Source organism: Shewanella sp. KCT (assembly GCF_007636505.1).
Lineage (GTDB): Bacteria > Pseudomonadota > Gammaproteobacteria > Enterobacterales > Shewanellaceae > Shewanella > Shewanella halotolerans.
In genome coordinates, this window is sequence record NZ_LVDJ01000001.1 from 1 (window position 1) to 55631 (window position 55631).

Consider the following 55631-nt stretch of genomic DNA (forward strand, 5'->3'; position numbering starts at 1 on the left):
TGTGGTAAGAACTCCTCCAAGCTTGAGTGTTTCAGAGCTAATGGGGACTTTGAAAGGTCGTACGGCGATAAGGTTATTTAATAAATTTCCATACTTACGAAAGAAGAAGTTATGGGGTAACCATTTCTGGCAGAGAGGATATTTTGTAGATTCAGTTGGTGCCAACGAAGAGATAATTAGAAGATACGTAAAGCATCAGGATAGAAAAGCTAAAGAAGATGCAGAACGTCAGCAACAACTTGAGCTTTCATAACATCCAAAGGCACCCTTATAGGGTGCCTCAAAAGCAAAGCCACCTGCTATGCAGGTGGATTTTTACTTGGCTATATTGGCGATAAACTCAATAGGTTAGTTCGACATAGGATGTTAAGAATGCATAAATGGATGTTTATCACATTGATTATGGCTAGCTTCAACCTTCATGCTGCAGTTTATAAATGCACCATAGACGGGGTTGAAACTTACAGCCAAGATCCTTGCGCAGAAGATGCGCAAGAGATCACAGTAACTCCTCCCGTGAAAATGAATAGTAGTGACAATGATTTGAGCGTCGATCAATTGGTCGAGCAATGCATTACGACGTTAACATTAATTGGGGGATTTAAAGATCCAGAGTCAATTAAGGTACTTGGTCACCATTTTGATTGGGTGCAGGATGACACTGGGGCACGTCGCGTACTCCAACTAAGAATCAATGCAAAGAATAGCTATGGTGGTTACGGCGGGGCTGAATTTTACCCCTGTTTCTTGAACCATAGCGGAACTCAACTTAGTGAGCATCAGTACAGAATACGGAAGTAAAGCGTGTCTAAATCAAAGAAAAGATATTTAAACCTCTGGCGAGAAATATTAGCAATTATAGTTGTTTTGGCTTCCATGTATTATGGCTACTGGCTACTTTCAGTGAGTCTAATAACCAGTTCTGATTTTTTAACGTGGAACATTATCACATGGTTGTTAGCAATCGCTTTCATAGCACTGCCACGGATAAGCGAGATCTCTATTGGGGGGAATGTTATTAAGCTTATCCAAGCAACTAAGCAAGCCCAATCTACTCTTAAAGGGTTGTTTAGGGCACAGCTTGTTATGCTTAGACAAACTCCTAGTGGATTTAGAAGCTCACTTGTCACAGTTGATCCTCGGGTAGAGCCATTCTTCGATTTGTGTGAAGAGATAGCCAAACTTGAGCTAGCCGATGAGCTGAGCGCTGATATGGTTCAAACTGCACAAGAATTGATACAAACTCATGTAACTAATTTTATGGATATGCTTTTTATGCATAAACCACCTAAAGATGAGTTTTATAGTGATGATGAGCTAATTCAACATCGGGTAATGCCAGATGTAAAAGATGTTTATGTAAGACTGCGGGATTTCATCTGCCGTTAACTCTTAAGGTTTTTTAATATAGCTCGTATGGTGATGCTAGGTGTTTGTGAACTATGGGGGGCTAGTATATGAAGGTTAAAGATTTACTCAATATTACGGATGAGGATGAACTAAAAATATCGTGTTTTTAGAGCATTATCTCGCTTTAACTATTTTCCAAATCAAAAACAGGCTATAGGCGAGTTACCTGATTGCTTTACAACTTCATCTTTAACACCTGAAGTATGTTTAAGACTATTATCAGATGGGATTAACAACAAAAGAAAAAATACAGGATTTGCTCCTGTTGAGTACAAGTCAACGCGTTATAACAATATACCTAGAGTTCTTTCTCTTGTTCATCCTGTTGCCCATGCGCAGCTTTGCAAACATATTTACGAAAACTGGCAAGATATTGAGTATATTTCTGCTAATACTATTAGTAGAGTTAGACCTGAATTCTATGAAGTAGATAAGCGAATTGTTGTCATGAATTATGATGATCCGATTGTTAAAGATAGGAAGTTTAATGACATAACATTTGGAAAGAAATACATTGTAAATGCAGATATCGCGAGTTGTTTCGATAGTATTTACTCTCATAGTATACCTTGGGCAATTAAAGGATATGAGTTTGCAAAAAACAATAGAGGTGAAAATGAATGGTTTAATCAGTTTGACAAATTTTTAAGAACAACTAAAAGATGTGAAACCAATGGGATGCCGATAGGTCCCGCTACTTCCTCAATATATTTAGAAATTATACTTGCGAGAGTTGATAGTAGGTTACATGACCTTGGTTTTGAACATGAACGATATGTAGATGATTTTTGTTGTTACTGTTCAACCAAAGAGCAGGCTGATGAATTTATTATAAAATTGTCGGAGTTGTTAGCTGAGTATCGATTGAGTTTGAACTTGAGAAAGACAACTATTATTGAGTTGCCAATAGCATCAACTGATGATTGGATTGTAGAATTGAATAGCTTGTGTATTGACCGATATAATGCAGATGGAGACCTAGTTCTGATAGGTGCTAAAGAAGCTATAAATATTATCAATAAGGCAGTTTTTTTAAGCCAATCACATAAAGATGGTAGTGTGATTAAGTTTGTCATTTCATTATCCAATTCTTATTCCATATTTATCTATTTTGCTGGGCAGAGGAAACTTAGAGGCTCAGCATTACGTTGATAAGTTTCAGATGATCATTGAAGAAAATGCGCTCCATAAAAGATCAGATGGGATGGCGTGGCCACTTCATATCTTTAGAGAGCATAATATTGAGCCAACCCAAGAAATAGTTGATAGAGTTTTGGAAACTAAGGACTGTGTTGCTATCACCATTTTGCAAGATATTTGCCCTGATAATGAGAATATAAGGCAATTTGTAGTAGATATCTCAAATGATTTGGATATTAAGAAGGATGAATATTGGCTATTACTATATCAATCATATCTTCTTGGACATATAAATAACCCCTATCGTGATAGATGTTTTATTGTACTAAAAGATTATGGTGTTAATTTTTTTAAAACTGATAGTAGAACCAAGTTTGAGATGAGATGTGATAATGTTGGTGCTGTTTGGGCTTTTAAAGAATTAGAAGAGATTAAACAGCCTCAAGCAAAGGCAGTAAATATCTAACTCCGAAATCTTTCCAATCCGACCCAATCCCATAAGCCGAGACAATGACATCACGTTCACTGTCTCGGTTTTTTATGTGTGACAATTATCTTGTGCTTTGATCACTAGGGGCTAGCGCAAAGAGCCTTTAGTTACTTTGATACGCTATCAAATCCCAGACAGCAAAAAGCCAGCTTCTCAGCTGGCTTTTCTAGTATTTGGTCGGTATGAGAGGATTCGAACCTCCGACCCCTGACACCCCATGACAGTGCGCTACCGGGCTGCGCTACATACCGATTTTATCCAAAGCAGCAAAGACTTGGGGTCTGCTTCGAACAGGCTGAACTTTATCAAGTCGTTTGCCCCTGTGCAAGTGTTTCGGCGGTTGAGCCCGATCGACTGGCTAGTTTATAGTCGCTGGCGACTCAACCTAAGTCGTTGGCGCATAGCGATCTAATGTTCAGTGACTCAGGGCTTAATGATTGTAGAAGCGTCGTCCTTCGCGCATCACCTGGATCAGCTCGGGCGCGCTGATCTTCTTGTTGCGCAGACGCTGGCTATAGTCACGGTTATAGATACGATACTTGCCGTGTCTATCGATCACAGTGATCTCATCTTCCTGATAGATGCCAAACACCAGATTGTCGCCGATATAGGTCCAGTTCTCGCTTTGGGGCTGCAGTATGTTGCGCCCGGCGCTGTAGTCGCTCGGCTTATTGGTGCAGTCGAGCAGCTGAGTCATCAGGGTCGGCACCACGCCGTAGTGGCTGCTGGGGTAGGTGACCGTCTTGTCATACTCCATACCGGGCCAGTGGATGATCAAAGGCACATGCACGTTGGCCGGAGACAGGTTGCCACGCTGGTTGTCGTTGTCGCCGGTAAACACCTTGCCCGACACGCCGGTGACCATCACGAAGGTGCTGGCCGGTAGGCGCTCGATAAGCTTTTGCAGCTGCTTATCGACAAAGTTGAGCGACTGACGATATTGGTTGAACAGCACCTTCTGCGCCGGCTTGAGCGGTGTGCTCGGCTTCACCGTCTCGATACCCAAGAAACCAATTGGGGTGTCGTAACTGTCGGGGCTCTGCAGGTTGAGCAGGGCAAACCAAGGTTTGTCCTGCTGCATTCGCCACTGGTTAAAGCTGTCGATAGATTGAATATCGGCATCGGCCACGCCGTTGGTGAGCGGCTGAATGTGCGAGGTTATATCCTGATAGATGGCCTGTGGCTCGATATTGCTGGTTTCAGGGGCGAAACGCGCCAGGGTGTAGCCCTGTTTGGCCAGCTCCTGGGTGAACACAGGCGAGCGATAGCTGAGATCGCTGGCGGCAATATAGCTACCCTGCAGGCCATAGAGCAGGGAGAACATGCCGCTGTTGTGCATATTGCCGCCACTCAGGTGCTGCTTAAATTCATGGTTGTGTTTGCCGTATTCGTACAGGAACGGCATGGTCTCTTTGTCCACCAGATCGGCCCTGAAGCCATCGATGGCGATCATCAAGATGTTAAGCTCTGGGTCGGCGCTACACTGCAGCGGCGATATAGGGTAGTTGAGACTCGGTTGTAGCTTGCTCAGGTCTTGTGCCTTGCTGCTTTTCTCTATGCCGTGGCTCTCCATGAAGGAGCGCGCGGTGGCAGGATAGGAGAGCGGATAGGCGTCATCCAGGCGGGTGATCTCTGTGATATCGGCGGCGTCGGCCCAGATATGAATCAGGTGGCTGCTGACGAAACAGAGGCCGATAACCAACACCACCTTAGGGCCGTAGTTAGACTTGCGGATCTTTTCTATGCGTTTCCACAGGTAGTTGGCGGCGGTCAGCTCCAGGATGATGATCCCCAGCGGCGTGACGATATAAGAGGTGCCTTGCAGCAGGGCATTGAGATCGGCCCAGGCGATGTCGAACACAAATGGACTAAGGTGCAGACCATAGTCGTCGTAAATCAGGGTGTCATACAACAAGATACACAGGCCAAGGGTGGCGGCAAAGGCCGCGAGCCCGCGTAGTATCTTGGAGTAGGGCAGCAGTAGGGTGATGGGAAACAGCACCACCAGATAGACGATGAAGGCGAGGAAGCTAAAGTGGCCCAGGGTGCTGATGCCCAGATAGCCCCAGCCAATCCAAGACTCGGGCGCGCCGACGGTTTCAATATAACGGACGCCGACTATCATCGCCAAGAAGCCGTTGAAGAAGGCAAACCAATGCCCCCAACTGACTAAGCGTGACACACGATCACGGCCCATCTCTTTTTTACGCTCGATCATAGGGATCCGTTATTTGTTGAAATACTTGTCTATCTTAATTTTTTTTAAGGCGGATTGGCCAGTTTTTTGCGAACAAAAACCGCTTTTTTAGCCGTTAGTGTTAGCTTTTTACCGACTGGGTCAGGGCCTTGGCAAACTGCTCGGCCACTTGTTCGCGTGCCGCTTCAGGCACCTTGCGTAGCAGCAGATCTGTGACACAGTTGCCCAGTACCATGAGGCTGAGGTCGGTCGGCGCCTGGTGCTTGTCGAGTACTGCCAGGATCTCGGCGATAACGGCTTCGACCTGGGCGTTTGAATATTTAGATTGGATAGCCATATTTAAAAATTTTTTCACTTTAATTTGAAATAGCGGCATATAATAACGGATTTCTACCAACATCACTATCGAGGCTTATGAGTATTAACGTCGAACAAGCAATTATTCACGCGATATCCCAAGATGGCGAAGGCCAGCTCAGCTGTAGATTGCGTCCACAACCGCTACTAAATAGTCAAGCCGTCGAAGCCATGCTCGAAGAGCTGCATCAAACCTACACCAGTAAGTCGGGTAAGGGGTTTGGTCATTTTGGTACCCACGGCGAAGATGGTGAAGCCAACCCACAGTTTAAAGAGGCCCTGAGCCAGTATCTGGGTGGCGAGCTTGGGTTTGTCGAGTTTTCCGGCATGGCAGGTAAGCTGCTGCAGGAAGAGCTCGCCAAGTATGACTTCAGCCAGGGCGGCTTCCTGCTGCTGGCCTGTTATACCTATATGACCAGCGACTACCTGTTTGTCTCTCTGCTCAACGCCAAGTCGTCGATGACGGTTCTGGACGATATGGAGCTGTCGCAAAACACGCACCTGGATCTCAACAATGTGCAGCTGGCAGCCCGTATCGATCTGACCGAATGGCAGGCCGATCCGGACTCGCTCAAGTATATCTCCTTCGTGCGCGGCCGCGCCGGACGTAAGGTGGCCGATTTCTTCCTCGATTTCATGGGCTGTGTCGAAGGGGTAAACACCAAGGCGCAAAACAAGTCGCTGATGAACGCGGTAGAAGATTTCGTGGCCAGCAGCGAGCTGACCAAAGATGAGCGCCAGCAGTGCCGCGAGAAGGTGTTCGAGTACTGCACTGAGCGGGTCGATAGCGGCGCCGACATTCAGCTAAAAGACTTGGCCGATGAACTGGCCGATGCGGGCATGGACTCCTTCTACGATTTCGCTCAGGGTGGCGACTATGAGCTGGAAGAGGAGTTTCCCGGCGACAAGCCGACCCTGCGTCAGCTGAAAAAGTTCTCCGGTACCGGCGGTGGCGTGACCATCAGCTTCGACGGTCAGCATCTGGGCGAGCGGGTGATCTATGACCCCATCTCAGATTCTATCTTGATCAAAGGGGTGCCGGCTAACCTGAAAGATCAGCTGGATCGTCGCCTCAAGGGCGGTCAATAACCCATTAGCTGGCTATTCAGCGCCAGAAAAAAGCGTCTGTGTTAGACGCTTTTTTCGTTTATGATGCTTTAAATAAGCTGTAATGGTCAGGCGGCGAACGCTTAGGCCCTGTGCGACTTGCTAAAATATCGCAGATGAGTTGAAATTATCTGTTGAAACTAGAGTGTCCTCCGGCCGTATGCCGATGGGATCAATTAAGGTGGACTGTTTTTCTGCCGACGGAGCGTAAATGCAACTTTTTGTTAGAGATTTAACCGTAATCGATTTTTCTTACCTGTGTCCTATCCGTGGCATGGTGGGAGAAAGTTGGATCGTCGATGTGCTGCTCGATGGTGGCCTGGACGATCAGAACATGGTGCTGGATTTTGCCAAGGTGAAACGCACTATCAAGAACACCATTGACGATGTGGCCGATCACCGCCTGCTGATCCCCACCGCCTGCGCCGAGGTGAGATGGCAGCAGCAGGGCGATCGTGTCTGGATGGACTTTAACAGCCTACAGGGGGATATTCATCTCGCCTGTCCTGCCCAGGCCTTTGCCCTGATCCCAACGGAAATTATCGATTTCGATAGTGTTAACGCTTTCTTGCAAAAAGCCTTGAAAGAGGTGCTACCTGACAACGTGCAGGGCATTGCTCTTACGTTACGTAACGAGCTGCACGAAACGCCTTATTATCACTATTCACATGGCCTGAAGAAGCACGATGGTAACTGCCAGCGCATCGCTCACGGTCATCGCAGCCCGATCAACGTGTTTGAAAATGGTATCGCCGCGCCTAAGTGGGACGAGTATTGGGCCCGCCGCTGGAAAGATATCTATCTCGGCAGTGAAGATGACCTGGTCGAGGTGGACGAGCTGGACCTGTCACCGCAGACAAGCGTGAGCGATGAGACCCACTATGGTTTCCACTATGTGGCGCCACAGGGGGATTTCCAGCTGGCCATGCCTAAGAAGCGCTGTGAGATAATCCCCCACGACACCACGGTAGAGCTGCTGGCCGACTTTATCGCTACCACCCTGGCGAGCGAAAACCCAGAGAGCGAATTTAAGGTTATCGCCTATGAAGGCGTGGGTAAGGGTGCCATTGCCTCTAAAGGCGAGCGCCACGTTTAGCAGCGTGTCAGACGTTTTAGTTAGCCTTAATCCTTTATTAGCCTGAATCGATAGGAGTCGAATTTGAACTTGTTGCGCTTAGTTGTTGCTGTACTCTGTCTTGGTGGCGCCGTGGGCGCTAAGGCCGAGGTTAACTTGAGTGGCAAGATGGAGCAGGGCGCGCTGATCCGCGGCCAGGCTCAGGCGGGAACCCAGGTATGGCTCAACGGCGAGCCGGTAAAAGTCAGCCCCGAGGGGCTGTTTGCCTTCGGCTTCGAGCGGGAAGCTGCTCTGAATCAAGAGCTTAAACTTGTCTACCCAGATGGCCTGACCCAGCTTATGCCCCTCAAGATAAGCGAGAAACAGTACAAGATAGACAAGGTCAACGGCATCGCCAAGAAGATCATGAAGCCAGATCCTAAGGCCCTAGAGCGCGCGGCCAAAGACAGCAAGCAGGTCAAGGCGGCCAGAGCCACCTTCTCGGGGCAGACCGCCTTTGCTCAAGACTTCATCTGGCCGTTGACCGGCCGCATTTCGGGCGTGTATGGCAGCCAGCGGGTCTATAACGGCAAGCCGGGCAATCCTCACTATGGCGTGGATGTTGCCGCCAAGACGGGCACTGTTGTGGTGGCGCCCGCCGATGGCGTGGTGACCCTCTCGGTACCCGACATGTTTTATTCTGGCGGCACTATGATTATCGATCACGGCTATGGGGTGAGTTCCAGCTTCCTGCATCTGAGCAAGCTGTATGTGAAGCCGGGTGAGACAATCAAACAGGGCCAGCCGGTTGCCGAGGTGGGCGCTACCGGACGCGCCACCGGGCCGCACCTTGACTGGCGCCTCAACTGGTTCCAGATGCGACTGGATCCCGTGACTGTGGTGCCGTCTATGGCGAGTGTGCTTGAGCGTCAAAACCAGGCCAAACAGGCCAAGTAGGGAAGTAGGGCGAGTAGGGAAAAGTGCTCTCTGAAAAAGGAGAGTGGAACGAAATATTAGTGAAGGCGGCCAAGGGTCGCCTTTTTCATGCCTCCTGTTATTAACTCCGCTCTTTATTAGTTCCTCTCCTTATTAATCCTTCGCTTGCGTATCCCATCTGGTACTTAGGTGATCGATTCTCATCGGCGCTGCGTATGCAAGTTATAGGTCAAGCAGATATCGTAAGCAGCAAAGTTACTGCGCTTTGGTTTCTGCGTTGGAAAGCATTTAAGCAGAAGAGTCGTATAAGTCAGTATGAAGATCACCCATGAAACCAGCCCTGCTACCGGGGCGCAGCAAGCGGGTCACACAGAGTCGCGGCAACAGCAGCCCACCAAGCTAGCGGAGCAGACCCTGGCGGTCTTTCCCCTGCCGCTGTTTGTGCTGCCGGGGGGCGTGCAGCGCCTGAGGATCTTCGAGCAGCGCTATCTTGCCATGGTTTCAGAATCCTTGGTTTCAGAATCCTTGGTTTCAGAATCCTTGGTTTCAGAATCCTTGGCGGCCGAGTCTACAGGCAAGGGCTTTGTGATCGCCCGCTACGATAAGGCGTTTGACTTCAATGTGCCCGACTGGGGCACTAAGGTGCAGATAATCGATTTTCATCACGGTGAAGATGGCCTGCTGGTGATCGATGTCAGAGCTAGCCATCTGGTGAGCCTGGACAGTTTCGATGTGCGTGGCGATGGGCTCTTGATGGCCCGCAGTCATCACCGCGACCACTGGCCGGCTCTTGCCGCCAGTACCAAGCGCGGCGATCTGGGACTCGCCCTGAGCGCCCTGTTTGCCAAGCATCCACAATTGGCCGAACTCTACCCGCAACCAGAATTTAATCGCCTGGATTGGGTCTGCGCTCGCTTTTTAGAGATATTGCCTTTATCTTTGAATGAGAAGGAGAAATTCATCTTGCCTGGCAGTTTTCCTCAGGCAAAATCATTTCTCGATACATTCATTTTGGGTCAGGACAAAATTAATTGATCCTCGCCGCGCTCACCTGCGTATAGGCCTTTATGTAAGGGTCATACGTGAGTACAGATGCAGACATTTGTTAGCGCAGGCGCCCCGGATAAAGGGAGTGCGAATATCAAGAGTCATCCAGAGACGCAGGTGCCCGCCGAGCTGTCGACCTGGCTGGTGCGGGTTGCCGATGGAAGGGACAAGCAGGCATTTACCCTGCTGTTTAAATTCTTTGCGCCCAAGATAAAACGATTCGGCGTCAAGCAGCTAGGTAACGAGGCTCAGGCACACGAGTTGGTGCAGGAGACCATGAGTAACGTCTGGCGCAAGGCGCATCTCTATGACGGCGACAAAGGCGCGGCCACGACTTGGGTCTATACCGTGATGCGCAACGCCGCCTTCGATATGCTCAGACGCGTCAAGGCCAAGGCCGAGATGAACCTGGGCGACGACATCTGGCCGTTGGAACAGGCGCAGGCCCAGAGTGAGGAGGAGACGCTGCATTTCGCCGACCACCTGATGGAAAAGCAGATGCTGGCCTATGTCGACAGTCTGCCGGAGGTTCAGCGCGCCGTGGTTAAGGGCGTCTATTATCAGGAGCTCTCCCAGGAGCAGCTGGCCCAGCAATTTGGCGTACCAATCGGCACCATTAAATCCAGACTCAGGCTCGCCCTGGCAAAACTCAAGCAGCAGATGGGAGACCAGCAGCATGATTAATCACCATCCCAACTCTGACGTACTGGCGCAGTTTGTCGCAGGTACCTTGCCTGCATCCGTATCCGTCGTGGTGGCCATCCATGTGGAGCTTTGCGACCAGTGTGCACTGGCCGTACAGGCTCTCACCGAGCAGGCCGCCATCGACGCCTTCGGCGAGTCTAGCCAGAATGAAGCTCATTTTGGCGTTGAGCCTCAGGCCGCTGGCTTAGAGGATTTCTCTGGTTTAGACGATTTTGATACTTGCGACCAGTTCGGCGACTCAGACGAGTTTGCTGATTGCATTAACGCCATCACGGCCCTGGAGCGTGACGATGCGCAGCAGTTGCCGCAAACCGTTACCGAGATTGCCGTGGGCGGTGAGCGCATTCCGCTACCGACGGCGCTTAAGTCTATTGCCCTCAAAGAGTGGCAGGGAATGGGCAAGCTATCCCGCTCGCGCCTGGCGCTGGACGATGGCGATCTCAGGATGAGCCTGCTGCACATAGACAAGGGTGGCAGCGTGCCTTGTCACACCCACAAAGGGTTCGAGATCACCTTGCTGCTGCAGGGCAGTTTCACCGATGAGATGGGCGAGTATCGCAAGGGCGATTTCATCTGGCTCGACGGTCAGCATACCCATCAGCCGGTGACCGAGGAGGGCTGTGTCTGTCTCACGGTATCGAGCGACGCCATTCGTTTCACCCAAGGGATGAGCCAGCTGCTTAACCCAATCGGACGATTCATCTATTAGTCCGAGTACTAATTCGAGTACTAATCCGAGTCTGCCAACTGGAGGCGCCATGAAGAAGAAATTAAAGATTGGCATCAGTGCCTGTGTGATGGGCGAGCCGGTGCGTTTCGATAGAGGCCACAAGAAATCGGGCTTCTGTATGGAACAGCTGGCGGAGTTTGCCGAATTTAAACCTGTGTGTCCCGAGATGGCCATCGGCCTGCCGGTGCCACGCCCGACCATCAGGCAGATAGTGCGGGATAACATCATTACCGTGTCGCGCCCCGACGGCAGCGGCGATGTGACCCAGGCCCTTAAAGACTTCGGCGCCAAGGCCGCCCAGAACTATCAGGACCTGGCAGGTTTCGTGTTCTGCGCCAAGAGTCCAAGCTGTGGCATGGAGCGGGTCAAGGTGTATCATCACCACGGCAAGGGCTCTGAGTCCACCGGCGTCGGCATCTTCGCCGAGCAGGTGATGAAGGCTAATCCGCTCTTGCCCTGTGAGGAGAATGGTAGGTTGAATGACCCCATCATTCGCGAAAACTTCACCACCCGCATCTTCACCTATCAGAAGTGGCTGGATCTCAAGGCTGAGGGGCTGACCCGGCACAAGTTGATCCAGTTCCATAGCGCCCACAAGTATCTGGTGATGAGCCACCATGTCGAGAGCTATCGCGAGCTGGGCCGTCTGTTGGGCCGCGCCGACATTGGTCTAGAGGAGCAGAGTGAGCGTTATATCTCGGGGCTGATGCAGGCGCTTAAACATAAGGCGTCCCGTCGCAGTCATACCAACACACTGCAACATCTGCAGGGCTACTTTAAGCGACAGCTTGACGAGCATAAGCGCCGCGAGCTGACCCAGGAGATCGCCGCCTATCGCGAGGGGCTGTCGCCGCTCTTGGTGCCGCTGACCCTGATAAAACATTATCTTATTGAGTTTCCAAACGAATACCTGCTACAGCAGGCCTATCTGAACCCCCATCCCAAGGAGCTGAGATTGAGGTACGGCTATTGAGCGCACTCTTGTGGCTGAGACGGGATTTCCGTCTCCATGATAATCCCGCCCTGTGTGAGGCGGTGCGGCTCGGGGTGAAACAGGCGATCTTTATCGCCACCCCGACCCAGTGGCAGCAACATGATATGGCGCCGATAAAAGCCGATCTCATTCGTCGTCACCTCGAACTGATGGCCGGTGAGTTATCCCAGTACGGAATCGAGCTGGTCATCTTGTCTGCCACAGATTTTAGCGATCAGGTGAGGGCCCTATGCGACTACTGCCGCGACCATAGTGTCAACCTGCTGCTGGCCAACAGCGAGCCTGAGCTCGATGAGCAGGAGCGCGATAAACAGGTAATGACGGCGGGGATAGATCTGCGCCTGTGGCAAAACGATACCATCTTGCCGCCGGGTAGCGTGCTCAACCAGCAGGGGGAGATGTTTAAGGTCTTTACCCCTTTCAAGAAGGCCTGGCTCAAGTGTGTGGCGGCGAAGGGCATAGAGTGTGTGCCGACGCCGGCCAAATCGGCGCCGGCAAAATCGATCGGTGATGCTCAAGCAGCGTCTCAGCTTCCCCAACAGCCAACACTACAATCATCAAGCATCAACCTAGATTATCCCCTGGAGGATTCCAGCCGCTGGCCCGACAGCGAGCAGGTGATGAGTCAGTTGTTGCCCCATTTCTGGCAAGACAAGCTGCTCAATTATGGCGAGCGGCGCGACTTTCCGGCCATCAAGGGGACATCAGGCTTGTCGCCTTATCTGGCCATAGGGGCGATTAGCTCGCGCTGGCTAGCGCTGCAACTGGTGCAGCGTCATCCCGAGGTGATCTACGACATACAGCACGGCGCCTTCACCTGGCTCAACGAGCTGATCTGGCGGGATTTTTACAAACATCTATTGTTTCACTATCCAGAGCTTATCAAGGGCAGAAGCTTTCAGCCCAAGTACGAGTCGCTGCCCTGGCCCAATAACGAGGCGCACTTTCAGGCCTGGTGCGAGGGGCGAACCGGTTATCCCATAGTCGATGCGGCCATGAAACAGCTGAGCCGTACCGGCTGGATGCACAATCGCCTGCGCATGATAGTGGCGAGTTTTCTCACCAAGCACCTGCTGGTGGACTGGCACAAGGGGGAGCGCTTCTTCATGCAGCGGCTGATAGATGGCGATTTCAGTGCCAACAACGGCGGCTGGCAGTGGGCCGCCAGCACGGGCTGCGATGCCCAGCCCTATTTTAGGATCTTTAACCCCATCACCCAGAGCCAAAAGTTTGATCCTCGGGGTGACTTCATCCGTAAATATCTACCAGAGTTGAGTGAGGTGCCCGACAAGCAGATCCACTTCCCCCATGACTATTTAGCGAGTCAGGGCAAAGCTGAGATCTACCCTGCGCCAATAGTGGACCATAAGGCGGCGCGCCAAAGGGCCCTGGCATTTTATAAGGTGGAATAGGATGACGAAGATGATGGCTAGCGCCCTGTGGTTACAAAACTTTACTGCCGTGTACCGCGAGCTGGGTACGGATAATCTGGAGGCGCTGCGCAAGATCTATCATCCCGAGGTGGTGTTCTGCGACCCTCTGCATCGCGTCGAGGGGCTGGATAACCTGCTGGGCTACTTTCAGGGCCTCTACCGCCAGGTGATCAGCTGTGAATTCACTATCGAGCATGTGTTTGAGCTTCAAGGTGAAGCCGCCGTGTACTGGACCATGACCTTCAGGCACAAGCAGCTTAACGGCAGCCAGCCCATCGTCGTCGAGGGACATTCTCGACTGAAGGCCAAAGACAACAAGGTTGTCTATCACAGGGATTATTTCGATGTCGGCGCCATGTTGTATGAACAGCTGCCGCTGCTCGGTGGCCTTATCCGCGCGGTCAAACGCCGCGCCGTGAACTAGGAGGCAGGGATGAAACTAATGATAACGGGTGCCACCTCTGGAATAGGCAAGCAGCTCGCCCTTGGCTATGCCAAGGCCGGGCATCAGGTAGTGGCCTGCGGTCGCAGCCAGACAAAGCTAGATGATTTGACAGAGGCGCAGCCTAACATCAGCACCCTGTGTTTCGATCTGATGCAGTACGATAGCTATCCTGCGCTCGCTGACGACCATGGGCCGCTTGATCTGCTTATCCTTAACGCCGGCGACTGCGAATATATCGACGATGCGCTTAATTTTGATGCCAAGCGTTTCGACAAAATTATCAATATCAATCTTATCGCCATCGGCTACGCCCTGCAGGCCTGGTTACCTAATTTGAAGCCTGGTGGTCGCCTGGTGTTGGTCAGTTCCAGCGCACAGCTTTTGGCGCTGCCACGAGCCGAAGCCTACGGCGCCTCTAAGGCGGGGCTGAGTTACCTGGCCAAGGTGCTGGCGATCGATCTGGCTAAGCATCAGATAGAGGTCACTTTGGTGCATCCAGGCTTCGTGCAGACGCCGCTAACGGATAGAAACACCTTTGCCATGCCCATGATGATCGGCGCCGAGGAGGCCGCCTCGACCATAATGCGCGGCATCGCCAAGGGCAAGCGCGACATTCGCTTCCCACGCCTGTTTATCTGGTTGATGCAGAGCCTCTCACTGTTACCTTTTTCGCTCTGGCGCCGTCTCGCCATGAGGATGGTGTCTCCATGAAAAAAATTGCCATTATTGGCTCGGGTATCTCGGGCCTGACCTGCGCCTACCTGCTGGACAAGCATTATGAGGTGACCCTGTTTGAGCAAAACGATTATGTGGGTGGACACACGGCCACGGTCGATGTGCACCATGAGGGGCGCGACTATGCCATAGATACCGGCTTTATCGTGTTCAACGACAGGACCTATCCTAATTTCAACCGTCTGCTGGCCTTGCTCGGCATCGAGGGACAGGCTACCGAGATGAGTTTTAGCGTGCACAACCGCCAGACGGGTTTCGAGTACAACGGCCACGGCCTCAATAGCCTGTTTGCCCAGCGGCGTAATTTGTTTCGTCCCCGTTTTTGGCGTCTGCTGAGTGAGATCCTAAGATTCAATCGCCTCTGCAAGGAGTGTTACGGCCAGGATACTGTGCCGGAAGGGATGACCCTGGGGGAATTTCTGCAGCAACACGGTTTTTCTCGCTTTTTCAGCGAACACTACATTCTGCCCATGGGGGCGGCCATCTGGTCGACCAGCCTGAAAGAGATGCAGGCCTTCGAGCTAAGGTTCTTCATCCGTTTCTTCTACAACCATGGTCTGCTCAACATCAGCGACAGGCCCCAGTGGTATGTGGTGCCAGGCGGCTCCCGTCAGTATGTTGAGGCGATCCTCGCCGGCCTCTCTTGTCCGGTACATTTAGGTAGCCAGATTGAGGGGGTTTATCGCCAGGAGGGTGAGGTGAGGCTGGTGTTGCAAGGGGGCGAGACCCAGGTATTCGATGAGGTGATCTTCGCCTGTCACTCGGACCAGGCCCTCGCCCTGTTAGGAGACGCCACGGTCGATGAACAAGCCGTGCTGGGCGGCATTCCCTATAGCCGTAACGAGGTGGTGCTGCACACAGACATCAGTCTGTTACCTAAGCGGCCACTGGCCTGGGCGAGCTGGAACTATATGCTGGATGATAATCTCGAGCGCGCCGCCTGTGTCACCTACAACATGAATATCCTCCAAGGGATCGACAGCGATACTACCTTCTGCGTCACCCTGAATCAGAGTGAGGAGATAGCCGAAGATAAGGTACTGCGCCGCTTCGTCTATCACCATCCGGTGCTGAACGAGGCCAGCTGCCGCGCCCAGCTGCGACGCCTGGAGATCTGCGGTAAGTCCCACACTCACTTTGTTGGTGCCTACTGGTACAACGGCTTCCATGAAGATGGGGTGCGCAGCGCCCTGGATGTGACCAAGCGCTTCGGGATGAGCCTATGAGCGTCAATCGCCAAACATCTGCTGTCTCTCAAGCGAGCAGAGCGCAGCAGGAGCCTAAAGTGCCTGTGGAGCATAGCGGTATCTATACCGGACAGGTACGCCATCGCAGGTTTGGCGAGATCCCACACGCCTTTGGCTATCGCCTCTACATGATGGGGCTGGACCTCGACGAACTATCAGCAGTGACCTCCCGTAGCTGGCTGTTTGGACAGCGTTGGTTCAACCCCATACGTTTTAATGAAAAAGATTACCTAAAAAATGAACCCGGCAGCCTTAAGCAGCGTATTGCCCAGAAAGTCGCCGCACTCGGTGGAAGTTGGCAGACAGAAAACAGGGTAGTGATGCTGGCTCAGTGCCGCTGCTTAGGGGTCTATTTTAGCCCCATCAACTTCTACTTCTGTTACGACGCGCAGCAGGTTTGCCGCTATATGTTGGCCGAGGTGAGTAACACGCCCTGGAACCAGAGGCATTACTACCTGCTGAGCCTGGAGGGCGAAATGAAGCTCAAGAAGGCATTTCATGTGTCGCCCTTTATGGCGATGGAGATGACCTATCATTGGCGAGTTTCGCCGCCGGCGGCCAAGGCGTTGGTGCATATCGAGAACCATCAGAAGGCTAAGGTTTTCGACGCCACCCTGGCACTCGACAGGCAGGGGATCACTCCGGGTAATCTGCTGAGTACCTGGGTCAGGATCCCCGCCATGACGGTGAAGATGCTGGTAGGGATCTACTGGCAGGCGCTTAAGCTGTTTCTCAAGCGGGTGCCCTTTATCGCGCACCCAGATGTCGATAGCGCGAGTTAAACCAGTAGCCAGTCACGCTAGAGGTGCAGTTAGCGCAGGCCGACAGCTGCAGAGTATGGCGACAACCCAGATGCAGATGGTATTTCATTTAGCGAGGTAGAGATGGAACAGACAATCAAACAAGTAAATGGTGTAAGGCCTCGCGCTGTGGCAGTGGAACTGGGCGCAATGCAGAAGTATCGCGCCCTGGTCATTCGCCTCTTGAGCCAGCTCAAAGGCGGTTTTATCACCCTCATCGAAGGTGATACACAGCAGCAGTTTGGTGAGCGCAGTGCAAGCCTAAGCGCCCAGATAAATGTGTTGGATCCCAGCTTCTATCGCGATCTTATCCAGGGCGGCAGCATAGGCGCCGCAGAAGCCTTTCTCGATGGCAAGTGGACCAGCCCGGATCTCACCCGCCTGATTCAGGTGATGGCCCGCAATCAAACCCGGCTGGACGCGCTGGAGCAGAAGATGGCCTGGCTCACCCGCATCAAGCATCTGCTGCTAAGGCTAAGTCAGCGCAACACAGAGCAGGGCGCCAAGCGTAACATCCTGGCCCACTACGACATAGGTAACGAGCTCTACGAGCGCTTTCTCGATGACTCTATGCTCTACTCCTGCGCCCTCTACGGCGACTGTGCTCAGACGCTCGCGCAGGCGCAGCAGAATAAGCTGCAAACCATCTGTGAAAAGCTTGAACTAAAATCTGGCGAGCATGTGGTCGAGATAGGCACTGGCTGGGGGGCACTAGCCATCTATATGGCGCAGCACTATGGCTGCCGCGTCACCACAACCACCATATCCGATGCCCAGTATCAATATGCCAAGACGCGGATTGAGCAGGCGGGCCTTAGTGACCAGATAACCCTGCTCAAGCAGGATTATCGTCGCCTGACAGGCCAGTACGACAAGCTGGTGTCGATAGAGATGATAGAGGCGGTTGGCCACGAGTATTTAGGAACATTTTTCGAGACCTGCTCGGGCCTGCTAAAAGATGATGGCAAGATGCTGCTGCAGGCGATCACCATCAGCGATGGCCGCTACGATAAGTACCGTAAAGGCGTCGATTTTATTCAGAAATATATTTTCCCCGGTGGCTGTCTGCCGTCGGTGGCCGTGATGAGTGAGCAGCTGGCCAAGCGTACCGACATGGTGATCTGCGATCTGGAGGATATCGGCCTGCACTATGCCAGAACCCTGTACGATTGGCGTCAGGCGTTCGAGCAGACCTGGCCGGAACTGGAGGCGATGGGCTATGACGAGCAATTTAAGCGTCTCTGGCTGTTCTACTTCTGCTATTGCGAAGGGGCATTTAAGGAGCGACTGATCGCTACCCATCATCTGGTCGCCCGTAAGCCCAGGTACTTTGGTGGTCAAGATGAAAGCGTTCTGGCTTATTAATCTTGGCCTGTTTCAGCTGGCCTGGTGGTCGGCGGCCTGGTTAACAAACTCGGCCAGCTACATCATCTCTGGGCTGATCGTGCTGCATTGTCTGCTGTCCCCCTCTGTGAAGGCGGATCTCAGGCTGATGGCGCTATTGCCGCTCGGGCTGCTGGTGGATGGGGTGCTCATCGCCCTCGGCGTCTTTCGTGGTGTCGAGTCTGCATTTCCCCTCTGGCTAGCCCTGCTGTGGGTGATCTTCCTGATGAGCCTCAATCACAGCTTGCGTCTGTTATCCGGGCTCAGCCTTCCCTGGCTGATGCTTATCGGCGCCCTTGGTGGGGCGGGTAGCTATTGGGCCGGCGTGAGCCTGGGCGCCTTAACGACCCAAGTCTCGGTTATCAGTTTTTGGTTGATCGCGGCGCCAGTCTGGGCAGTGCTCTTACCCTTGCTGGTTTGGGGGCAGGGGAAGGTTTCAGCGCCGCAAGCTAGCAAGCTCATTCGGTAACAAGCTCATTCGGTAAGAAGCTCATTCGGTAAGAAGCGTATTAGGTAAGAAGCGTATTAGGTAAGAAAGCGAGGTGAGTCATGGGCAAAGTTCTATTGCTATTACTCTTAAGCCTGAGTGCTCAGGCCGCGGATCTCGACAGGCTGCATAAGATAGGTAGCGCCGAGATGCAGTATCTGTTTTGGACCTTGTATCGAGCCGAGCTGTATAGCGCTCAGCCTGACTATGAGGCGAGTGCCGATAAGGCGCTGAAGATAAATTACTACCGAGATATCGAAAGCGATCAGCTTATCGAGGCCACGCTAGAACAATGGCGTTACCTAGGGTACTCAGACACGCAGATAACCTCTTGGCAGCGGCATATCCAGGGACTCTGGCCCGATGTGCGCGAGGGCGACAGCCTGACCCTATGGGTGAACAGCCAAGGCGACAGCTATTTCTACTTTGGTGACAAGCCGCTTGGGCAGATCCAGGATCGCACCTTCGGCGAGGCGTTTCTGGCCATCTGGTTATCTGAGCGCACCTCAGAGCCTGAGTTAAGACAGGGCCTATTGGGATTAAGACAATGAAAAATATCGTTTTGGCATTTGTGACCTCCTTACTTATCTTGCTGCTTAGTGCCTGTGGCAGCGCCTCTCTGGAGGACTATAGCGACACCACTCCACAGCTGCATCTGGACAGCTTTTTTGACGGTAAGCTAAAGGCCTACGGCATAGTGCTGGATCGCTCCGGCACCCTGATAAGGCGCTTCGAGGTGGATATGCTGGCTAGCTGGCAGGGCGATAAGGGCGAGATCCAGGAGTGGTTTGTGTTCGATGACGGCGAGAAGAGCGAGCGCACCTGGCAGCTTACCAAGCTTGATGATGATTCCTACCAAGGCCGCGCCCAAGACGTGGTGGGCACAGCCCTTGGCCAAACCCGAGGGGCGGCGCTGTTCTGGCAGTATGAACTCGAGATCCCAATTGATGACGAGATCTATCAGGTGACCTTAGATGATTGGATGTTTCTGCTCGATGATAAGCGCCTGTTCAACAAGACAGAGATGAGCAAGTTTGGCATCAAGGTGGGGGAAGTTATCCTCTACATCGAGAAAATATCGGGTTAAACCGCCTGCCAGTTTGCTGTCGTCATATAAAATCGCGTTTGAGCATGCGTCTGGTTATCCAAACCCCATGGTTTCTACTAACATAAAGACTGATGCTCTTTTTGCACGCCGTATTTAAATCCGTGATTGAATTTCATTACTCCAACTAGAACCAAGCTGTATTGACGTTGCACTTGAGGGAATGAGCATAGCACTTATTGGCACATACATTGTTTGCGCGACGATGTGATGCTTAAGAGGCAGCTTATATGAAAGGTTTACAACAATCTCAGGTGGACAGTTTTAAGGCTGAATTTGGTGGCGATGTTATTTTGCCCGAAGACAGCAACTATGATGAAGTGCGACAGATCTGGAATGCCATGATAGATCGAAAACCGGGGATGATTGCCCGTTGCACCTCGGCGGATGATGTGGTCAAAGCCGTCAACTTTGGTCGGGAACATGATTTACTTATCTCGGTTCGCGGTGGTGGCCACAATATCGCGGGTAAGGCCCTTTGCGACGATGGTTTGATGATCGATCTGTCCTTGATGAAACAGGTCAAGGTCGACCCCGACAAACAGCTGGCGCTGGTTGAGCCGGGTTGTACGCTCGAGGATGTAGACGCCGCCACCCAAAAACATGGCCTGGCGGTACCTGTTGGGATCAACTCCACCACAGGGATCGCAGGATTAACCTTAGGTGGTGGATTTGGCTGGTTGAGCCGAAAAATGGGCATGACAATCGATAACCTAGTGTCGGCCAATGTAGTGACTGCCGATGGCAAACAGCTTGTTGCCAGTCAGGCCAGTGAACCAGAGCTCTTCTGGGGACTGCGCGGCGGCGGTGGTAACTTCGGTATAGTCACTCAATTTGAGTTTAAGCTGCACCCCCTTGGGCCCGACGTCCTTAGCGGCCTCATCGTGTTCCCCTTCGAGCAGGCAAAGTCTGTTATCAGCCAGTTTGTTAACTTTACCGCCAATGCCCCCGAGGATCTGAGTGTCTGGATGGTGGCTCGTAAGGCGCCGCCACTGCCATTTCTCCCCGAGTCGGTTCACGGCAAAGAGGTGATAGTGCTGGCGATCTGTTATGCCGGCGATCCCGCCGAAGGTGAGAAACTGATCGCGCCGCTTCGTCAATTTGGCACGCCTGTGGGTGAGCATGTGGGCGTACAACCCTTTGCTGCATGGCAGCAGGCCTTCGATCCTCTGTTGACGCCAGGTTCACGTAACTATTGGAAATCCCACAATTTTACCCAGCTTAATGAAGCGGCTATCGATACGGCCATCGAATATGCTGGTACCCTGCCCACGGAGCAGTGTGAGATCTTTATCGCCTCAATCGGTTGCGCCACCTGCCAGCCGGCTGCCGATGCCATGGCTTATTCGGCCCGGGATGCCCAGTACGTATTGAACGTGCATGTGCGCTGGGAGTCTGCCGACGATGATAAACGCTGTATCGCTTGGGCGCGGGAGTTCTTCGATAAGACCAAGCCTTTTGCCAGCGGCGGCGCCTATATCAACTTCCTGACCGATGATGAGTCCGAGCGCACCGAGTCGGCCTATGGGGAAACCTACGGGCGATTACGTCAGCTGAAGAAGCAGTACGATCCGAATAATCTGTTTAGGGTGAATCAGAACATCAAGCCCGCTTAAATTGGGGCTTTGCTTTGAAGCAGTAACCAAGTGACTGTTTACTTTTAAATAACAGTCACTTGGAAGTAGCCTGACAAGGGTCAGGCTACTTGGCAACTTGATTACTGGATTAGTTTGCTACTTAGCTAAGTAGCTTCGGAGGCGATAACCGCCTTTATGCCGTGGGGATGGACCTTGATGCAGAGGTTGCCCCGCTTGAAGGCGATGGTGGGGTTAGCTAGGCGCTCATGTTCCCCCTGAGGCGAACTCATCTTCACCTTAACATCCGTTTTCTGAGCCAGCACTTTGGTCAGTGTCGGTACCCGCTCGAGTAGCTGTTCACTCAGTGTCTCTGTGGTGGTCGCGCCGCTCGGCAGCACCAACTCGATATGTTCCCAGCCCTCGACCGGATAACGCTTATCGCCGGGGTAGGGCAGCTCGATACATTCTATCGTCAGCTCGCCTAGCATCATAGGGGTGTCGAGGGCGATGATGAGAATGGGGCGGCCGTTGATCATATTATCTGAGATGATCTCACCCTGACGGCAGAAGGCTTCTCTTAGGCTGTCGGCGCCTTGGCTGGTGTTGACTCTGAGGGCGGCATGGTCGCACTCGAGACCTAAGCGATCCAGCCCTAGCTCCTTCATGAAATCTAAAATCGCTTGGCTGAAGGTAGGCCACTGCAGCTTGAGCGCGTCAAAAGTCAGCTCATCGGAAACTTGAGATTCAGTCATCATCTTAATTATCTTGTGTGGACTCAAAATTGGGTATTAGTGCCGTGCTAGCGGCGCAGGCACCGAATTCGGCACTGGTGGCGGCACTGGTCTTAAGGCCAGATCTCTATGGGGGTGCCGGTATCGACGGCGCGCCACAATTCGTCTATCTCTTCGTTCTTGATGGCGATACAGCCGTCGGTCCAGTTGAGGCGCTGGGTTTCATCCGGGGTGAGCGAGGAGTTAGGATTCTGGCCGTGGATCATGATCTGTCCGCCGGGATTGATCCCCAGTGCGGCGGCCCTGAGTTTATCTTCGTCGTTGGGGTAGGAGATATGGATAGCGCGGTAGTAGGCGCTGTCGGCCTTCTTATAATCCAGGATGTAGCGCCCCTCTGGGGTGCGTTGATCTCCCTCTTGCAGTTTGTGGCCAACCGGGCGATCCCCCAGGGCAATCTTGTAGCGTCTCAACACTTTACCTTGACGCATCAACAACATGCTGGCTTCAGACTTATTAACCACCACGAGATCTACCTTGCCAATCTGGCTCTTACTGGCGCTGTGGGGCGAGCTGAGGCCACTCGATTGCGCCCAGGTAACCCCTAACGGGGCGAGCAGGCAGAGCAGCAGGAGTTGTTTAAAAAATGTCTGCATCGTCTTGGTTCGGTAAAATAAAGCCACTACTTGGGTGTTCATCATACCTTATTTTAGATTAAGCTGGATCGGTTAATTCCATGTTGCATCAAAGTGCATGGGGAGAACCTGTTTTTATTGCATGAGATAAGGATTGTTGATTTAGATGGATGAGACCCCGCAAGAGGCGCGTAAACAGAAGCTCAGAGAGATTATCTTCGGCACAGACACGCCGGCCGGTCGCTATTTCGACCTGAGCCTGATCGTCTGTATCGTGTTGAGTGTCGCCCTGGTATTTGTCGACACCATAGACAGCGTGCATAACCGCTACGGCGACTGGATCCGCATCGCCGAGTGGGGCTTTACCGGCATATTTACCCTGGAGTATCTGCTTAGGCTCTACTGCTCGGCCCATCCGGTGCAATATGCCCGCAGCTTCTATGGTGTGGTGGACCTGCTTTCCATTCTGCCCAGTTACCTGGCGCTCATCTTCCCGGGAGCCAACTTCACGCTGGTGATCCGTGTGCTGCGACTGTTCCGTATCTTCAGGGTGCTTAAGTTGCTGCGTTATCTCAGCGAGGGCAATATCCTGCTGCGGGCCATGATGCAGTCGAGCCGTAAGGTATTTCTGTTCTTCTTCTCCGTCAGCCTGATCGTCATGGTGCTCAGCGCCATCATGTATGTGGTAGAAGGACCCGAGCATGGTTTCACCTCCATGCCGAAATCTATCTACTGGACAATAGTGACCATCACCACGGTAGGTTATGGCGATATCACCCCGCAGACCACATTGGGGCAAGGGATCGCCGCGCTGACCATGCTGATCGGTTACTCCATCATCGCCATTCCGACCGGCATCCTGACCTCGGAGATCTCCCAAGAGATGGTGCGCAAGAAAGATCTGCGCCGCTGCAGCAACTGTCTCAAGATGGGTCACGAAGTCTCGGCGCTCTACTGTGACAAATGCGGCAACGAGCTGGAAACCGACCTCTAGGGAGCCTTATGTTTGCAATCTATTCGGCAGTAAGCGTGATTGGTTATGAGGGAGCGTTATGACCACGGCTAAGTTTGTCCAGGGCTCCATCATGCGCCACATACTGGTGATGAGCTCCACCGCCGCCATCGGCATCTCGGCGTTGTTTGTGGTGGATCTGATCGACATCTTCTTCCTCAGTCTGCTGGGGGAGCAGGAGTTGGCCGCGGCCGTGGGCTACGCGGGCACCATCTCCTTCTTTACTACCTCAATTGGTATCGGCCTCTCTATCGCCCTCGGCGCCCTTGTGTCCCGTGCCGTGGGGGCCAAAGAGTTTGAGCTGGCCAAGCGCTTGCTGCTCAACAGCGCCGTGGTGACAGTGCTGGTGGCCTCTGTTGTCGCCATCATAGTCACCTGTTTTATCCCCGAGCTACTTACCCTGGTGGGCGCCACCGGCCGCACCGGTGAGCTGGCCGCCGGTTACCTCTACATTCTGGTGCCCTCCATGCCCATCATCTGTCTCGCGATGGCCCTTGGGGCCGCGCTCAGGGCGGTGGGCGATGCCAAGCTCTCCATGGTGTCGACCCTGACGGGGGGCGGGGTTAATTTGGTGTTCGACCCTATCTTCATCTTCCTGCTGGCCATGGGCATAGAAGGGGCGGCGCTCGCCTCTGTGCTGGCGCGTCTCGCCGTGCTGCTGGTGGCCGCTAGGGGCGTGGTGGTCAAGCATAAGCTGTTTGGCCGTTTCGATTTGACCGCTTTCAAGGAAGATATCAAGCCAATTTTTGCCATCGCGGGCCCCGCTATGATGACCAACATCGCCACCCCCATAGGCAACGCCGTGGTGACCCGCGCCATCGCCGAGTTTGGTGACAGTTATGTGGCCGCCTGGGCCGTGCTGGGCCGGTTGACGCCCGTGGCCTTTGGCATGATCTTCGCGCTAAGCGGCGCCATAGGCCCGATAGTCGGGCAGAACTTCGGCGCGCGGGAGTTTGCCCGAGTGCGTCAGAGTCTCACCAAGGCGCTGCAATTCTGCGCCCTGTATGTGGTGACTGTCTCCTTGCTGCTGATGCTGCTGCAGGAGCAGATAGTGGCCCTGTTTGCCATGCAGGGGGAGAGTGCCGAGTTGATCCGCTTCTTCTGTCGCTACATCGCCGTCTTCTTCGTCTTCTCCGGCGCTCTGTTTGTGGCGAACGCCTCCTTCAATAACCTGGGGAAGGCCAAGTACTCGACCCTGTTTAACGTGGGTAAGGCAACCCTGGGCACCATTCCCTTCGTCTACTATGGCGGCCAGCTCGGGGGCGTCGAAGGTGTGTTGATTGGCCAGGTGCTAGGGGCGATCCTCTTCGGCGTATTCGGAGTGTTAACCGCTTATCGATTGGTAGATAAGGTGCAGGCGAGCGCCGTACCTGTGGTCAGTCAGGAGGTGCTGGACGAGGAGCTTAGCCCCAGCAGCCCCAATCCACTCTCGTCCTCCTGCGCTCAGATGGCGCAGCTCAGCGAAGAGCAAGATTGCGAGGAGAGCAATCGCGTCAGTGAACTGGTTACAGGCCCGGGCCGTGACTAGTCATTCTTGGTTTTACAATAAAAATTGATGAGAACGACGCTGAAAGTGAGAGGTACAAAAACGGCGCCCGTGATGGCGCCGCTTGGGGGAAGGACTAAGGGTTGGGCTTAATCCTAGTTCAATAGCCGAGAGCCTTGTTGCTCTGAGCTTTGTTACTCTGAGCCTTATTACTCTGAGGCCTGTTAGTCAGAAGCTTTTGACTCTGCGGCTTGTGAAGCTTCTTTCTGCTCAGCTGTTTCAACAGTCTCAACAGCGACTTCCTGCTCGCCCTCGACCTTACCGGCCTTCTCGGCGGCATTAGCCTTGGCAGCCATCTCGGCCTGCTCCTGAGCCAGCATCTTGGCGCGATCGCCCTTAGATATATATTTCTTTACGGTCGGCGGCGTATGTTTGTTGTGACGGGCCTTGGCGCGCTTTGCCGTCTTCTTCAGCATCTTTTGTTTCTTGTTCATACTTCCACCAGGGTGTTTGATTCAGATAAAATAAGGGCTTAAACCTAGTTAGCTTAAACCGGGGGCGGATTTTAACCTAATCTGTGCCAAGCGGCTATAGGCAAAAATAGCAGATAGAGGAAATATGACCCCGTTAACCTATGAAGGCAAGATCACCTTCTTCGAGCGATTCGAAGCAGATATTTTAAGTGGTGCTAAAACCATCACCCTCAGGGATGAGAGCGAGTCGCACTTTCGCGTCGGTGACCGCTTGTCGGTATCCACCTTTGAAGCCGGGCGACACTTTTGCGATATTCAGGTGGTGCGGGTCGAAGAGCTTGCCTTCGAGGCATTAAACTCCCGGCACGCCGCGCAGGAGAATATGACGCTTGAGCAGTTAAAGGCGGTGATCACCGAGATATATGGCGAGATTCAGACCCTATACCTTATCGAGTATCGCCTGCTCTAGCTTGTTTGACCCAGGATGAATAAGGACAAGCCGGAATGACAAGGAGCCAGCCAGCGATGAAACCCCGCAATGAGTCAGTGATCTTACTCCATGGTTTGGCGCGCACTCGAGGCTCGATGGAGAAGATGGAACATGCCCTGTCGGCCAAGGGCTATCAGTGCGTGAATCTGGGGTACCCTTCGACTCAGTTCGATATTGAGACCCTAGCCGGCGAGCATATTGACAGGGCACTGTCGCAATGTCGGGGTGAGAGAGTGCACTTCGTGACCCACTCCATGGGCGGCATCCTGGTGCGTCAGTATCTGAGTCAACATACCTTGCCTGCACTTGGCCGCGTGGTCATGCTTGGGCCGCCCAATCGCGGCAGCGAGGTGGTGGACAGCCTCAAGGCTTTTCCCGGATTCAAGTGGATAAACGGTCCGGCGGGTCTGCAGCTGGGCACGGATGAAGAGAGCGTGCCCAATCGCCTGGGCAAGGCGCACTTTGAAGTGGGGGTGATTGCCGGCAGTCGCAGCGTTAACCTGCTACTTTCGACCCTATTGCCAGGGCCTAACGATGGTAAGGTTTCCGTGGCCCGCACCCACCTGGAGGGGATGCAGGATCATATCAGTCTGGCTGTCACCCATCCCTTCATGATGAATAATCCTAGCGTCATCGCCCAGACGGCGCATTTCTTAGCCCATGGACGCTTTCAGCGCTGAGACGTGACTCGGCGCTTATTTGTTGGCAAACTTGCTGATGTCGGCGTCGGTGGCGCCGTCGTTACACTCGCCGCGGATCTCACCGCGCCCCACCTCTATGATGCGGCTCAGCTCCAGATAGCCTTCGCGGCAATAGCCAGTCATGGCGATGGTCTTCTCAAGGCCTAACTCTATCTGCTGTGTCCAGCGGGTCAGATCTGGCTCATAGACAGAGCGTTTCTTGCTGCCCGAGCGTTTCATCTTTTCTATCTGGCGTACCCGCTGCATGTGGGGCTGCTCAAGCGTTGGTAGCTCGGCGTACTTCACCCTGTAGGTAAACAGCTTGATGCCGTTGCCCTTGATCGAGGTCTGGAAGGTATCTTCAACGCGCACCTTAAAATCATCGACATCGCGTTTGCTGGCGCAGCCGCCAAGGCCAAGGATTGCTGCGAGCACTAGTGTGGTGGTAAGCAGTGGGGAAGGTATCGGCATCTTGTTGTTATCTTTATTTTTCGTCGAGGTTAACTTTCGTTGCAGGGTCAGCATAACCCAATCGCCGGGGGAGATCACCCCAGGTGACCTGACTTTACCTAAATTGACTCAAGCCGAGTAACTTGAACTGGCTCACGTAAATGGGGTGAGATGTGAGAAAATTGTTGTTATTTGTTAGCGTCTTGGCACACTCAAGGTAAGGGGAAATGTGTTAGGAGCTCCCCAGTGCTAAGGAGTCTGCATGTCGGCCTTGATCAGCCTATTTCGTTCATTACTCGGCAGTTTTCGGGATCTGGTACCCATCATCTGTGTGGTCGCCTTTTTCGAGATCTTCGTGCTGCATCAGGCCCCGGCTAATCTGGCCGAGATCCTGCTCGGGCTGGTGTTTATCGTCTTCGGTTTGACCTTCTTCGTCTTCGGACTCGAGATGGGCCTGTTTCCCATAGGTGAGTCTCTGGCCCAGGCGCTGGCGCGTAAGGGCAGCGTCTTCTGGTTGGTGGTCTTCTCCTTCTCCCTGGGCTTTGGCACTACTTTGGCGGAGCCCGCGCTGACGGCGGTGGCCAACGAGGCGGCCGAGGTCGCGGCAAATTCAGGGGCCATTACAGCAAGTCAGGAGGCCATGGATAGCTATGCCATGGGGCTCAGGCTGACGGTGGCCATCTCGGTGGGGCTGGCGATTCTCCTCGGGGTGATCCGCATCCTCAAGGGCTGGCCCATTCATTATCTGATCATCGGCGGATACCTCTGTGTCATGGTGCTGACGGCCTTTGCGCCAGAGAACATCATAGGGATCGCCTATGACTCTGGCGGCGTGACCACCTCCACCATTACCGTGCCTTTAGTGACCGCCTTGGGGGTGGGCTTGGCCAGTGTGATCAAGGGGCGTAATCCCATGTTGGATGGCTTTGGCTTAATCGCCTTTGCCAGCCTGACGCCGATGATCTTCGTATTACTCTACGGCATGTGGGTGTTGTGATGAACTATCTCAGTACTATGCTCGACACCCTATTATTGACCGCCCGGGATGTGGTGCCCATCGCCGTTATCTTGTTTGGCTTTCAGCTCGGGGTACTTAAGCGTGCCATCGCCAATTGGCGCCGGGTGTTGCTTGGGTTTATCTATGTGATCATTGGCCTTAGCCTGTTTCTGGTGGGGCTGGAGCTGGCGCTGTTTCCCATCGGTCAGAGCATGGCAAGCCAGCTGACCTCACCCGATTTTCTCCATCCTGAGGGCGGTGATACCCCCTTTATCTGGCAAGATTATCTTTGGGTCTATCTGTTTGCCGCCGCTATTGGTTTTAGCACCACAATTGCCGAACCCTCGCTTATCGCCGTAGCAATCAAGGCCAACGAGGTATCGGGCGGTGCCATAGGCATTCAAGGGCTGAGGATCTCTGTGGCGATCGGGGTGGCTATGGGGATAGCCCTGGGCTGTTTTCGTATCGTGGTGGGCGACCCGATTCATTATTACATCATGGCTGGCTATGTGCTGGTGGTGATCCAGACCTATTATGCCCCGAAGATGATAGTGCCGCTCGCTTATGACTCGGGCGGGGTGACCACCTCGACCGTGACTGTGCCGCTGGTGGCGGCGCTGGGCTTGGGTCTTGCCACCAATGTGGCGGGGCGTGACCCACTTATCGATGGCTTTGGCTTGATTGCCTTTGCCAGCCTGTTTCCTATGATCACAGTAATGGGCTATGCCCAGCTAGTGGAATTCTTAAGTCAGCGAAAATCCGCTAAGGAGCGAGACCATGCGCTTTAAACTTATCGTCGCCTTCGTCGATGACACCTGTACCGATACCGTGCTCGATGCGGCGCGAGAGGCGGGCGCCACGGGAGCGACAGTGATTAATCATGCCCGCGGCGAGGGGCTGGAGAAGAAGAAGACCTTCATGGGCCTGGGCCTGGATATACAGCGCGACGTGATCCTCTGGTTGGTGGAGGAGCACATGAGTCGCAGTATTTTGGAAGTCATTTGCCGGGTAGGGGAGTTTGACACTAACCCGGGGCAGGGGATTGCCATACAGATAGATGTGGAGGACGCCGTGGGCGTCGCCCATCAGGTGGAAAAACTCAGCAAAGAGATTGAGGATCAACTATGAAACCAAGCAGGCTAATTAAGAACAGCGACGTCATGAAAGACAGCTATGTGATGGTCGATGGTCTGCATACCGTGGCCGAGGCGATCAAGCTGGCTGTGGGTAACGATGTCAGCATGTTGCTGGTGAACAAGCGGCATGAACACGACGAATATGGCATGGTGCTGATGAGCGATATCGCCCGAAAGGTGCTGGCGAAAGACAAGTCGCCGGAGCGGGTCAATGTCTATGAGATCATGATAAAACCCGTGCTGTCTGTGCATGCCGACATGGACATTCGCTATACCGCCAGGCTGTTCGAACGCTTCGGCATCAACAAGGCGCCAGTGATCGAGGCCGGTAAGATCTTAGGCGTGGTGACCTATCATGACATAGTGCTCAAGGGGATGATGCCCCATCTCTAACGACTTGAGCCAGACAATAAAAAGGGCACCCTAGGGTGCCCACTGCGCTTAAGCAATAGCTAAGGTGCCTAGGTTAAACCTTAGGCGAAACGCTTGTTGAGATAATCTATGATATCTGAGGATTCATACATCCACTGAGTCTCTCCCGCCTCGTCGATACGCAGGCAAGGCACCTTGGCCAGTCCACCCTGTTCTACCAGCATCTGTTGATGCTCGGCTTGTTTGGCGTCGACAGTGACGATATTTAGCCCTTGGCGACGAATGGCGCGGCGTACCTTAACGCAGAAGGGGCAGGCGGCGTATTGATAAAGCTGAAGCCCTTGTGTCTGCTCGTCGACCTTTGCCTGTTCGGCCAGCGGACGCTGACGTTTCTTAGGGGTAAAAACAAAATTCAAAAACAGGATAATGCGGCCTAATACCCAGCGAACAATAAACATTAACGACTCCTAGATAATTTTGATGGGGCGGATTCTAACGCAAGCGTGATGGAGATCAAAGCCTCGGTGCAAACTGAGCGCTGGTGAGCGGCATTTCGCCCTGTTTGGCGCCAAGTATGTTGTGGAGACACTATGGCCTCTAGCGGCAAATAAAAAACGGCCAAGCTGTCCATAAACTGGAGCCTGGCCGCTTGAGAAGGTTAACGCCTCTGTTATTCGGCGCTTAGGGTCAGCAGGGCCTGTGGGGCGCTGGTGTCGAGCGCGGCCTGACTGTCGAGCACGAATACCCGGCCCGGTTCAATCTTGGCCTCTTCAATCAGGTATTGCTTCACGGCCAGGGCCCGGCTCTGAGCCAGCTGACCCAGGGCGTTTTCGTCGAGCTGCTGGGCCGAGACCAGATAGTTGTACAGGGCGATATGCCAGCGGGTCTGCAGCTCCTCGTCGCTTAGCTTGTCGGCACTATTATTCCCGGCACTATTGTCCTGCTGGGCCTGCTGCTGTTTGATCTCCTTGAGCACTTCGCCGGGATCTTTTTGCAGCGTCTTCTCATAGAGGGACTTAAGCGCATCAGAGAGTATCCCTGTGGTTGGGAAGGTGCTGGCGGTGAGCTCTGCTGGCATCTGCGCCTCGGTGAACTTGGCATCATCAAGCTGCGCCTGGGCAATCAGCTCCTGGTGTAGCTTGGCCGTCATCAGGGCCTGACTGTCGCTCACGGGATCCACCGCGCCCTTGGCGCTGACGGTGAGTTTAGGCCTGTCGGCTAAGCCCTTGGAAAGCTTGCTCAGTAGCGACTGGCTCTCCTCTGGCAGCGTCGCCAGACCTGGGGTAAAGGCCACCTTATCCAGCTCATCGTCTGAGCCTAATAGGCCGGCTAACAGGCTGAAGGGCGCGGTCACCGCCTTAGTGATCACATTGGTGAAGGCGGTGGCGATGATGCTGCCGAAGCTAAAGCTTGGCTCGTTGAGATCGCCAGAGACTTGCAGGCCTAGGTCGATCACCCCGTGTCTGTCTTGTAACAGGGCGATTGCCAGGGTGACAGGCAGGGAGGTCGCCAGGCTGGAGTTACTCTTCTTACCCAGCTGCAGCTGATCGACCACCAGATGATTGTCGCCCACCAACTGATTGTTCTCCAGCTGATATTTAAGATCCAGCGACATCAAGCCTTTGTCTATGTAGTAACCCGCGTAGGTGCCCGAATAGGGGTTCACCGAGGTGAGCTCCACATGCTTGAAGCTGAGGTCAAGATCCAGGTAAGGCTGCTCTAGTAGGGGATTGATCTCGCCCTTGAGGACGACCGGAGCATATCTGTCTATCTTGCCCTTGATATCGACCTTAGCGGCCTTGTCGCTACTCGAGGAGAGGTTGGCGATATTGCCTTCGAGTTGCTCTATGCTGGCGGCAAAGTTAGGGGTGAGAGAGTTATCGGCAAAGAAGGTCGAGCCATCTTTGAACACTATCTTGTTGATGCTAAGGGCCATCGGCTTGGCCGCATCGACGGTTTGCGCTGTGGCCTTTTTCTCTGCTGCTTGTTTTTCCTGTTTGTCATTTTCCTGTTTGTCATTTTTCCGGGTGGCAGGCTTAGCTGCGCCGGATGGGTCGGCATCGACCGCTGAACCATCTGCCGAAGCATTATCTGCCGCAATGACAAGTAGATCCTGGAAGTTAGTGGTGCGATCTTCGTTGATCAGAATGCGTCCGTATGGCTTGTTTAACGTGACTTGATCGATTGCCAGTTTATTGGCCTCTTTATCGAAGTCGAGCTGGTTGAGATCCAGCTGCTGCCATTTCACCAGTGTTTTGTTGGCCTTAAGGTCTTTGACCTGAAGATCGTCAACCTGAAGTGTGCCCTGATAATCTAGTTTGCCGTTGGCATCGGCAAGCAGTTGTCCAGATGTCGCCAGGCGGCCATCGTCAATCTTGATGTTCACAATAGGCGCAATGTAGTTCTGGAACCAGTTAAGGCTAAGCCCCTCGAGTGATAGCTCGGCGCTGACCTGCTTGGCCAGAGCGTCGATCTGCCCCTGACTCTGCACCTTGGCACTCTGGTTAATGGCTAATGCCAGCTGATAGTCGATGGGCTGACTTAGGCTCTCATCTAGCGCGCCTGTGGTGAGTTGCAGCTCGCCAATCTGCCAGAGGTTCTCCTCTTTAAACAGCTGCTCGGTCAGGTTTAGCTGATAGTTGCTCAGGCTGATCTTCTCAAGCTTAGCGTGCCAGCTTTGTGCCTGACTGTCTGTCTTTGTGTCGGTATTAGAGCCGGTCTCAGAGTCTGCTTTTGAGTCGGTATTAGTGTCAGTATTAGTATCTTTCTTGGCCACCTGTTCACCAGCGGCTGGCTCACCTGAGGCTTGCTCGCTTGAGGCTTGTTCGCTTGACGTTTGCTCATTTGAGTTTTGATTGCCGGCAGCATCTGACGATGTTGCGTTATCAGTCTTTGCTTCGGTCGGAGACTTGTCACCACTGGCCTTTGGTGCCAGCAGGGCGGCGAGATCGACCCCTTTATCATCTAAGCGTGCGTTAACCAAGAGGTCGCTCGAGGTCAGGGCGGCCACATCGACCTGCTGCTGACCCAGGTCGGCCGCGATGCCTGTGAGGGCAAAACGTCCCAGGGAGATAAGCTCTCGCTGCTCATGGGTGATCATTAGCTCACTGAAACTTAACTCGCCGGCGCTGGTGCTGGCCTCAAGCTGGTCGTCATCCATGGCGACGCGGTACTCGGTGGCGAAATCCACATAGCCCTTGTCCAGTGACACATGGAAGGCTTTATCGACAAAGGCCCACAGCTGCGGCAGATCGATATGGCTCAGGCGGACATCGCCGACAAGCTCGAAGGGGGTGAGCTGTACCTGGCCCTTGAGGGCGATTTTGCCGCCGCGATCGCTATGAAACTCCATGTGGTAGCGGTTGGCCTTCTGCGCCGCGTCATTTTTGGCATCAAGGCTCTGGCCCTCAAGAGGCTGCGGCTTTGCGGCATCGCTGCTCATCTTAGTGGCAACTATGGGGTTATGGGAGTCGAAGCTGGCGACCTTGAGGTTTACCTTGGGATATCGGACTTCCCCTTGAGTGATCTCATCGAGCAGATGCAAGTTGGCATCGACGATCGCCAGATTCTTGAGGATAAAGTGGGGAATAGTCTTACCGCCCTCTGGCTCAGGTTCCGGCTCTGGTTGCGCCTTGCTGTTTTTCGTCAGGGTCTCTAGGATGTCGGAGAAGTTAAATCTCAGCGCCTCTTTGCTATCTAAGCGCTTTACCTCGGCGTGGGGATTTTCTAGCGTGATGTCGGTGAGACTCAGCCCTTGCTGAAACAGGGAGTCCCAAAATTGGATATTCAGGCCGAGGCGTTTAAAGCCAACAAAGGGCTGGTCGTTTTTTTCCTTGATGGCAAAGTCGGTGAGCTCGACCTCGAGTGTGAAGGGGTTGATCTTCACCTGGGTGAGGGAGACGGGTCTTTGGATCTGGTTCGACAGCTGCTTAGGGATTTGCTGGGTCAGCAGATAAGGAAGCAGTAGACCCAGTAACAGGGTCCATGTTAAATACAGGGTAATTGAGATACCAATATATCTTTGATATTTGGGCAGCTGTTTGTATTTTTGTCCGAGTTTTGCGAAAAATGATGGGACGGAAGACATAATGACCTTAATGACGTTGTAGACGAACTGAAAAGATTCAAGGAAGGGGGGACGGCGAGTCCAATCCGCACGTTTGTGAACCAGTCGCTATAATTTTAGTAGGTTTATTATCGATAATGAACGGCTAAAGATTAAATTTATTTAAATTTTTACGAGATAAATCGACATATATGACAACATTTTACCTCGACGGTCAGGCATTTGAGGCCAAGGCCGGTGAGTCGGTATTGGACACCCTGATACGCCATGGTCAGCGGGTCAATTACTCCTGTAAGAAGGGGGTGTGCAAAACCTGTCTGCTACAACATGTCGATGGCGAGATGGCGATCGGCGCCCAGCGCGGCCTGACCTTGGGGCTCAAACAGCGTCATTATCTCTGCTCCTGTCAGTGTAAACCCACTCCCGCCCTGCGCCTCAAGTCTATCCTGCCCCAGGACCTCTTCATCGGCGCCAAGATCCAGGAGAAGCAGTTTATCAATGAGGCCGTGGTGCGTGTTCGCTTGGTGCTTGATGAACCTCTGGCGCACCATCCGGGGCAGTATATTAATTTACGGCGCTTCGACGGCCTGACCCGCAGTTATTCACCTACCAGCCTGCCGGGGGAGCCCTTTTTAGAGCTGCATGTGCGGCGCAAATACAACGGTCAGTTCAGTGACTGGCTGTATCACCATGCGGGAATAGGCGAGAGCCTGCTGGTGCAGGGGCCGCTGGGCAGTCGCTATTATCGCACCGCCTATCGTGATGCCAAGCTGATCATCGTCGCCTTCGGCAGCGGCCTAGGAGTGGCCCACGGCATGTTGATGCAGGCGCTGGCTCAGGGCCATCAGGGGGAGATCTTCCTTTATGTTGGCGCACGGGATGATAACGACCTTTACCTGCATCCTAAATTGCTCAAGATGATGCTGGAACACAGACAGTTTCATTATCAGGCTTGTATCACGGGGCAGAGTGAGAGCAAGGGGCGACGGGTGATCCACGCCAACCCGTTTAGCGAGGCGCTCAAGTGTCATCAGTTCGACCGTCAACAGCACCTGTTTCTTTGCGGCGAACCTGGCCTGGTCAACGAGAGCCGGGAGATCGCCTTTCTCAACGGTTTCCCCATTGAGCGGATCCACAGCCTGTCGTTCGAGTATAAAGATCTGCGTAAACGTCCAAGGGGCTAGCCTAGACTTATGTAGTATCCACAATGGACTGTTATTTTAATCCTAATGTGATAACATCAACTAAATCATAAGGATGTAACTGTATTTGTCGCCCCTCATTCCCAGGGCAATACAGATTTCAAGGACGGAATATGCTGATACGAATTGCAATTGAAGATGACTTGACCCTGCTGGCGCCTCTGTTTGACCGTTACCGTCAGAGCCTGGGGCAAACCTCCGCACTGGCCGACAGTGGCGAGTTTCTGCAGGCCCGCCTGCATGAAAACGATTCGGTGATCTTCATTGCTCAGCTGGACCAGGCGATTGTCGGTTTCATTCAGCTCTATCCCTCTTTCTCCTCGCGTCTACTCAAACCCGTCTGGTACTTTGACGATCTTTATGTCGAAGAGGCCTTTCGCCATCAAGGCATCGCCACCCGTCTGGTTGAGAAGGCCAGGGAACTGGCTGATGAAACCAATGTGATGGCGGTGCGCCGCGAGCACCTCAGTGGTGATGGCTTTATCTTCGTCGATGAATGCGACACCCGTGCCCTGTTTGCCGAGCAGGCGGCTAACCAAAACTGATAGGCTGTCTTCAGGGATTTTGCTTGTGGTAAGATAGCGCGGTTTTTTTGTCTTATCCTTGGAGATAAATCGGTGAATAAGAGTCTTATCACTAATTTACTGGCCGCCCTGTTGGTGGTCTGTGGCTATCTTTTTCAGCACGCTATCCTGTTTAGCATCGGCCTGTTTGCCCTGTCGGGGGCGGTGACCAACTGGCTGGCGATCCACATGTTATTTGAGAAGGTACCGGGCCTCTACGGCAGCGGCGTGGTGCCGGCCCGCTTCGAGGAGTTTAAGGCGGGGATCGCCCATCTCATGATGGAGCAGTTTTTCACCAACGAGAATATCGATAAGTTCCTGTCACAGCAGGGGGGCAGCGTGGCGCACATCAACCTGGAGCCCGTTATCGAGAAGGTGGATATGTCACCGGCCTTCGATGCCCTGGTGGCCACGGTCGAGCAGTCTTCGTTTGGTGGCATGCTGGCCATGTTTGGCGGCACAGAGGCGATAGCTCCGTTGAAAGAGCCATTTATCAATAAGATGAAGACCTCGTTAGTGGAACTGTCCCAGAGCGATGATTTCTATGAGTTGCTGAAGAATGAGATAGAGCAGCCGGACGTGTTAGCCGATCTCAGGGCGAAGGTGAAGAGCATAGTGGACCAGCGCCTGGCCGAACTCACGCCGCAGTTGGTGAAAGAGATAGTGCAGGAGATGATCAAGCAGCACCTTGGTTGGCTGGTGGTCTGGGGCGGTGTATTCGGTGGCCTCATCGGTCTGCTGGCGGCCTTGCTGGACTAAGTTCTCAAGACTTACTTTTCATAAGCAGTATTTCAAAAGCTGTATTTCATAAGCTGTATTTCATAAGCTCAATGATTCAGAAGGGACCTTTGGTCCCTTTTTTGTTGGCTAAAATCTAGGCTATGTCGGTGGCAGGGGAGATTTAACACTCGCTTTACTTTTAGAACGAGGGTAGATTGAAAAGTGATACTTGGCTCACGTTTATGGGCCAAAACCTAATAACGATTATCCCTGCAAGGAAATGCAATGAATCAAGACCAGACCATTAACTATATAGAGATCCCGGTTAAGGATATTGCCGCGACCAAGGCCTTCTTTGGCAAGGTGTTCGGCTGGCAGTTTGAAGATTATGGTCCCGAGTACAGCTGCTTTACCAATGCCGGTATTGCCGGTGGATTTTTCCTGTCGGACAAAGGATTCGATATCGCCTCTGGCTCACCCTTGATCGTCCTCTATGCCAAGGCGCTAGAGGTATGTCTAACCTCGGTTGCCGATGCGGGCGCCGTGATCACCCAGGAGATCTTCTCCTTTCCAGGCGGTCGTCGTTTTCATTTTAAGGACCCAAACGGTAACGAGTTTGCGGTATGGTCTGAGTAAGAATGCCTCATTGTATCGTCGAATATAGCGCGCCTCTGGCGCAGCAGATTGCCATCGATAACCTGGTTGAGCAGGTGCATCGCGGCGCCATCGAGAGCGAGCTGTTTGAGCCTGCCAGTATCAAGTCTCGCGCCTATAGCGCCGAGCATTACTGGGTTGGCGAGGCAAAAGCTGCTAGCTTTATTCATATCAGCTTTAAGATCATGCCGGGACGCACTAGCGAGCAAAAATTGCACCTGATGCAGTGTGTCGATCGCCTGATCGCGCCGTTGTGCGCTTCTGTATCCAGTATCACCATGGAGGTGCTGGATATCGAACGTGAGCACTATTTTAAACGGCTAAACGCTTAAACGGCTGATGAGCCGGGGTTTTATCAGGAGCAGTATGGTCAACGGGAGATGGAGTCCCAGGAGTCATTCTTGAATGCAGCTTACTAGGGCCTTGATGTTGGCGGCGGGCTTGCTCGCCGCGGAGCCTATTTACGCAGGCGAGGTCGAAATTGAGCGAGTGATGCGGGTCTGCGTCGACCACTATCCGCCGTTTCAGATCCTACAGCCTGAGCACCCGCCCATAGGTGAGAATATCGCCGCGCTCGAGCTGTTTGCCAGCCTGTTACAGCGCCAGTTAACCTTTATTGCCAGCCCTAACTTCGCCCGTTGCCTGCATATGCTAGAGCAGGGTAGCGTCGATGTGTTGGCCGGAATATACGCCAAGCCTGAGCGGGCCGCCTTTAGCTATTTTCTGCCCTATCGCAATGACGGTCGCTTCGTCTTCATCAGCCAACAGACGCTGGCGAACGTGAATGACTATGAGGATCTCAGCGCGCTTTCTATCGGCGTGTCGCGGGAGACAGAGTATTTCGATCGTTTCGACAGTGATGCCGGGCTGAACAAGGTGCAGACCAACGATGTGATCTCGGCAACCAACATGCTACTCAAGGGGCGCTTCGATCTGCTAATCGTCTCAGAGGTGGTACTGCCTAGCCTGAGGGCCCGTTTCAGTGATTTCGACGACAAGCTTAAGGTGCATCCTTATACCCACGAGGAGCAGCGCCTGGTCTATTTCGGCGTGAGTAAGCGACATCAGATGGCGATCCCCCTGGGTGAGATGCAGGCGATTATTGGCAAGGCTTATGAAGAGGGTCGCTTCATACAAGTGGTCGAGGAGTTTGCCACGCATCATCTCGAGCATTATTGATTCACAGAGCGTTAAAAAGAGCATAAAAAAAGAGACCCTGTGGTCTCTTTTTTTATGGTTTTCAAATGCAGTGCCTAGTAGGCGCTCTCGTGCACCGATTGTACCGCACGGCCCGAGGGGTCGATGATCCCTTGCAGGCTCTCATCCCAGGCCAGCGCCTCGGGGGTAGAGCAGGCGACCGACTTGCCACCCGGCACTGTCTCGGCGGCCGATGGCAGCGGGAAGTGCTCTTCGAAGAAGCAACGGTAGAAGTAGGCTTCCTTGGTTTCTGGCGTGTTGTAAGGGAACCTGAACTTGGCGTTGGCCAGTTGCAGATCGTCCACCTGGGCCGCGGCATGTTCCTTCAGGCCATCGATCCAGGAGTAGCCGACGCCATCGCTAAACTGCTCCTTCTGACGCCATGCCACCTCTTGCGGCAGCTTGTGTTCGAAGGCCTGACGCAGGATATGCTTCTCGATGCGGCCATCTTTGGACATCTTGGCCTCAGGGTTGATACGCATCGCCGTATCGATAAACGCCTTGTCGAGGAAGGGCACGCGCGCCTCTAAGCCCCAGGCCGCCATCGCCTTGTTGGCGCGCAGGCAGTCGAACAGGTGCAACTTGTCTAGTTTACGCACCAGCTCCTCGTGGAAGGCCTGAGCGTTTGGCGCCTTGTGGAAATAGAGGTAGCCGCCAAACAGCTCGTCGGCGCCTTCGCCAGACAATACCATCTTGATCCCCATCGCCTTGATCTTACGCGCCATCAGATACATGGGGGTTGCCGCACGTATGGTGGTGACATCGTAAGTCTCCAGGTGATAGATCACATCCTTAAGTGCATCTAGCCCTTCCTGGAAGCTGAAGGTGATCTCATGGTGGATTGTGCCTATGGCATCGGCCACCTTCTGCGCCGCCGCCAGATCCGGCGCGCCGGTCAGACCAACGGCGAAGGAGTGCAGCTGTGGCCACCAGGCATCGCTGGCACCGTCATCTTCGATGCGGCGCTTGGCGAAGGTCTGGGTGATGGCCGATACCACCGAAGAGTCCAGTCCGCCGGAGAGCAGTACGCCATAGGGCACATCTGACATCAGCTGACGCTTGACCGCGGCTTCTAGCGCCTCGCGCAGTTCTTCCACGCTGGCCGCGTTGTCTTGCACCGCCTCGAAAGACTGCCAGTCGCGCTGGTAGTAGTGGGTCTCACCGCTCTTGGTCAGGTAGTGACCTGGTTTGAAGGTCTCGACCGTCTTACAGACGGGCATCAGCGCCTTCATCTCCGAGGCGACATAGAAGTTACCTTCGGCATCATGGCCTGTGTAGAGGGGGATTATCCCCATGTGATCCCGGCCAATCAGGTAGCTGTCGCTGCGCTTGTCGTAGAGCACGAAGGCGAAGATACCGTTGAGCTTGTCCAAAAACTCGGTGCCATATTCCTGATACAGGGCGAGGATCACCTCACAGTCTGAGTTGGTCTGATAGCTGTACTTGTCACCGAGTTCGGCCTTGAGTTCCTTGTGGTTGTAGATCTCACCGTTGACCGCCAGGATTAGGCTTTCATCTTCTGACAGCAGTGGCTGGGCGCCATGCTCGATATCGACGATGGCCAGACGCTCATGGGCGAGGATCGCCTTGTCGCTGGCGTAGATTCCTGACCAGTCGGGGCCGCGATGGCGCAGCAACTTGGACATCTCCAGGGCAACCTGGCGTAGCGGCGTTGCATCGGTTTGGATGTCGAGAATCGCAAATATTGAACACATAATAAAAGCTCCAGAAAACGGTATAAATCTCAGTTGCCAATCACTTTGACAGCATTTTCTTCATCTGCCAAGTCTGAAAATTGTCAAAACATCACAAAAAATGCGTTTTAGGTGTTGTTTTTATGGTTTTTACGGCGGCGATTTTGAGTTTTGTTTTATTGTTTACGGTTTTAATTGTGAAATCTCTATTTTAAGTCCCATATCTGAGGTGGGATTTGTGCATTCTGAATCTCAGTCTGGATTTTAGTCGAGTTGGTAAAAAGCGGCGTGACTGGCGGATAAATAAACAAAAAGGCTTCCCGTGGAAGCCTTTTATTCATGTGTTGCCGAAAACCTTAGCTACTCGGCGGTAGTGGTCTCATTTGTGGTTGCCGGGCGCAGTTGGTGGAATTCGGTGCCGGCATAATAGCCGGGCCAGTCGCCGTTGTTACCCAGGCGTTGAGCGGCCTGATAGTAGACTCCAAGATCTTCCAGGGCACCGGAGAGGTCCCAGTCGGCGCGATATTCGTCGCAGACATTGTGGTAACAGCCCTTCATCTGCGCTTTCATCTCGGCCTTGTACTTGGCCGTGGCATCATCGACCGGATTGTTGCCGCCACCGGCAAATACCGCTGGAACACCATACTTGGCGAAACTGAAGTGGTCTGAGCGGAAGAAGCCGCCAGATTCAGGACGTGTCTCACTCACCGCGGTGCGCTGCTGGCCGCTGGCCGCCTCGACCAGATAGGTTTCCAGCTGTGACTTGCCCTTACCCACGATAGTGTAATCCGATGTACGGCCATAGATATTGGTGCTGTCCAGGTTGAAGACGGCTACTGTCTTGTCCAAAGGATAGACTGGGTTGGCGGCGTAGTAGCGTGAACCTAACAACCCCTGCTCTTCGCCTGTGGTGGCGACGAAGGTGAGCGAACGCTTGAGCGGCTTACCTTGCTTGGCCTGGGTGGCAAACTGGCGGGCGATCTCCAGGATCCCTGCGGTGCCAGAGGCGTTGTCCAGAGCGCCGTTATAGATCTGATCGCCCTGCTTGCTGCTATCCAGGCCGATATGGTCCCAGTGGGCGGTAAAGAGGATCTGCTCATCACTGGCGCCTTGACCGGGGAGAGTGGCCACTACGTTGTAGCTGTCGGCATATTCTGCCTTGTTGGCGAAGGCGATGTTGGCGGATTTTTGCAGTGCGACATTCACCGGGCTGCTGGCGGCGCGATCGCTTAAGGTCGCCAGTGACAAGCCCGCACTGTCGAACAGTTCGCTGGCTTTCTCCTTGGTGATCCAGCCTTCGACCTGTACGCGGCTGTCCTGCGTGGCCTTATCCAGTACCAGATCTTGCTGAGCGCCTGTCCAGCTGTTTTCTACTACTGACCAAGGATAGGAGGCGGGCTTGGTATCGTGGATGATGATGGCGCCGAGCGCACCCTGGCGGCTGGCTTCCTCAAATTTATAGCTCCAGCGGCCGTAGTAGGTCATCGCTTTGCCGTTAAACTTGCCCGACTCGGGCAGGGCAAAGCCGGGGTCGTTCACCAGGATCAGGGCTATCTTGCCCTTCATATCCAGGCCTTGATAGTCGTCCCAATTATATTCCGGCGCCTTGATGCCGTAGCCCACGAAGACCAGCGGCGCATCTTTAATCTCCACCCCTTGGTTGTCGTGGCGACTGCCAAGGACGATATCCTGACGGTAGTGCATTGGCAGATCGCCCAGGGTAACGGTTTGCGATTCGCTGGCGGTGTAGCTGACCATAGGCACAGGCTGCAGGAAGCTGCCATCGTTGGCACCGACCAGTCCTGCGGCGGCAAAGGCCTTGCTGAGATAATCCAGCGTCAGCGTCTCACCTTGGGTCGTGGGGGCACGGCCCTCAAATTTATCTGAGGAGAGGGTCTGAATATCCAGCCTGAATCTGGCTTCGTTAAAGGCGGGAACTTGCTCTTCGCTGCTTAGCTGGGGAGCATGCTGGCTACAGGCGCTGAGGAGCACCAGAGCACAGGTGGGTAGGGCAAAACGCATGGGACTTCCTATTTGTTTTTGTTATTTATTAATCGCGACCACATGATGAATAAGATGACCGGCATTATCAAGGGAGGCGGGGCGATTAAATGTTACGCTTTATGTTTGTTGAAAGGCTGATGTCACCTGGGCTGACAGGGATAAATCTTGTGCAGGTAGAAGGATAAAAAACGCGCGGTCTGGACCGCGCGTCTTGGCTAGTGAATTCTTTGGCTAAACAGGCTAAATGACGTCGATATCACCTGCGCAGTCAAACACATGGTTGGGCCTGAATGGCTCCTTGTCGATATCTTTTATCTGACTGACGCCGCTGGTGACTAAGATGGTCTCCAGACCCGCCTGGAATCCTGCCAGGATATCGGTGCGCATGTTGTCGCCGATGATCACAGTATTTTCCGAGTGGCCGCCGATATGGTTCAGGGCGCTGCGGATGATCCAGGAGCTGGGCTTACCCACGTAGAAGGGCATGCGACCCGAGATGCGCTCGATAGGGGCGCACAGGGCACCACAGGCAGGGCTGTGGGCCGGGCCGTGAGTATCCGGGTTGGTAGCGATGAAGCGGGCGCCGGCGGCGACAAACTGGGCGGCCTTGTGGATCATGTCCCAGTTGTAGGAGCGGGTCTCACCGACGATGACAAAATCTGGGTTGATGTCGGTAATGGTAAAGCCGGCCTTGTAGAGCTCGTGGGTGAGGGCGCCTTCGCCTATGACAAAGGCCTTGTCACCCGTCTGATGCTTGAGGAAGTCTGCCGTGGCCATGGCCGAGGTGTAGAAACACTCCTCTGGTACCTGGATCCCGGCGGCGCCGAGGCGGTTTTGGAGATCTTTACCCGTCTGTACCGGGTAGTTGGTCAGTATGACCAGCGGGTTTCCCTGCTCGAGAATGCGATGGATAAACTTATCGCTGCCAGGGATCAACTTATTGTCATGTAGCAGTACACCATCAATATCACAAATTACGTTTTTCATCTTAGGTCTCATTTTGCTAGCAGAAAGTCAACTGCCTTCATCTAAAACCAATTGTGTTTTAAAAACAACGTAATTTGGTGAATTATTTAGTCTTGCCAGCAATAAAGGGACGCTTTGAGCTTAGCGGCTAAGATGGCTGGGCGTTTCTGCTGTGGACCAAGGTATGTCGCCAAAGAGGTAAGGCATAACAAATCTGCTATTCAAGAATGCGCTTATGCCAATAAAAAAGAGACCCTGAGGTCTCTTTTTCTTGTTAATGCCTAGCCTTATGCTTATCAGTCGGCGGCGTAGCCCATGGGGCTTAGCAGTTGATCGTCAAGGAAGGCCTTGCCGTCTGTCATACGCAGGCGCTGCTGGCTGAACCACTTCACTACCAGGGGATAGATGGCGTGTTCCTGCTCATGCACCCTTTCTGCCAGCACGCTGGCATCATCCTCGGGATAGACTGGCACCTTGGCCTGCAGGATCACAGGGCCGGCATCCAGCTCTGGTGTCACAAAGTGTACGCTGGCGCCATGCTCGCTGTCACCGGCGTCGATCGCGCGCTGATGGGTATGCAGCCCTGTGTATTTCGGCAGCAGCGAAGGATGAATGTTGATCATTCGTCCCTCGAACTGCTTGACGAAATCGTCGCTCAGGATACGCATAAAGCCCGCCAGCACGATAAGATCCGGCTGGTACTTGTCGATGGCCGCCTTGAGACGCAGATCATAGTCGCTGCGAGACTCGCCCTCATGGGGGATCACGCAGCTGGTATCGATCTCACTCTGATGCGCACGCACCAGGCCATAGGCATCGGGCTTATTGCTGATCACCCCAACGACTTCGGCGTCCAGGTTATCGTCACAACCGTCGATGATGGCTTGCAGATTGCTGCCATTACCAGAGACCAGGACGAGAACGCGACAGCAGTTGGACATTAGCAAATCTCCACTTGCTCTTCGTCGCCATTGCGGCTGGCAATGTCACCGATGAGCCAAGCGTTTTCACCTTCGGCCTTAAGCAGGGTTAGCGCCGCATCGACCTGATCCTGTGGCAGGGCGATGATCATGCCTACACCACAGTTGAAGGTACGGTACATTTCAAACTCGGCGATATTACCGTTTTCCATCAACCAGTTGAAAACGGTAGGCCATTGCCATGAGTCGCCTTTTACCACGGCTTTAGCATCATCAGGTAGCACGCGTGGTATGTTTTCCCAGAAGCCACCGCCAGTGATATGGGCCATGGCGTGGATGTCATGCTTCTCAAGCAGCTTAAGCAGCGGCTTAACATAAATCTTGGTAGGTTCCAGCAGGTGATCGATCAGCGGCTTGCCTTCGAGGTCTTGCTGAGGATCGGCCTTGCTCACTTCCAGTACCTTGCGGATCAGCGAGTAACCGTTTGAGTGTGGACCGCTTGAGCCCAAGGCGATCAGCGCGTCACCGGCAACCACTTTAGAACCATCGAGTACATCTTCTTTCTCGACCACGCCGACGCAGAAGCCAGCTAAGTCGTAGTCTTCGCCTTCGTACATGCCAGGCATTTCGGCGGTTTCACCACCGATCAGGGCGCAACCTGATTGAGCACAACCTTCGGCAATGCCGTTAACCACAGAGGTCGCGGTCGCAACATCTAGTTTGCCTGTGGCGTAATAGTCGAGGAAAAACAGGGGCTCTGCACCGGCAACAATCAGATCGTTGACACACATGGCAACCAGGTCGATACCTACGCTGTCATGTTTCTGATAATCGATAGCCAGTCTAAGCTTGGTACCAACACCATCGGTGCCAGACACAAGAACTGGATGTTTGTACTTAGTTGGCAGCTCGCAAAGTGCGCCAAAACCACCTAGGTTGCCCATGACTTCGGGGCGGTGGGTACGTTTAACGGCAGATTTGATATTGTCTACAAGGGCATTGCCTGCGTCGATATCAACACCTGCATCTTTATAGCTTAGCTGGGTAGGAGTGCTCACGGAGGATCCTCTCGGGTACATCGTTATTGGATTTTTATGCGGCGCTATTCTATCAGCTTGTGTAGGCACTCGAAAGGGATGATTTTGAATATTCAAACGGACTTAGGTCACGATTTACCGTGTTTGTAAAACTTTATGTTTTCGATTGTGAACAAATCTACTAGAATCGGTACAATTTGCTGGAAAAACTGGAATAGATCAGGAGAAAACGATGAAAGTGGTCGAAGTTAAGCATCCTCTGGTACGTCATAAGATTGGCTTGATGCGTGAAGGAGATATTAGTACTAAGCGTTTCCGTGAGTTAGCGGCTGAAGTGGGTAGCCTGTTGACCTATGAAGCGACCGCTGACTTTGAAACCGAGAAGGTCACTATCGAAGGATGGAACGGTCCAGTAGAAGTTGAGCAGATCAAGGGTAAGAAGGTTACCGTAGTGCCTATCCTGCGTGCCGGTCTTGGCATGATGGATGGCGTACTTGAGCACGTTCCGAGTGCACGTATCTCTGTTGTGGGTATCTACCGCGACGAAGAGACGCTGGAACCTGTGCCTTACTTTGAGAAGCTTGCCAGCAATATGCATGAGCGTATCGCATTAGTGGTCGATCCTATGTTGGCAACCGGCGGCTCTATGATCTCAACTATCGATCTGCTTAAAGAGCGTGGCTGCACCTCAATCAAGGCCTTGGTATTAGTCGCGGCGCCAGAAGGCATCGCGGCACTTGAGAAGGCCCATCCTGATATCGAGCTTTACACCGCCTCTATCGACAAGTGCCTTAACGAGAACGGTTACATCCTGCCTGGTCTGGGTGATGCCGGCGATAAGATCTTCGGAACTAAGTAACGCGAGCGAAGATTGTAAGACGCTGAAGATCGTAAGACGCTATTGAAAAATGGTGAGCAGTAAAAAAGGAGCCTCAAGGCTCCTTTTTTTATGGATCTTTATCAGTGTTGGCTAGAGCACCATGGCCGCAATCCAACCTGAGATCAACAAGGGGATGTTGTAGTGGATAAAGGTTGGGATCACGCTGTCACGAATGTGATCATGCTGACCGTCAGCGTTAAGACCGGCCGTTGGGCCCAGGGTCGAATCCGATGCCGGTGAGCCCGCATCCCCGAGCGCCGCCGCCGTGCCGACAAGCGCGATGGTGGCCGGTACCGAGAAACCGAAGCTGATAGCCAGCGGCACATAGACGGTGGCTATGATGGGGATAGTGGAAAACGATGAGCCGATTCCCATGGTGATGAGCAGTCCGACCACTAACATCAGGAAGGCCGCCAAGGCGCGGTTGTCACCGATAAGATGACTGAGAGAATCAACCAGGGTGCCCACATCGCCTGTGGCCTTGACCACGGCGGCGAAACCGGCGGCCGAGATCATGATAAAGCCGATGTTGGCCATCATGCGCACGCCTTGGTTAAAGATATCCTGATCGGCCACATGCTTGAGAGCGCCTGAGAAGCTAAAGATGATAAAGCCGATGAGGGCGCCGAAGATCATCGAGCCGGTATAGCGCTGTACCGCCAGGGTAGAGGCAATAGCGATTAGGGCGATGATGATATTACGGCGATTGAGGGTCTCCTCCGGCTCGGCGGCCAGGATCAACTCCTCCTTATACTCTCTTGGCTTGCGATAGCTGATGAATACGGCGATAAATAGCCCCACCACCATGCCTAGGGCCGGGATTAACATGGCCGATGGGATCTGCTCGCGCACCGCATCTAAGTTGTTGCTGTTGAGGTTAGAGAGCAAGATGTCGTTGAGGAAGATACCACCAAAGCCCACGGGCAGGATCATATAGGTGGTCACTAGGCCGAAGGTGAGCACACAGGCCACCAGACGTCGGTCGAGCTTGAGTTTAGACATCACATGCAACAGCGGCGGAATTAGGATCGGAATAAAGGCAATATGAATTGGCAGAATGTTTTGTGATGATACTGCCATGGCCAGGATAGCCAGCAAGAGAAACCAGCGCACCTTATTGACGTTGCCAGGACTTTGTTCCTGTCCCAACTGGGCGATCACCTTGCGGGAGATGAGCGTGGTGAGTCCCGAGTGTGACAGGGCCACGGCAAAGGCGCCCAACAGGGCATAGCTCAGCGCGATCTGCGCGCCGCCGCCAAGGCCTGTGTTGAAGGCCTCAACCGTCTGGTCTAGGTTCATGCCGCCGACAAGTCCGGCGACCAATGCACTCACAGTGAGTGCGATAACGACGTTTACCCGGGCAAGGCTGAGGCCCAACATCAAGCAAACGGCAATAACAACTGCATTCATATTGATTCAATCTGATTTTTTAATCTGTAATGGGAAGCTATTTTTGCCAGCAATAGCCCGTGTTGTCCAGCGCCATGGCGTTTTATCTAAGAATTTAGCAAGAGATGTAACCGAACTGTATTCAAGTTTACTGCGTAAGTGTAAATAAGCCTAACCGGCCGGAAAGAAGACGGTGATAACTTGGGCAACTCGATGAATATTTATTAAAAAAAGTGACAATGATCCCAAATTACTTGTGTCCCGCTGGTGACTGCCTATAATGCTTTTGAGTTCAGAATTAAAAGCTTTTTCAATCCATAGATGGAGATAAAAAATGAGCGTATTAGTAGGCCGTCCGGCTCCTGATTTTACAGCTGCAGCAGTGCTAGGTAATGGCGAAATCGTTGATAGCTTTACCCTAAGCGAAGCGATTAAAGGAAAGCCAGCTGTAGTATTCTTCTACCCACTTGATTTCACATTCGTATGCCCATCTGAGTTGATTGCTTTCGACCACCGCATGGAAGAGTTCAAGAAGCGTGGCGTAGAAGTTATCGGTGTTTCTATCGATTCTCAGTTCACTCACAACGCATGGCGTAACACCCCAGTAGACAAGGGTGGTATCGGCCAAGTGCAATACACGCTAGTGGCTGACGTGAAGCACGATATCTGTAAAGCCTACGATGTTGAGCATCCAGAAGCCGGTGTGGCTTTCCGAGGTTCTTTCCTGATCGACAAAGAAGGTCAGGTTCGTCACCAAGTTGTTAACGATCTGCCACTAGGCCGTAACGTTGACGAGATGCTACGTATGATCGACGCACTTCAGTTCCACGAAGAGCACGGTGACGTTTGCCCAGCAGGTTGGGAAAAAGGTGACAAGGGTATGGACGCAAGCCCAGAAGGCGTTGCTTCTTACCTGACTGACAACGCTGACTCACTATAAGCGATTCATATCGTTAGTAAAAGCGTTAGTGAAAATGTTAACAAAAAGCTGCCCCAGGGCAGCTTTTTTTATGGCTGAATTTCATGAGCCTCATGTCGTTAGGGCTCTCTTGCCGTCTTCCTTGCCGTCTGCCTCTAAGCGGGCGAGGGTACAGATTGGCGTGTCTGCATCAGCTTGCGATAGGAGCGGGTTTCCCTGTCTTCTTGCGTAAGGCCAAGCTGCTGGGCAAGCTTGAGCAGGCCTTGTTCGTGATATGCCAGCTGGGTCTCATCGTCTGTCATGATCGCCAGCTCGGCAAAATTCCCCAGGCCTTCGAGATTGTCGACCGTCACATGGTACTGGTCGATAAAATAGATGCTGCGTGTCTTGGTAAGCTGCAGCACCACCTTATAACCTAAGGTTTGTAGCATATCGGCGGCGCTGTCGATATTGTCGATGCGCGTCGCCTGACACTGCTTATCGCCCGGACCTTTAACTATCCACAGCTTGATGTTTGAAGGGCGCATCTGCCTGATACACAAGTGTTTACTCTGCTGAGCCAACTGCCCCGAAGGGGTGTCGTAGTAGCGATCAAATTCGACATTGTCCTTTAGCATAGTCTCGTGGGGAAGGCTTTCTAGCCTGCTTAAGAAGGCGTCTCGATCTTGAAGCCTGTATTTATGCTCGACTTCATACTTGCCGTCAAAATGGGATTGGCTCATGGGGGATTCGCTCATGGAAATTGTCGTAACTTAGGTTAAAAAGCTGGGCCGACTATATCATCTTTCCTTCTCATCGGAGTGAGGCGAGCGGCGGGTTTTGGCACTTTTACTCTTGGCTATTTGATCTAGGCCAATTAATCCGGATAGTTTTATAGGAAAAATGTTAATGAATTGATCATTTTGTTTACCACTGATATACCTAGAGCAACTCCCTGTGCATTATCGCCCAAGCGGCTTATCCAGGGAGCAAGAAGTCAGCTACCAAACATAGGGTATTAGACGTGCGGTATAACACGATGTGAATCTCTCTGGCCTTTCTCTGTTGCCTGATGTTAGCGGCGCCGCTTCGCGCCGAGACTGTGCTCTCCTATGACGTCAATGGCTCTAGCAGTTGGTACCCTTACTTTATTCCCGAGACCACCAAAGACCCAGGGATCCTGGCCGAGTTGGTGCCGCAGATCTTCGCCTTAACGCCAGTGAGATTAGATGCAAAACATTATCCCCCTAAGCGGACCAATCAAGCATTGGCAACCGGCGGATTGGATTTCGATGTGGTCAGCCCCAGCTGGTTCGAGGGAGGGGATCTTGGCGATGCCTTCGTGCAGTCGCAACCGATTTTTGCCATAAAGGAGCATGTGGTGGTGCTGGCCGGTAACCTGGAGCAGTGGATGGATATCAACAAGCTCCGCGGTCAGGAGATAGGCACGGTGCGTGGCTACCTCTACCATGATGACAGTGAATATACGCGTATCGATTTCAAGTCCGAACGTGAGCTGATCATCGCCTTGCAGAAGGGGCGAATTCAGGCGGCCATCGCAGGCGAGCTTACCGCGCTATATTGGGCCAAGGAGCTGGAGGTGCCCATCGCCCTGGCGGCCGTGCATTCCGATGGCGTGTTGGTGATCCGCCTGCGCAAGGAGCATCAGGCCTTACTTGGACAGATTAACCATGCGATCAGCCAGCTAAGATCCCAGGGCGTCATAGATGCGCTTCTGGCTAAATATACCTCGGGGCAGTCAGTGGCCAGCCGGTTGAGTAAATAATCTTTCGCCGAGGTCAAGATTCTCTATCTCGAAGCAAATTAAACCTAGTAAGCTAAACGATTGTTTTTCAATCGATCGAATCATCATCACTTGACGTGCGCCGCAAGATATCCGCTAATTGTCGCTCAAGGACATTAGCAAGGATAGATGTATGAATCCAATGGAGTTTGCGATTCCGGCCGAGGACAAGCAGGCCTTTAGTCAATATTACGCGAAACAGATAGCCCCTAGGTGTCGGCGTTATGAGTCGGCTCGTCAGGCGGCGGCCGCTAAGTATCTGGCCCGCAGAAAAATAAGCGCTCCCGTCACCCTGATAGGATTACCTGTCTTTTTGGCATTTTTTGCCCTGAGTTTTTATGGCGCACTAGTGCTCGATTTTGAAGATGGCGTATTTTATATCGGCTTTGCCGGCGCCTTTTTATCTATCGTCGCAGTGGCAAGCGTTAACATCTGGGCGAGTAGCGAGATAAATCAATTGCGCACTAAGATAGTCGATGAGATCTATCCACTGCTGCTCGGCTATTTTGGCAAGAGCTTTGAGTTGAATCCGTCGAACTTACCCGAACTGGATGCTTATAAGGACTATGGTCTCTTTCCAAAATATGACAAGGGTCACTTTGACGATTCGGTTAAGGGCAAATACCACAATGTGCCTTTCCTGATGAGAGAGCTGACGCTACTCGAGTATAAAGGGACTAAAGACAATAAACCCCAATACAAGACCTTGTTCGAAGGGATTTTGATTGAGTTTACGTTATTAAAGAAATTCTCTGGTAATACCCTGGTGCGTCAGGATAAAGGGGTTATTGGCAACAGCTTAGTGCAGTTTAAACAGAAGCTGACACGGGTAAAGCTGGAAGACCCAACCTTTGAGCGAGAGTTTCAGGTGTATAGCGACGATCAAGTCGAGGCGAGATATTTGCTAAATACGGCGACCATGGAGCGTTTGCTCTCACTGTCTCGTTTCTACCGTGGCGAACTAGAGGCGAGTTTTAAAGATGGACGATTGCTGATTAAGATCGCCTGCAAGCATAATTATTTTGAACCTAAACTGGATCTGTTAAAGCCGCTGGATTTTGTCGATGACATAGAGCAGGTGTTTAAGGAGATCTATGAGGTGTTTGACTTAATTAAAGCCCTGAATCTGGACAGTCGTACAGGGCTGTAAATATCGGTTGAATGATTGATAGCTCGCCGCATCCGCTACGAGCTATCAAGCTCTCACTATCAAGCTCTTAATAAGAGTTACGATTGATACTCGCTATTTGTTAGCCATTAGCACTCGTATTTGTGTCTTGCCCGCTAGCCGGCTCGCTGGCTGAATCACTTGGTGTTTCTTCACTAGGCGTGGCCACTGGCCAGCCACCTAATGCCTTCCACTTATTGACGATATGACAAAACAGTTCGGCGGTGCGCTCGGTATCATACAGGGCGGAGTGAGCCTCTTTGTTATCGAAGGGGATACCGGCAATCTCACATGCCTTGGCCAAAACCGTATGACCCAGCGCCAGGCCTGAGAGGGCGGCGGTGTCGAAGGTGGCAAAGGGGTGAAATGGCGTCCGCTTGAGGGCGTTGCGCTCAATCGCCTGGGTGACGAATCCGTGGTCGAAGGCGGCGTTGTGGGCCACTATGATGCTGCGGTGACAATTTGATGCCTTCTGGTGCTTCTTGACCTCTTTAAAGATCTCTAAGAAGGCTTCCTTCTCGCTGACGGCGCCGCGCAGTGGATTGCTTGGGTCTATGCCATTGAAGGCCAGGGCTTCTGGCTCTAGGTTGGCGCCTTCGAAGGGCTCGATATGATAATGTAGTGTCTTGTCCAGCATCAAGTCGCCATTATCATCCATCTTCAGCAGGGTGACGGCGATCTCCAGCAACGCATCGGTTTGAGCATTAAAACCCGCGGTTTCAACATCTATGACGACGGGAAAGTAGCCACGAAATCTATGCTTAAGTTTGTGTGCGTCGCAAATATCGCTCATTAAAATATCCAAAGTGAAGAGTGGGGGGCTATTATGAAGTATCCGATGGGAGCTTGTCATGTTTGATTGCTCAATATATGGGCTAAAGGAATGCTAAATTAGGCCGATAGGGATAAGTAACGTAATTAACAAGAGTGACTGTCTATGTGGGTTAGGGTGCTATGTGCGATGACATTCGGGATTGGCTTGAGTCTGGCGACGACGGCGCAGGCCGAGTTGCGTCACTATGTTGCCTCCTTGGAACAGTCCTCATGGCGTCTGAGTGACAATACCCCCATTGTTTGTCGCCTGGAGCATGAGATCCCATCTTATGGCAAGGCGGTGTTTACCAGCCGCGCCGGTAAAGATCATGATTTAAACTTTAGCCTGGATATGTGGGTCAAGCCTGACGAGGTGACCAGCGCCAAGTTGATGAGCATGGCGCCCGCCTGGCGACCTGGTGTGGTATCCCGTCCCATAACCGATCTCACCTATCAGAAATATTTCAGTGGCGAGGTGCCTAAGAAGGCGGCCTGGTCCATGCTCAATGAGCTAGAGCGCGGCATGCAACCGACTTTCTATTATGCCGATTGGTATAACCGCTCCAGCAAGGTTGCCGTGGGGCTGTCGGCGGCGAACTTCGGTCGTCGCTACGCCGAGTTTAAATCCTGTCTGGCTAATCTCTTGCCCTATAGTTTCGATGATATCGCCTTTACCGTGCTGACCTATGAGTTTGGTGGCTCTGAGCTGACCCGTTACTCCAAGGCGCAGATCGCCAAGGTGCAGGAGTATCTCTCTTATGATCCCGAAGTCGAGCTGGTGTTGATCGATGCCTATACCGACAGCTTCGGTGGCCGCTCGGTGAACAAGAAGGTGTCTGAGAAGCGCGCCAATTCGGTCAAACAGCTCTTCCTGTCGGCGGGTATCCCCAATGATCGTATCCATACCTTAGGTCACGGCGAGCGTCGCCATGTGGCGTCCAATGACACCATAGATGAGCGGGCTCGTAACAGACGCGTAGTGATCCGCCTCAGCAAGCCGCTGGATTAGAGAAGATTTAGTGTGTTAATAATATTTATGGAAACCGGCCAACAAGGCCGGTTTTTTGTTATCGGACCGGGATAGAAAGAGAGCGGTGGCAAAAGCCTGGTAAAAAACAGGCAAAAAAAAGCCCACTTAATCTTAAGTAGGCCGCAAATAAATCATTGCAATCAACAAATTGAAGGAAGGAAGTCAAGCATAAGAACCAGGGATGAATTCACGTGACTGGCACGGGAACTCGGAGTTCTTGTTTCCCATCTACCAGAGGGGTAGACACTTCCGGAAAACGAGGTGAATTATAGGGTCAGACCATTTGTCCTACAAACTAGAAAAATTTCCACCTTAGATTAGTATTTCTAATGTCATAAGAGGGTGTTTAAAGGGCCGAATTCACACATTTTGGGTATTTGCGCTTGATTACGCAAAATTGCTGCATAATTTCACGATTTATATAATTCATCCATGTTGTTTTTTTATTAACAAGTCAATTTCGCAAATGCCGGATTCGTTTATTTGTAGCCATTGCACGGTTTTTTTTTACTTGTATAGTACGAGGTTATTGGGCGCTAGCTCACAGGTTTACCATTAATAATAACGAGATATCCAGGACGGCTACAGATGGTTCTTAAGACGATTTTATCCAAGCAAACCCTTTTGCTTGCCGGATTAGGTTTAACACTCATGGGTTGCCAATACCATGCCAGTGAAACGACAGCGGCGCAGGCAACTGTTCAACCCCAGGGCGTGGTCGAAACAATTCACGGCGTACAGGTTGCCGACCCTTACCGTTATCTTGAGGAAGAGAGTGACGCGACCCATACCTGGGTGAAGCAGCAACAAGAAGCGGGGCACGATTTTCTGGCGCAGCTGGAAAACAAGCAGGCAATTGTCGATCGCATCACCGAGCTGTGGAACTTCGAGAAAGTCACTGCCCCAACCGAGCGTGGTGACAACACCTTCTATTACCGCAACGACGGTCTGCAGGCGCAATCTGTCCTCTATGTGAAGAATAAGGCCGGTGAAGAGAAGGTCGCTCTCGACCCTAACAGCTTCTCAACCGACGGCACAGTTGCTCTGAGCGGCGTCTCTGTCAGCGGCGACGGTAAGATCATCGCCTATGGCGTCTCTAAGTCGGGCTCAGACTGGCAGCAGTGGCAGTTTGTGGATGTGGCGACCGGGGCTAAGCTAGGCGACGAGCTCAACTGGATTAAGTTCTCCAGCGCCGAGTGGAGCAAAGACAACAAAGGTGTCTACTATTCTCGTTACGACGCGCCCGAAGGCGGTAACCTGCTGGCCGACGTTAACTTTAACCAGAAGGTCTACTATCACCAGCTGGGCACCGATCAGTCTCAAGACAAGCTGATCTACGAGCGTCCACAGAATAAAGATTGGGGCTTCGGCGCCGAGGTGTCGGAAGCGGGGGATTACCTGTTGATCTCCATCTCGCAGGGCACAGACAGCCGTAACCGTTTCTTCTATAAGTCATTGACCGACGCCAACGCGCCCGTGGTTGAGCTAATCAGCGAGCTGGAGGCCGAGTATAGCTTCCTGGGTAACGACAAGTCTGTCTTCTACTTCAAGACAGATCTCGATGCGCCAAACGGTAAGATAGTGGCGGTGGATGTGAATCGTCCAGCTAAGGCAAACTGGAAGACGGTTGTCCCTGAGTCGAGCGATCCTATTGCCAGCGTAGCCATCATCAACGATCACCTGGTGGTCAGCTACCTGCACGACGTGCTGGGCAAGCTCACTATCTTTAGCATGAACGGCGTGAAGCGTCAGGATGTAGAGCTACCGGGTAAGGGTAAGATTGCCGGACCATATGGTAAGCGTAGCAAGGATTACTTCTATTACACCTTCAACAGCTATGTGCAGCCACAGACCACCTACAAGTTTGACTTTAAGACGGGTGAGTCGAGCCTGTACGCTAAGCCTAAGGTTGCCTTTAGCCCAGACAACTATGTTTCTGAGCAGGTGTTCTACACAAGTAAGGATGGCACGCGCGTGCCTATGATGATCTCCTACAAGAAGGGATTGACCCTTAACGGTGAAAATCCAACCCTCTTGTATGCCTACGGCGGATTCTCTATCTCGCTGACGCCAAGATTCAGCCCGGCTAACATCGCCTGGATGGATATGGGCGGCGTATACGCAGTGCCAAACCTGCGCGGCGGTGCAGAATATGGTGAGAGCTGGCACCAGGCAGGCATGTTCGACAAGAAGCAGAACGTGTTCGATGACTATTTTGCCGCGGCCGAGTATTTGATTGATAACAAGTACACTAATCAGAGCAAGCTAGGTGCCTATGGCCGTAGTAACGGCGGTCTGCTGATGGGCGCGGCCGTGACTCAGCGTCCGGATCTGTTCGCCGCCATACTGCCTGCGGTAGGCGTGCTGGATATGCTGCGTTTTCATAAGTTCACCATAGGCTGGGCCTGGACCAGCGAATATGGCAGCGCCGACAATGCCGAGCAGTTCCCAGCGCTATTGGCCTATTCGCCTTATCACAACATTAGTGAGCGAGATTACCCGGCGACTATGGTGATGACGGCGGATCATGATGATCGCGTGGTGCCGCTGCACAGCTTCAAGTTTGGCGCCTTGCTGCAGGACAGACAGACAGGTGATGCACCTATCATCATGCGAATCGAGTCTAAGGCTGGTCATGGCGCCGGTAAGCCGACGGCGATGAAGATAGATGAATTTGCCGACATCTACAGTTTCTTAATGCATAGCTTTGGCCTTGCAGTGCCGAGCAAGATAGGCGGCTAAGTAAACAAACCTAAAAAGGGAAGTGAATAACTTCCCTTTTTTATTA

57 protein-coding genes, 1 tRNA gene and 1 pseudogene are annotated in these 55631 nt (G+C 52.8%); 42 read left to right on the plus strand and 17 right to left on the minus strand.

Annotation, left to right across the window (positions count from 1 at the left end; translation table 11 throughout):
* The 5 genes and pseudogenes from tnpA to AYI87_RS00025 form a co-directional block, all read left to right on the plus strand.
* The coding region (gene tnpA, locus AYI87_RS00005) for an IS200/IS605 family transposase (RefSeq protein ID WP_144198451.1) at window positions 1–253 on the plus strand (253 nt) is incomplete at its 5' end.
* A gap of 119 nt (window positions 254–372) precedes the next feature.
* Complete coding sequence (locus tag AYI87_RS21350) at window positions 373–801, plus strand: DUF4124 domain-containing protein (protein ID WP_041406566.1); 429 nt, start codon at window positions 373–375, stop codon at window positions 799–801.
* A 3-nt stretch (window positions 802–804) separates the two neighbouring features.
* Window positions 805–1389: a hypothetical protein gene (locus AYI87_RS00015; RefSeq protein ID WP_144198454.1), complete on the plus strand. Its 585-nt coding sequence runs from the start codon at window positions 805–807 to the stop codon at window positions 1387–1389.
* A 135-nt stretch (window positions 1390–1524) separates the two neighbouring features.
* Window positions 1525–2562 (plus strand): annotated as a pseudogene (gene drt4, locus AYI87_RS00020) (antiviral reverse transcriptase Drt4); the annotation flags it as partial.
* A gap of 10 nt (window positions 2563–2572) precedes the next feature.
* Entirely contained in the window at window positions 2573–3016 is a 444-nt protein-coding gene (locus AYI87_RS00025; RefSeq protein WP_144198460.1) for a hypothetical protein, read from the plus strand.
* 198 nt (window positions 3017–3214) lie between these two features.
* Here AYI87_RS00025 and AYI87_RS00030 read toward each other — a convergent pair.
* The 3 genes from AYI87_RS00030 to AYI87_RS00040 all read right to left on the minus strand — a co-directional run bounded on the left by AYI87_RS00030 (window position 3215) and on the right by AYI87_RS00040 (window position 5574).
* Window positions 3215–3291: transfer RNA gene (locus AYI87_RS00030), tRNA-Pro, on the minus strand.
* 179 nt (window positions 3292–3470) lie between these two features.
* The gene (locus AYI87_RS00035; protein WP_144198463.1) at window positions 3471–5258 is read right to left on the minus strand and encodes a DUF3413 domain-containing protein; all 1788 of its coding nucleotides are present in this window, start codon (window positions 5256–5258) and stop codon (window positions 3471–3473) included.
* A 100-nt stretch (window positions 5259–5358) separates the two neighbouring features.
* Window positions 5359–5574, minus strand: a complete 216-nt coding sequence (locus AYI87_RS00040) for a YejL family protein (protein WP_144198466.1) — start codon at window positions 5572–5574, stop codon at window positions 5359–5361.
* A 77-nt stretch (window positions 5575–5651) separates the two neighbouring features.
* Here AYI87_RS00040 and yejK point away from each other — a divergent pair, with 77 nt between their 5' ends.
* The 17 genes from yejK (at window position 5652) to AYI87_RS00125 (ending at window position 21418) form a co-directional block, all read left to right on the plus strand.
* Entirely contained in the window at window positions 5652–6683 is a 1032-nt protein-coding gene (yejK, locus tag AYI87_RS00045; RefSeq protein ID WP_011865271.1) for a nucleoid-associated protein YejK, read from the plus strand.
* A 229-nt stretch (window positions 6684–6912) separates the two neighbouring features.
* Window positions 6913–7797, plus strand: coding sequence for a 6-carboxytetrahydropterin synthase (locus AYI87_RS00050; protein ID WP_144198469.1), 885 nt, complete (start codon window positions 6913–6915; stop codon window positions 7795–7797).
* A gap of 63 nt (window positions 7798–7860) precedes the next feature.
* On the plus strand, window positions 7861–8712 hold the full coding sequence (locus AYI87_RS00055; protein WP_144198472.1) for a M23 family metallopeptidase: 852 nt from the start codon (window positions 7861–7863) through the stop codon (window positions 8710–8712).
* A 294-nt stretch (window positions 8713–9006) separates the two neighbouring features.
* Complete coding sequence (locus AYI87_RS00060; RefSeq protein WP_144198474.1) at window positions 9007–9726, plus strand: LON peptidase substrate-binding domain-containing protein; 720 nt, start codon at window positions 9007–9009, stop codon at window positions 9724–9726.
* Window positions 9727–9783: 57 nt separating this feature from the next.
* Window positions 9784–10422: a sigma-70 family RNA polymerase sigma factor gene (locus AYI87_RS00065; protein ID WP_144198477.1), complete on the plus strand. Its 639-nt coding sequence runs from the start codon at window positions 9784–9786 to the stop codon at window positions 10420–10422.
* Entirely contained in the window at window positions 10415–11152 is a 738-nt protein-coding gene (locus AYI87_RS00070) for a ChrR family anti-sigma-E factor (RefSeq protein WP_144198480.1), read from the plus strand. Before AYI87_RS00065 ends, AYI87_RS00070 begins: the two co-directional genes overlap by 8 nt.
* Window positions 11153–11201: 49 nt before the next feature.
* Window positions 11202–12146, plus strand: a complete 945-nt coding sequence (locus tag AYI87_RS00075) for a YbgA family protein (RefSeq protein WP_144198483.1) — start codon at window positions 11202–11204, stop codon at window positions 12144–12146.
* A complete protein-coding gene (gene phrB / locus AYI87_RS00080) occupies window positions 12143–13579 on the plus strand; it encodes a deoxyribodipyrimidine photo-lyase (protein ID WP_144198486.1) in 1437 nt (478 codons plus the stop codon). The genes AYI87_RS00075 and phrB overlap by 4 nt, the downstream gene beginning before the upstream one ends.
* Before the next feature lies 1 nt (window position 13580).
* Window positions 13581–14024 (plus strand): nuclear transport factor 2 family protein, encoded by a 444-nt coding sequence (locus AYI87_RS00085; RefSeq protein WP_220058533.1) that lies wholly within the window; start codon window positions 13581–13583, stop codon window positions 14022–14024.
* 9 nt (window positions 14025–14033) lie between these two features.
* The gene (locus tag AYI87_RS00090; RefSeq protein WP_144198489.1) at window positions 14034–14756 is read left to right on the plus strand and encodes an SDR family NAD(P)-dependent oxidoreductase; all 723 of its coding nucleotides are present in this window, start codon (window positions 14034–14036) and stop codon (window positions 14754–14756) included.
* A complete protein-coding gene (locus tag AYI87_RS00095) occupies window positions 14753–16006 on the plus strand; it encodes an NAD(P)/FAD-dependent oxidoreductase (RefSeq protein WP_144198492.1) in 1254 nt (417 codons plus the stop codon). Before AYI87_RS00090 ends, AYI87_RS00095 begins: the two co-directional genes overlap by 4 nt.
* Window positions 16003–16809, plus strand: a complete 807-nt coding sequence (locus tag AYI87_RS00100; protein ID WP_186300520.1) for a DUF1365 domain-containing protein — start codon at window positions 16003–16005, stop codon at window positions 16807–16809. Before AYI87_RS00095 ends, AYI87_RS00100 begins: the two co-directional genes overlap by 4 nt.
* 102 nt (window positions 16810–16911) lie before the next feature.
* Window positions 16912–18192: an SAM-dependent methyltransferase gene (locus AYI87_RS00105; protein ID WP_144198495.1), complete on the plus strand. Its 1281-nt coding sequence runs from the start codon at window positions 16912–16914 to the stop codon at window positions 18190–18192.
* Entirely contained in the window at window positions 18170–18679 is a 510-nt protein-coding gene (locus AYI87_RS00110; RefSeq protein WP_144198497.1) for a DUF2878 domain-containing protein, read from the plus strand. The genes AYI87_RS00105 and AYI87_RS00110 overlap by 23 nt, the downstream gene beginning before the upstream one ends.
* 80 nt (window positions 18680–18759) lie before the next feature.
* Complete coding sequence (locus AYI87_RS00115) at window positions 18760–19248, plus strand: chalcone isomerase family protein (RefSeq protein ID WP_144198500.1); 489 nt, start codon at window positions 18760–18762, stop codon at window positions 19246–19248.
* Window positions 19245–19784, plus strand: coding sequence for a DUF3833 domain-containing protein (locus AYI87_RS00120; protein ID WP_144198503.1), 540 nt, complete (start codon window positions 19245–19247; stop codon window positions 19782–19784). The genes AYI87_RS00115 and AYI87_RS00120 overlap by 4 nt, the downstream gene beginning before the upstream one ends.
* A 248-nt stretch (window positions 19785–20032) precedes the next feature.
* A complete protein-coding gene (locus AYI87_RS00125) occupies window positions 20033–21418 on the plus strand; it encodes an FAD-binding oxidoreductase (protein WP_144198506.1) in 1386 nt (461 codons plus the stop codon).
* Window positions 21419–21543: 125 nt separating this feature from the next.
* On the opposite strand, the gene AYI87_RS00130 is transcribed toward AYI87_RS00125, so the two are convergent.
* Window positions 21544–22134 carry a VOC family protein gene (locus AYI87_RS00130; protein ID WP_144198509.1) on the minus strand — a complete coding sequence of 197 codons (591 nt, stop codon included), beginning with the start codon at window positions 22132–22134 and terminating at the stop codon, window positions 21544–21546.
* 89 nt (window positions 22135–22223) lie between these two features.
* Complete coding sequence (locus AYI87_RS00135) at window positions 22224–22763, minus strand: murein L,D-transpeptidase family protein (protein WP_260865033.1); 540 nt, start codon at window positions 22761–22763, stop codon at window positions 22224–22226.
* A 145-nt stretch (window positions 22764–22908) separates the two neighbouring features.
* Between AYI87_RS00135 and AYI87_RS00140 the strand changes: the two genes are divergently transcribed.
* Together AYI87_RS00140 and AYI87_RS00145 are read left to right on the plus strand one after the other, a co-directional pair.
* Window positions 22909–23736, plus strand: coding sequence for an ion transporter (locus AYI87_RS00140; protein ID WP_011865290.1), 828 nt, complete (start codon window positions 22909–22911; stop codon window positions 23734–23736).
* 58 nt (window positions 23737–23794) lie between these two features.
* Complete coding sequence (locus tag AYI87_RS00145) at window positions 23795–25282, plus strand: MATE family efflux transporter (protein ID WP_144198515.1); 1488 nt, start codon at window positions 23795–23797, stop codon at window positions 25280–25282.
* Window positions 25283–25464: 182 nt separating this feature from the next.
* On the opposite strand, the gene AYI87_RS00150 is transcribed toward AYI87_RS00145, so the two are convergent.
* Window positions 25465–25734 (minus strand): DUF2986 domain-containing protein, encoded by a 270-nt coding sequence (locus AYI87_RS00150; RefSeq protein WP_144198518.1) that lies wholly within the window; start codon window positions 25732–25734, stop codon window positions 25465–25467.
* 124 nt (window positions 25735–25858) lie between these two features.
* On the opposite strand from AYI87_RS00150, the gene yqfB reads away from it, so the two are divergent.
* Both yqfB and AYI87_RS00160 read left to right on the plus strand, forming a co-directional pair.
* Window positions 25859–26182 (plus strand): N(4)-acetylcytidine aminohydrolase, encoded by a 324-nt coding sequence (yqfB, locus tag AYI87_RS00155; protein ID WP_144198521.1) that lies wholly within the window; start codon window positions 25859–25861, stop codon window positions 26180–26182.
* A 56-nt stretch (window positions 26183–26238) separates the two neighbouring features.
* A complete protein-coding gene (locus AYI87_RS00160) occupies window positions 26239–26883 on the plus strand; it encodes an esterase/lipase family protein (RefSeq protein ID WP_260865034.1) in 645 nt (214 codons plus the stop codon).
* Window positions 26884–26898: 15 nt separating this feature from the next.
* On the opposite strand, the gene AYI87_RS00165 is transcribed toward AYI87_RS00160, so the two are convergent.
* Window positions 26899–27354, minus strand: a complete 456-nt coding sequence (locus tag AYI87_RS00165) for a hypothetical protein (protein WP_258406280.1) — start codon at window positions 27352–27354, stop codon at window positions 26899–26901.
* Window positions 27355–27595: 241 nt separating this feature from the next.
* Here AYI87_RS00165 and AYI87_RS00170 point away from each other — a divergent pair, with 241 nt between their 5' ends.
* From AYI87_RS00170 to AYI87_RS00185, 4 genes are read left to right on the plus strand one after another with little or no spacing between them, the layout of a single operon-like run.
* Window positions 27596–28330 (plus strand): DUF1538 domain-containing protein, encoded by a 735-nt coding sequence (locus AYI87_RS00170; RefSeq protein WP_144198530.1) that lies wholly within the window; start codon window positions 27596–27598, stop codon window positions 28328–28330.
* The gene (locus tag AYI87_RS00175; RefSeq protein WP_186300521.1) at window positions 28330–29118 is read left to right on the plus strand and encodes a DUF1538 domain-containing protein; all 789 of its coding nucleotides are present in this window, start codon (window positions 28330–28332) and stop codon (window positions 29116–29118) included. Before AYI87_RS00170 ends, AYI87_RS00175 begins: the two co-directional genes overlap by 1 nt.
* Window positions 29108–29458, plus strand: a complete 351-nt coding sequence (locus AYI87_RS00180) for a P-II family nitrogen regulator (RefSeq protein ID WP_144198536.1) — start codon at window positions 29108–29110, stop codon at window positions 29456–29458. The genes AYI87_RS00175 and AYI87_RS00180 overlap by 11 nt, the downstream gene beginning before the upstream one ends.
* Window positions 29455–29859: a CBS domain-containing protein gene (locus AYI87_RS00185; protein ID WP_011865299.1), complete on the plus strand. Its 405-nt coding sequence runs from the start codon at window positions 29455–29457 to the stop codon at window positions 29857–29859. The genes AYI87_RS00180 and AYI87_RS00185 overlap by 4 nt, the downstream gene beginning before the upstream one ends.
* Window positions 29860–29939: 80 nt before the next feature.
* Here the strand turns inward: AYI87_RS00185 and AYI87_RS00190 are convergent, their stop codons facing one another.
* Both AYI87_RS00190 and AYI87_RS00195 read right to left on the minus strand, forming a co-directional pair.
* Window positions 29940–30296 (minus strand): glutathione S-transferase N-terminal domain-containing protein, encoded by a 357-nt coding sequence (locus AYI87_RS00190; RefSeq protein ID WP_011865300.1) that lies wholly within the window; start codon window positions 30294–30296, stop codon window positions 29940–29942.
* Window positions 30297–30508: 212 nt separating this feature from the next.
* Window positions 30509–33925 carry a DUF748 domain-containing protein gene (locus AYI87_RS00195; RefSeq protein ID WP_144198539.1) on the minus strand — a complete coding sequence of 1139 codons (3417 nt, stop codon included), beginning with the start codon at window positions 33923–33925 and terminating at the stop codon, window positions 30509–30511.
* Window positions 33926–34095: 170 nt separating this feature from the next.
* On the opposite strand from AYI87_RS00195, the gene AYI87_RS00200 reads away from it, so the two are divergent.
* From AYI87_RS00200 to AYI87_RS00225, 6 genes are all read left to right on the plus strand, one after another.
* The gene (locus tag AYI87_RS00200; protein WP_011865302.1) at window positions 34096–35088 is read left to right on the plus strand and encodes a 2Fe-2S iron-sulfur cluster-binding protein; all 993 of its coding nucleotides are present in this window, start codon (window positions 34096–34098) and stop codon (window positions 35086–35088) included.
* A 131-nt stretch (window positions 35089–35219) separates the two neighbouring features.
* A complete protein-coding gene (locus tag AYI87_RS00205) occupies window positions 35220–35651 on the plus strand; it encodes a GNAT family N-acetyltransferase (protein ID WP_144198542.1) in 432 nt (143 codons plus the stop codon).
* A gap of 72 nt (window positions 35652–35723) precedes the next feature.
* Window positions 35724–36428, plus strand: a complete 705-nt coding sequence (locus tag AYI87_RS00210) for a DUF445 domain-containing protein (protein ID WP_144198545.1) — start codon at window positions 35724–35726, stop codon at window positions 36426–36428.
* A gap of 246 nt (window positions 36429–36674) precedes the next feature.
* Window positions 36675–37025 carry a VOC family protein gene (locus AYI87_RS00215; protein WP_144198548.1) on the plus strand — a complete coding sequence of 117 codons (351 nt, stop codon included), beginning with the start codon at window positions 36675–36677 and terminating at the stop codon, window positions 37023–37025.
* Window positions 37026–37027: 2 nt separating this feature from the next.
* The gene (locus AYI87_RS00220; protein ID WP_144198551.1) at window positions 37028–37375 is read left to right on the plus strand and encodes a 5-carboxymethyl-2-hydroxymuconate Delta-isomerase; all 348 of its coding nucleotides are present in this window, start codon (window positions 37028–37030) and stop codon (window positions 37373–37375) included.
* Between the two features lie 73 nt (window positions 37376–37448).
* Window positions 37449–38222 (plus strand): substrate-binding periplasmic protein, encoded by a 774-nt coding sequence (locus AYI87_RS00225; protein WP_144198555.1) that lies wholly within the window; start codon window positions 37449–37451, stop codon window positions 38220–38222.
* Window positions 38223–38296: 74 nt separating this feature from the next.
* Here the strand turns inward: AYI87_RS00225 and asnB are convergent, their stop codons facing one another.
* From asnB to purM, 5 genes are all read right to left on the minus strand, one after another.
* Window positions 38297–39955 (minus strand): asparagine synthase B, encoded by a 1659-nt coding sequence (gene asnB / locus AYI87_RS00230; protein ID WP_011865308.1) that lies wholly within the window; start codon window positions 39953–39955, stop codon window positions 38297–38299.
* 339 nt (window positions 39956–40294) lie between these two features.
* Window positions 40295–41956, minus strand: a complete 1662-nt coding sequence (locus AYI87_RS00235; RefSeq protein WP_144198558.1) for a M28 family metallopeptidase — start codon at window positions 41954–41956, stop codon at window positions 40295–40297.
* A 222-nt stretch (window positions 41957–42178) separates the two neighbouring features.
* Window positions 42179–42925 (minus strand): HAD-IIA family hydrolase, encoded by a 747-nt coding sequence (locus AYI87_RS00240; protein WP_041406575.1) that lies wholly within the window; start codon window positions 42923–42925, stop codon window positions 42179–42181.
* A gap of 275 nt (window positions 42926–43200) precedes the next feature.
* Complete coding sequence (purN, locus tag AYI87_RS00245) at window positions 43201–43845, minus strand: phosphoribosylglycinamide formyltransferase (RefSeq protein WP_144198561.1); 645 nt, start codon at window positions 43843–43845, stop codon at window positions 43201–43203.
* The gene (gene purM / locus AYI87_RS00250) at window positions 43845–44882 is read right to left on the minus strand and encodes a phosphoribosylformylglycinamidine cyclo-ligase (protein WP_144198564.1); all 1038 of its coding nucleotides are present in this window, start codon (window positions 44880–44882) and stop codon (window positions 43845–43847) included. Before purM ends, purN begins: the two co-directional genes overlap by 1 nt.
* Window positions 44883–45093: 211 nt before the next feature.
* Between purM and upp the strand changes: the two genes are divergently transcribed.
* Window positions 45094–45720, plus strand: coding sequence for a uracil phosphoribosyltransferase (upp, locus tag AYI87_RS00255; protein WP_011865313.1), 627 nt, complete (start codon window positions 45094–45096; stop codon window positions 45718–45720).
* A gap of 111 nt (window positions 45721–45831) precedes the next feature.
* Here the strand turns inward: upp and AYI87_RS00260 are convergent, their stop codons facing one another.
* Window positions 45832–47151, minus strand: a complete 1320-nt coding sequence (locus AYI87_RS00260) for a Na+/H+ antiporter family protein (protein ID WP_144198567.1) — start codon at window positions 47149–47151, stop codon at window positions 45832–45834.
* Window positions 47152–47464: 313 nt separating this feature from the next.
* Between AYI87_RS00260 and AYI87_RS00265 the strand changes: the two genes are divergently transcribed.
* Window positions 47465–48070, plus strand: a complete 606-nt coding sequence (locus AYI87_RS00265; protein WP_011865315.1) for a peroxiredoxin — start codon at window positions 47465–47467, stop codon at window positions 48068–48070.
* 134 nt (window positions 48071–48204) lie between these two features.
* Here AYI87_RS00265 and cyaB read toward each other — a convergent pair whose 3' ends face one another.
* Window positions 48205–48771, minus strand: coding sequence for a class IV adenylate cyclase (cyaB, locus tag AYI87_RS00270; protein ID WP_260865035.1), 567 nt, complete (start codon window positions 48769–48771; stop codon window positions 48205–48207).
* A gap of 329 nt (window positions 48772–49100) precedes the next feature.
* Between cyaB and AYI87_RS00275 the strand changes: the two genes are divergently transcribed.
* Both AYI87_RS00275 and AYI87_RS00280 read left to right on the plus strand, forming a co-directional pair.
* Window positions 49101–49814, plus strand: coding sequence for a substrate-binding periplasmic protein (locus tag AYI87_RS00275; protein ID WP_144198573.1), 714 nt, complete (start codon window positions 49101–49103; stop codon window positions 49812–49814).
* A 151-nt stretch (window positions 49815–49965) separates the two neighbouring features.
* Entirely contained in the window at window positions 49966–50982 is a 1017-nt protein-coding gene (locus AYI87_RS00280; protein ID WP_144198576.1) for a DUF3137 domain-containing protein, read from the plus strand.
* 100 nt (window positions 50983–51082) lie between these two features.
* On the opposite strand, the gene rnt is transcribed toward AYI87_RS00280, so the two are convergent.
* Window positions 51083–51793, minus strand: a complete 711-nt coding sequence (gene rnt, locus AYI87_RS00285) for a ribonuclease T (protein ID WP_144198578.1) — start codon at window positions 51791–51793, stop codon at window positions 51083–51085.
* Window positions 51794–51961: 168 nt separating this feature from the next.
* Between rnt and AYI87_RS00290 the strand changes: the two genes are divergently transcribed.
* Window positions 51962–52822, plus strand: coding sequence for a flagellar protein MotY (locus tag AYI87_RS00290; RefSeq protein WP_144198581.1), 861 nt, complete (start codon window positions 51962–51964; stop codon window positions 52820–52822).
* A 672-nt stretch (window positions 52823–53494) separates the two neighbouring features.
* Complete coding sequence (locus tag AYI87_RS00295; RefSeq protein WP_409928951.1) at window positions 53495–55585, plus strand: prolyl oligopeptidase family serine peptidase; 2091 nt, start codon at window positions 53495–53497, stop codon at window positions 55583–55585.
* The last annotated feature ends 46 nt before the right edge of the window (window positions 55586–55631 follow it).

Excerpts from the sequence above, each read along its gene's own strand:
- AYI87_RS21350 (WP_041406566.1), top strand. The coding sequence starts at position 373 with ATGCATAAATGGATGTTTATCACATTGATTATGGCTAGCTTCAACCTT.
- AYI87_RS00025 (WP_144198460.1), top strand. The coding sequence starts at position 2,573 with ATGATCATTGAAGAAAATGCGCTCCATAAAAGATCAGATGGGATGGCG.
- AYI87_RS00035 (WP_144198463.1), bottom strand. The coding sequence starts at position 5,258 with ATGATCGAGCGTAAAAAAGAGATGGGCCGTGATCGTGTGTCACGCTTA.
- AYI87_RS00040 (WP_144198466.1), bottom strand. The coding sequence starts at position 5,574 with ATGGCTATCCAATCTAAATATTCAAACGCCCAGGTCGAAGCCGTTATC.
- yejK (WP_011865271.1), top strand. The coding sequence starts at position 5,652 with ATGAGTATTAACGTCGAACAAGCAATTATTCACGCGATATCCCAAGAT.
- AYI87_RS00050 (WP_144198469.1), top strand. The coding sequence starts at position 6,913 with ATGCAACTTTTTGTTAGAGATTTAACCGTAATCGATTTTTCTTACCTG.
- AYI87_RS00060 (WP_144198474.1), top strand. The coding sequence starts at position 9,007 with ATGAAGATCACCCATGAAACCAGCCCTGCTACCGGGGCGCAGCAAGCG.
- AYI87_RS00065 (WP_144198477.1), top strand. The coding sequence starts at position 9,784 with ATGCAGACATTTGTTAGCGCAGGCGCCCCGGATAAAGGGAGTGCGAAT.
- AYI87_RS00070 (WP_144198480.1), top strand. The coding sequence starts at position 10,415 with ATGATTAATCACCATCCCAACTCTGACGTACTGGCGCAGTTTGTCGCA.
- AYI87_RS00075 (WP_144198483.1), top strand. The coding sequence starts at position 11,202 with ATGAAGAAGAAATTAAAGATTGGCATCAGTGCCTGTGTGATGGGCGAG.
- AYI87_RS00085 (WP_220058533.1), top strand. The coding sequence starts at position 13,581 with ATGACGAAGATGATGGCTAGCGCCCTGTGGTTACAAAACTTTACTGCC.
- AYI87_RS00090 (WP_144198489.1), top strand. The coding sequence starts at position 14,034 with ATGAAACTAATGATAACGGGTGCCACCTCTGGAATAGGCAAGCAGCTC.
- AYI87_RS00095 (WP_144198492.1), top strand. The coding sequence starts at position 14,753 with ATGAAAAAAATTGCCATTATTGGCTCGGGTATCTCGGGCCTGACCTGC.
- AYI87_RS00100 (WP_186300520.1), top strand. The coding sequence starts at position 16,003 with ATGAGCGTCAATCGCCAAACATCTGCTGTCTCTCAAGCGAGCAGAGCG.
- AYI87_RS00105 (WP_144198495.1), top strand. The coding sequence starts at position 16,912 with ATGGAACAGACAATCAAACAAGTAAATGGTGTAAGGCCTCGCGCTGTG.
- AYI87_RS00110 (WP_144198497.1), top strand. The coding sequence starts at position 18,170 with ATGAAAGCGTTCTGGCTTATTAATCTTGGCCTGTTTCAGCTGGCCTGG.
- AYI87_RS00115 (WP_144198500.1), top strand. The coding sequence starts at position 18,760 with ATGGGCAAAGTTCTATTGCTATTACTCTTAAGCCTGAGTGCTCAGGCC.
- AYI87_RS00120 (WP_144198503.1), top strand. The coding sequence starts at position 19,245 with ATGAAAAATATCGTTTTGGCATTTGTGACCTCCTTACTTATCTTGCTG.
- AYI87_RS00125 (WP_144198506.1), top strand. The coding sequence starts at position 20,033 with ATGAAAGGTTTACAACAATCTCAGGTGGACAGTTTTAAGGCTGAATTT.
- AYI87_RS00130 (WP_144198509.1), bottom strand. The coding sequence starts at position 22,134 with ATGATGACTGAATCTCAAGTTTCCGATGAGCTGACTTTTGACGCGCTC.
- AYI87_RS00135 (WP_260865033.1), bottom strand. The coding sequence starts at position 22,763 with ATGCAGACATTTTTTAAACAACTCCTGCTGCTCTGCCTGCTCGCCCCG.
- AYI87_RS00140 (WP_011865290.1), top strand. The coding sequence starts at position 22,909 with ATGGATGAGACCCCGCAAGAGGCGCGTAAACAGAAGCTCAGAGAGATT.
- AYI87_RS00145 (WP_144198515.1), top strand. The coding sequence starts at position 23,795 with ATGACCACGGCTAAGTTTGTCCAGGGCTCCATCATGCGCCACATACTG.
- AYI87_RS00150 (WP_144198518.1), bottom strand. The coding sequence starts at position 25,734 with ATGAACAAGAAACAAAAGATGCTGAAGAAGACGGCAAAGCGCGCCAAG.
- yqfB (WP_144198521.1), top strand. The coding sequence starts at position 25,859 with ATGACCCCGTTAACCTATGAAGGCAAGATCACCTTCTTCGAGCGATTC.
- AYI87_RS00160 (WP_260865034.1), top strand. The coding sequence starts at position 26,239 with ATGAAACCCCGCAATGAGTCAGTGATCTTACTCCATGGTTTGGCGCGC.
- AYI87_RS00165 (WP_258406280.1), bottom strand. The coding sequence starts at position 27,354 with ATGCCGATACCTTCCCCACTGCTTACCACCACACTAGTGCTCGCAGCA.
- AYI87_RS00170 (WP_144198530.1), top strand. The coding sequence starts at position 27,596 with ATGTCGGCCTTGATCAGCCTATTTCGTTCATTACTCGGCAGTTTTCGG.
- AYI87_RS00175 (WP_186300521.1), top strand. The coding sequence starts at position 28,330 with ATGAACTATCTCAGTACTATGCTCGACACCCTATTATTGACCGCCCGG.
- AYI87_RS00180 (WP_144198536.1), top strand. The coding sequence starts at position 29,108 with ATGCGCTTTAAACTTATCGTCGCCTTCGTCGATGACACCTGTACCGAT.
- AYI87_RS00185 (WP_011865299.1), top strand. The coding sequence starts at position 29,455 with ATGAAACCAAGCAGGCTAATTAAGAACAGCGACGTCATGAAAGACAGC.
- AYI87_RS00190 (WP_011865300.1), bottom strand. The coding sequence starts at position 30,296 with ATGTTTATTGTTCGCTGGGTATTAGGCCGCATTATCCTGTTTTTGAAT.
- AYI87_RS00195 (WP_144198539.1), bottom strand. The coding sequence starts at position 33,925 with ATGTCTTCCGTCCCATCATTTTTCGCAAAACTCGGACAAAAATACAAA.
- AYI87_RS00200 (WP_011865302.1), top strand. The coding sequence starts at position 34,096 with ATGACAACATTTTACCTCGACGGTCAGGCATTTGAGGCCAAGGCCGGT.
- AYI87_RS00205 (WP_144198542.1), top strand. The coding sequence starts at position 35,220 with ATGCTGATACGAATTGCAATTGAAGATGACTTGACCCTGCTGGCGCCT.
- AYI87_RS00215 (WP_144198548.1), top strand. The coding sequence starts at position 36,675 with ATGAATCAAGACCAGACCATTAACTATATAGAGATCCCGGTTAAGGAT.
- AYI87_RS00220 (WP_144198551.1), top strand. The coding sequence starts at position 37,028 with ATGCCTCATTGTATCGTCGAATATAGCGCGCCTCTGGCGCAGCAGATT.
- AYI87_RS00225 (WP_144198555.1), top strand. The coding sequence starts at position 37,449 with ATGCAGCTTACTAGGGCCTTGATGTTGGCGGCGGGCTTGCTCGCCGCG.
- asnB (WP_011865308.1), bottom strand. The coding sequence starts at position 39,955 with ATGTGTTCAATATTTGCGATTCTCGACATCCAAACCGATGCAACGCCG.
- AYI87_RS00235 (WP_144198558.1), bottom strand. The coding sequence starts at position 41,956 with ATGCGTTTTGCCCTACCCACCTGTGCTCTGGTGCTCCTCAGCGCCTGT.
- AYI87_RS00240 (WP_041406575.1), bottom strand. The coding sequence starts at position 42,925 with ATGAAAAACGTAATTTGTGATATTGATGGTGTACTGCTACATGACAAT.
- purN (WP_144198561.1), bottom strand. The coding sequence starts at position 43,845 with ATGTCCAACTGCTGTCGCGTTCTCGTCCTGGTCTCTGGTAATGGCAGC.
- upp (WP_011865313.1), top strand. The coding sequence starts at position 45,094 with ATGAAAGTGGTCGAAGTTAAGCATCCTCTGGTACGTCATAAGATTGGC.
- AYI87_RS00260 (WP_144198567.1), bottom strand. The coding sequence starts at position 47,151 with ATGAATGCAGTTGTTATTGCCGTTTGCTTGATGTTGGGCCTCAGCCTT.
- AYI87_RS00265 (WP_011865315.1), top strand. The coding sequence starts at position 47,465 with ATGAGCGTATTAGTAGGCCGTCCGGCTCCTGATTTTACAGCTGCAGCA.
- cyaB (WP_260865035.1), bottom strand. The coding sequence starts at position 48,771 with ATGAGCCAATCCCATTTTGACGGCAAGTATGAAGTCGAGCATAAATAC.
- AYI87_RS00275 (WP_144198573.1), top strand. The coding sequence starts at position 49,101 with ATGTTAGCGGCGCCGCTTCGCGCCGAGACTGTGCTCTCCTATGACGTC.
- AYI87_RS00280 (WP_144198576.1), top strand. The coding sequence starts at position 49,966 with ATGAATCCAATGGAGTTTGCGATTCCGGCCGAGGACAAGCAGGCCTTT.
- rnt (WP_144198578.1), bottom strand. The coding sequence starts at position 51,793 with ATGAGCGATATTTGCGACGCACACAAACTTAAGCATAGATTTCGTGGC.
- AYI87_RS00290 (WP_144198581.1), top strand. The coding sequence starts at position 51,962 with ATGACATTCGGGATTGGCTTGAGTCTGGCGACGACGGCGCAGGCCGAG.
- AYI87_RS00295 (WP_409928951.1), top strand. The coding sequence starts at position 53,495 with ATGGGTTGCCAATACCATGCCAGTGAAACGACAGCGGCGCAGGCAACT.